At 45.7% G+C, this 57,671-nt stretch carries 48 protein-coding genes (1 of these 48 running past the window's edge); 24 read left to right on the forward strand and 24 right to left on the reverse strand.

The genetic code is table 11. The annotated features are described in order from the left end of the window. Positions 1–385 precede the first annotated feature (385 nt). A complete protein-coding gene (locus tag QUB52_RS16785; RefSeq protein ID WP_265238811.1) occupies positions 386–1,984 on the forward strand; it encodes a B12-binding domain-containing radical SAM protein in 1,599 nt (532 codons plus the stop codon). Between the two features lie 108 nt (positions 1,985–2,092). Here QUB52_RS16785 and QUB52_RS16790 read toward each other — a convergent pair whose 3' ends face one another. Together QUB52_RS16790 and vapB are read right to left on the reverse strand one after the other, a co-directional pair. Beyond that, complete coding sequence (locus QUB52_RS16790; protein WP_332974409.1) at positions 2,093–2,473, reverse strand: type II toxin-antitoxin system VapC family toxin; 381 nt, start codon at positions 2,471–2,473, stop codon at positions 2,093–2,095. Position 2,474: 1 nt separating this feature from the next. After that, positions 2,475–2,696: a type II toxin-antitoxin system VapB family antitoxin gene (vapB, locus tag QUB52_RS16795; RefSeq protein WP_265238809.1), complete on the reverse strand. Its 222-nt coding sequence runs from the start codon at positions 2,694–2,696 to the stop codon at positions 2,475–2,477. Positions 2,697–2,786: 90 nt separating this feature from the next. Here vapB and QUB52_RS16800 point away from each other — a divergent pair, with 90 nt between their 5' ends. After that, positions 2,787–3,263, forward strand: a complete 477-nt coding sequence (locus tag QUB52_RS16800) for a Panacea domain-containing protein (protein WP_265238808.1) — start codon at positions 2,787–2,789, stop codon at positions 3,261–3,263. Continuing rightward, positions 3,244–3,678 (forward strand): hypothetical protein, encoded by a 435-nt coding sequence (locus QUB52_RS16805; RefSeq protein WP_265238807.1) that lies wholly within the window; start codon positions 3,244–3,246, stop codon positions 3,676–3,678. Before QUB52_RS16800 ends, QUB52_RS16805 begins: the two co-directional genes overlap by 20 nt. Positions 3,679–3,979: 301 nt before the next feature. Here QUB52_RS16805 and QUB52_RS16810 read toward each other — a convergent pair whose 3' ends face one another. The 4 genes from QUB52_RS16810 to QUB52_RS16825 all read right to left on the reverse strand — a co-directional run bounded on the left by QUB52_RS16810 (position 3,980) and on the right by QUB52_RS16825 (position 10,369). Beyond that, positions 3,980–5,548 carry an HNH endonuclease gene (locus QUB52_RS16810; RefSeq protein WP_332974410.1) on the reverse strand — a complete coding sequence of 523 codons (1,569 nt, stop codon included), beginning with the start codon at positions 5,546–5,548 and terminating at the stop codon, positions 3,980–3,982. A gap of 293 nt (positions 5,549–5,841) precedes the next feature. Then, entirely contained in the window at positions 5,842–7,713 is a 1,872-nt protein-coding gene (gene ftsH4, locus QUB52_RS16815) for an ATP-dependent zinc metalloprotease FtsH4 (RefSeq protein WP_332974412.1), read from the reverse strand. Positions 7,714–8,286: 573 nt separating this feature from the next. After that, entirely contained in the window at positions 8,287–8,829 is a 543-nt protein-coding gene (locus tag QUB52_RS16820; RefSeq protein WP_265238805.1) for a Rieske 2Fe-2S domain-containing protein, read from the reverse strand. A gap of 694 nt (positions 8,830–9,523) precedes the next feature. Beyond that, positions 9,524–10,369, reverse strand: coding sequence for a M48 family metalloprotease (locus tag QUB52_RS16825; RefSeq protein WP_265238804.1), 846 nt, complete (start codon positions 10,367–10,369; stop codon positions 9,524–9,526). A 351-nt stretch (positions 10,370–10,720) separates the two neighbouring features. On the opposite strand from QUB52_RS16825, the gene QUB52_RS16830 reads away from it, so the two are divergent. Together QUB52_RS16830 and QUB52_RS16835 are read left to right on the forward strand one after the other, a co-directional pair. Next, positions 10,721–12,085 (forward strand): sensor histidine kinase, encoded by a 1,365-nt coding sequence (locus QUB52_RS16830; protein ID WP_332974413.1) that lies wholly within the window; start codon positions 10,721–10,723, stop codon positions 12,083–12,085. 173 nt (positions 12,086–12,258) lie between these two features. Further along, complete coding sequence (locus QUB52_RS16835; RefSeq protein ID WP_332974414.1) at positions 12,259–12,822, forward strand: hypothetical protein; 564 nt, start codon at positions 12,259–12,261, stop codon at positions 12,820–12,822. Between the two features lie 261 nt (positions 12,823–13,083). Here QUB52_RS16835 and QUB52_RS16840 read toward each other — a convergent pair whose 3' ends face one another. Beyond that, positions 13,084–14,268: a GNAT family N-acetyltransferase gene (locus tag QUB52_RS16840; RefSeq protein WP_332974415.1), complete on the reverse strand. Its 1,185-nt coding sequence runs from the start codon at positions 14,266–14,268 to the stop codon at positions 13,084–13,086. 169 nt (positions 14,269–14,437) lie between these two features. Further along, positions 14,438–15,214, reverse strand: a complete 777-nt coding sequence (locus QUB52_RS16845; RefSeq protein ID WP_332974416.1) for a RibD family protein — start codon at positions 15,212–15,214, stop codon at positions 14,438–14,440. A gap of 133 nt (positions 15,215–15,347) precedes the next feature. On the opposite strand from QUB52_RS16845, the gene QUB52_RS16850 reads away from it, so the two are divergent. Further along, positions 15,348–15,692: a hypothetical protein gene (locus QUB52_RS16850; protein WP_332974417.1), complete on the forward strand. Its 345-nt coding sequence runs from the start codon at positions 15,348–15,350 to the stop codon at positions 15,690–15,692. A 2-nt stretch (positions 15,693–15,694) separates the two neighbouring features. Continuing rightward, on the forward strand, positions 15,695–15,961 hold the full coding sequence (locus QUB52_RS16855) for a type II toxin-antitoxin system VapC family toxin (RefSeq protein ID WP_332974418.1): 267 nt from the start codon (positions 15,695–15,697) through the stop codon (positions 15,959–15,961). A gap of 312 nt (positions 15,962–16,273) precedes the next feature. On the opposite strand, the gene QUB52_RS16860 is transcribed toward QUB52_RS16855, so the two are convergent. The 4 genes from QUB52_RS16860 to QUB52_RS16875 all read right to left on the reverse strand — a co-directional run bounded on the left by QUB52_RS16860 (position 16,274) and on the right by QUB52_RS16875 (position 22,299). Then, a complete protein-coding gene (locus QUB52_RS16860; protein WP_332974421.1) occupies positions 16,274–16,606 on the reverse strand; it encodes a type II toxin-antitoxin system PemK/MazF family toxin in 333 nt (110 codons plus the stop codon). Continuing rightward, entirely contained in the window at positions 16,603–16,950 is a 348-nt protein-coding gene (locus QUB52_RS16865) for a hypothetical protein (RefSeq protein ID WP_332974422.1), read from the reverse strand. Before QUB52_RS16865 ends, QUB52_RS16860 begins: the two co-directional genes overlap by 4 nt. Before the next feature lie 382 nt (positions 16,951–17,332). After that, the gene (locus tag QUB52_RS16870) at positions 17,333–20,251 is read right to left on the reverse strand and encodes a tetratricopeptide repeat protein (protein ID WP_332976218.1); all 2,919 of its coding nucleotides are present in this window, start codon (positions 20,249–20,251) and stop codon (positions 17,333–17,335) included. Next, positions 20,248–22,299, reverse strand: a complete 2,052-nt coding sequence (locus QUB52_RS16875; RefSeq protein WP_332974424.1) for an ATP-binding protein — start codon at positions 22,297–22,299, stop codon at positions 20,248–20,250. The genes QUB52_RS16870 and QUB52_RS16875 overlap by 4 nt, the downstream gene beginning before the upstream one ends. A 478-nt stretch (positions 22,300–22,777) precedes the next feature. Between QUB52_RS16875 and QUB52_RS16880 the strand changes: the two genes are divergently transcribed. The 6 genes from QUB52_RS16880 to QUB52_RS29285 all read left to right on the forward strand — a co-directional run bounded on the left by QUB52_RS16880 (position 22,778) and on the right by QUB52_RS29285 (position 31,477). Then, on the forward strand, positions 22,778–23,158 hold the full coding sequence (locus QUB52_RS16880; protein WP_265239408.1) for a photosystem I reaction center subunit IV: 381 nt from the start codon (positions 22,778–22,780) through the stop codon (positions 23,156–23,158). A gap of 2 nt (positions 23,159–23,160) precedes the next feature. Next, the gene (locus QUB52_RS16885; protein WP_332974425.1) at positions 23,161–24,120 is read left to right on the forward strand and encodes a DNA-formamidopyrimidine glycosylase; all 960 of its coding nucleotides are present in this window, start codon (positions 23,161–23,163) and stop codon (positions 24,118–24,120) included. Positions 24,121–24,402: 282 nt separating this feature from the next. Then, on the forward strand, positions 24,403–24,618 hold the full coding sequence (locus tag QUB52_RS16890; protein ID WP_332974426.1) for an NAD(P)H-quinone oxidoreductase subunit O: 216 nt from the start codon (positions 24,403–24,405) through the stop codon (positions 24,616–24,618). Between the two features lie 116 nt (positions 24,619–24,734). Then, positions 24,735–25,700, forward strand: coding sequence for a malate dehydrogenase (gene mdh, locus QUB52_RS16895; protein ID WP_332974427.1), 966 nt, complete (start codon positions 24,735–24,737; stop codon positions 25,698–25,700). 882 nt (positions 25,701–26,582) lie between these two features. Then, positions 26,583–31,142 carry a PAS domain S-box protein gene (locus QUB52_RS16900; protein ID WP_332974428.1) on the forward strand — a complete coding sequence of 1,520 codons (4,560 nt, stop codon included), beginning with the start codon at positions 26,583–26,585 and terminating at the stop codon, positions 31,140–31,142. 200 nt (positions 31,143–31,342) lie between these two features. Then, positions 31,343–31,477 carry a four helix bundle protein gene (locus QUB52_RS29285; protein WP_375339837.1) on the forward strand — a complete coding sequence of 45 codons (135 nt, stop codon included), beginning with the start codon at positions 31,343–31,345 and terminating at the stop codon, positions 31,475–31,477. Between the two features lie 182 nt (positions 31,478–31,659). On the opposite strand, the gene QUB52_RS16910 is transcribed toward QUB52_RS29285, so the two are convergent. Continuing rightward, positions 31,660–35,598, reverse strand: coding sequence for an EAL domain-containing protein (locus QUB52_RS16910; protein ID WP_332974429.1), 3,939 nt, complete (start codon positions 35,596–35,598; stop codon positions 31,660–31,662). 328 nt (positions 35,599–35,926) lie between these two features. Between QUB52_RS16910 and acnB the strand changes: the two genes are divergently transcribed. The 4 genes from acnB to QUB52_RS16930 all read left to right on the forward strand — a co-directional run bounded on the left by acnB (position 35,927) and on the right by QUB52_RS16930 (position 40,271). Continuing rightward, the gene (gene acnB / locus QUB52_RS16915; protein WP_332974430.1) at positions 35,927–38,542 is read left to right on the forward strand and encodes a bifunctional aconitate hydratase 2/2-methylisocitrate dehydratase; all 2,616 of its coding nucleotides are present in this window, start codon (positions 35,927–35,929) and stop codon (positions 38,540–38,542) included. 392 nt (positions 38,543–38,934) lie between these two features. Beyond that, positions 38,935–39,291 (forward strand): hypothetical protein, encoded by a 357-nt coding sequence (locus QUB52_RS16920; protein WP_265237521.1) that lies wholly within the window; start codon positions 38,935–38,937, stop codon positions 39,289–39,291. Between the two features lie 3 nt (positions 39,292–39,294). Continuing rightward, entirely contained in the window at positions 39,295–39,747 is a 453-nt protein-coding gene (locus tag QUB52_RS16925) for a nucleic acid-binding protein (RefSeq protein ID WP_265237519.1), read from the forward strand. A 143-nt stretch (positions 39,748–39,890) separates the two neighbouring features. After that, positions 39,891–40,271, forward strand: a complete 381-nt coding sequence (locus QUB52_RS16930; RefSeq protein ID WP_375339817.1) for a cupin domain-containing protein — start codon at positions 39,891–39,893, stop codon at positions 40,269–40,271. A gap of 129 nt (positions 40,272–40,400) precedes the next feature. On the opposite strand, the gene QUB52_RS16935 is transcribed toward QUB52_RS16930, so the two are convergent. The 6 genes from QUB52_RS16935 to QUB52_RS29290 form a co-directional block, all read right to left on the reverse strand. Beyond that, the gene (locus QUB52_RS16935) at positions 40,401–41,060 is read right to left on the reverse strand and encodes a pentapeptide repeat-containing protein (protein WP_265237517.1); all 660 of its coding nucleotides are present in this window, start codon (positions 41,058–41,060) and stop codon (positions 40,401–40,403) included. Positions 41,061–41,222: 162 nt separating this feature from the next. Then, on the reverse strand, positions 41,223–42,872 hold the full coding sequence (locus tag QUB52_RS16940; RefSeq protein ID WP_265237516.1) for an ABC transporter substrate-binding protein: 1,650 nt from the start codon (positions 42,870–42,872) through the stop codon (positions 41,223–41,225). A gap of 254 nt (positions 42,873–43,126) precedes the next feature. After that, positions 43,127–44,602 (reverse strand): adenylate/guanylate cyclase domain-containing protein, encoded by a 1,476-nt coding sequence (locus QUB52_RS16945; protein WP_265237514.1) that lies wholly within the window; start codon positions 44,600–44,602, stop codon positions 43,127–43,129. A gap of 70 nt (positions 44,603–44,672) precedes the next feature. Then, complete coding sequence (locus QUB52_RS16950; RefSeq protein ID WP_265237513.1) at positions 44,673–45,017, reverse strand: slr1659 superfamily regulator; 345 nt, start codon at positions 45,015–45,017, stop codon at positions 44,673–44,675. Between the two features lie 46 nt (positions 45,018–45,063). After that, entirely contained in the window at positions 45,064–45,642 is a 579-nt protein-coding gene (locus QUB52_RS16955; protein ID WP_265237527.1) for a DUF6272 family protein, read from the reverse strand. A 74-nt stretch (positions 45,643–45,716) separates the two neighbouring features. Then, positions 45,717–46,988, reverse strand: coding sequence for a PP2C family protein-serine/threonine phosphatase (locus QUB52_RS29290; RefSeq protein ID WP_442923210.1), 1,272 nt, complete (start codon positions 46,986–46,988; stop codon positions 45,717–45,719). A 163-nt stretch (positions 46,989–47,151) separates the two neighbouring features. Here QUB52_RS29290 and QUB52_RS16965 point away from each other — a divergent pair, with 163 nt between their 5' ends. The 5 genes from QUB52_RS16965 (at position 47,152) to QUB52_RS16985 (ending at position 50,675) form a co-directional block, all read left to right on the forward strand. Continuing rightward, positions 47,152–47,994 carry an IS5 family transposase gene (locus tag QUB52_RS16965; RefSeq protein WP_332976220.1) on the forward strand — a complete coding sequence of 281 codons (843 nt, stop codon included), beginning with the start codon at positions 47,152–47,154 and terminating at the stop codon, positions 47,992–47,994. Beyond that, positions 47,991–48,365 carry a hypothetical protein gene (locus QUB52_RS16970; protein WP_332975370.1) on the forward strand — a complete coding sequence of 125 codons (375 nt, stop codon included), beginning with the start codon at positions 47,991–47,993 and terminating at the stop codon, positions 48,363–48,365. Before QUB52_RS16965 ends, QUB52_RS16970 begins: the two co-directional genes overlap by 4 nt. A 121-nt stretch (positions 48,366–48,486) precedes the next feature. Continuing rightward, positions 48,487–48,939, forward strand: a complete 453-nt coding sequence (locus tag QUB52_RS16975; protein ID WP_332975371.1) for a KGK domain-containing protein — start codon at positions 48,487–48,489, stop codon at positions 48,937–48,939. A 62-nt stretch (positions 48,940–49,001) separates the two neighbouring features. Then, on the forward strand, positions 49,002–49,178 hold the full coding sequence (locus QUB52_RS16980) for a DUF4089 domain-containing protein (protein WP_332975372.1): 177 nt from the start codon (positions 49,002–49,004) through the stop codon (positions 49,176–49,178). Positions 49,179–49,211: 33 nt separating this feature from the next. Next, positions 49,212–50,675 carry an AtzE family amidohydrolase gene (locus tag QUB52_RS16985; protein ID WP_332975373.1) on the forward strand — a complete coding sequence of 488 codons (1,464 nt, stop codon included), beginning with the start codon at positions 49,212–49,214 and terminating at the stop codon, positions 50,673–50,675. 8 nt (positions 50,676–50,683) lie between these two features. Here the strand turns inward: QUB52_RS16985 and rpsU are convergent, their stop codons facing one another. From rpsU to QUB52_RS17005, 4 genes are all read right to left on the reverse strand, one after another. Beyond that, positions 50,684–50,878, reverse strand: coding sequence for a 30S ribosomal protein S21 (rpsU, locus tag QUB52_RS16990; protein WP_006632476.1), 195 nt, complete (start codon positions 50,876–50,878; stop codon positions 50,684–50,686). 190 nt (positions 50,879–51,068) lie between these two features. Beyond that, a protein-coding gene (gene prfB / locus QUB52_RS16995) for a peptide chain release factor 2 (protein ID WP_265238709.1) occupies positions 51,069–52,188 on the reverse strand; the annotation gives its coding sequence in 2 pieces (ribosomal slippage) (positions 51,069–52,115 and positions 52,117–52,188; 1,119 coding nt in all). Between the two features lie 119 nt (positions 52,189–52,307). Beyond that, positions 52,308–53,891 carry a tetratricopeptide repeat protein gene (locus tag QUB52_RS17000; RefSeq protein ID WP_332975374.1) on the reverse strand — a complete coding sequence of 528 codons (1,584 nt, stop codon included), beginning with the start codon at positions 53,889–53,891 and terminating at the stop codon, positions 52,308–52,310. 235 nt (positions 53,892–54,126) lie between these two features. Next, on the reverse strand, positions 54,127–54,855 hold the full coding sequence (locus QUB52_RS17005) for a Bax inhibitor-1/YccA family protein (RefSeq protein WP_265238711.1): 729 nt from the start codon (positions 54,853–54,855) through the stop codon (positions 54,127–54,129). Between the two features lie 161 nt (positions 54,856–55,016). On the opposite strand from QUB52_RS17005, the gene QUB52_RS17010 reads away from it, so the two are divergent. Beyond that, entirely contained in the window at positions 55,017–55,193 is a 177-nt protein-coding gene (locus QUB52_RS17010; protein ID WP_265238712.1) for a hypothetical protein, read from the forward strand. Between the two features lie 270 nt (positions 55,194–55,463). Further along, entirely contained in the window at positions 55,464–55,787 is a 324-nt protein-coding gene (locus QUB52_RS17015) for a PEP-CTERM sorting domain-containing protein (RefSeq protein WP_265238713.1), read from the forward strand. Positions 55,788–55,954: 167 nt separating this feature from the next. Here QUB52_RS17015 and bchD read toward each other — a convergent pair whose 3' ends face one another. Beyond that, on the reverse strand, positions 55,955–57,671 hold the 3' portion of the coding sequence (bchD, locus tag QUB52_RS17020) for a magnesium chelatase ATPase subunit D (RefSeq protein ID WP_332975375.1). The gene runs 455 nt beyond the window's last position; the window shows 1,717 of its 2,172 coding nt (coding positions 456–2,172); its start codon lies off the right edge, out of view — the gene reads right to left on this strand; its stop codon occupies positions 55,955–55,957.

The raw sequence follows: 57,671 nt of genomic DNA on the forward strand, positions 1-57,671 counted from the left end.
TCATGTCTAACTCTGGTTGAATAATCGATCACTCCCGATCACCAAAAAGCGATCAATTATTCAGCAAGCCCTAATTATTTTTGTAATTCAAGTCTACTGTTTCAAATTCTTTTTTGCCTGATTCCCATGCTGTTTAAATGCGATTATCGTCAATCAACTATGAAATACGATAAGATATCAGCATTTGCGGGCTTTGACAAGAGACTGCAAATTTATTAAATTGCGCCGATTATCTTCGTGTTAGGGGGTATCGCCCCTCGCCGGATAGTCGATCGCGCGCCAGATCGTAATTTTAGCCTTAAAATTAAGTCTTGAGAGTCGATCGAACTCTCACGCCCCGCCAGCCCGATCGCAAGTTGTTTACTGATGTGAGGTTTAACATAATATGCGAGTTCTTCTAGTTTACCCCCTGTTCCCGAAAACATTTTGGTCTTACGAGAAAATCCTAGAATTAGTCGATCGCCAAGTGCTGCTTCCACCGCTGGGTTTGGTAACAGTAGCAGCTATTCTACCCCAAGAATGGGAATTTAAGTTAGTCGATCGTAACATCCGACAAATCACCGAAGCAGAATGGGAATGGGCAGAGCTCGTTATTCTGTCCGCAATGATTGTCCAAAAAGAAGACTTGCTAGACATCATCCGCGAAGCCAAACGGCGCGGTAAATCCGTAGCCTGCGGCGGCCCTTATCCAACCTCCGTACCCGAAGAACCCCAAGCAGCGGGCATCGATTACCTGATTCTCGACGAAGGCGAAATCACCCTACCCATGTTCGTCGAAGCAATCGGGCGCGGTGAAAAAAGTGGAATATATCGATCGGACGGCGTAAAACCCGATGTTACCACAACCCCGGTTCCCCGCTTCGACTTGCTCGAATTAGACTGCTACGATTCGATGTCAATTCAATTTTCGCGAGGTTGTCCCTTCCAGTGCGAATTCTGCGATATCATCGTCCTCTACGGTCGCAAACCCCGCACCAAAAACCCCGAACAATTAATCGCAGAACTAGACTGTCTCTACAACCTAGGTTGGCGGCGCGGCGTGTTCATGGTAGACGACAACTTTATCGGCAACAAACGCAATGTCAAACTGTTGCTAAAAGAGTTAGAAGTTTGGCAAATAGAACACAAATTCCCCTTCAACTTCAACACAGAAGCATCCATCGATTTAGCGGAAGACCAAGAATTGATGGATATGATGGTGAAGTGTCATTTCAATGCAGTATTTCTGGGAATTGAAACCCCCGACGAAGAAAGCCTGCAAATGACCAAGAAATTCCAAAACACCCGCAATTCTCTGATAGAATCCGTAGAATTAATTGCCAAATCCGGCTTGCGAGTCATGGCTGGATTCATCATCGGATTCGACGGCGAAAAAGCAGGTGCAGGCCAACGCATTGTCAACTTCGCCGAAGCAGCAGCAATTCCGAGTACAACCTTTGGAATGTTGCAAGCTTTGCCTCATACTGCATTGTCCCACAGACTAGCAAAAGAAGGCAGATTGCGCGACAAATCCGGCAACCTGAATCAGACTACATTGATGAACTTCATTCCCACGCGGCCACTAGAAGATATCGCCAGGGAATATGTCCAAGCATTTTCTGATGTGTACGATGCTGAGAAATACTTAGACCGCACCTACCGCCACTTCTTGATGTTGGGTGCACCTACAGCAGATATACCTTCAAGAATCCCCAGTTGGATCGACTTGCGAGCACTGCTAACTGTAGTTTGGCGACAAGGAGTCAAGCGTTCAACTCGGTGGAAGTTCTGGCATCATTTGTTCAGCATTATCAGACGCAATCCGGCGGTTTGGGATCACTATTTAACAGTGTGCGCTCACAACGAGCACTTCCTAGAATACCGTCAAATTGTGCGGGATGAAATCGAAGAACAATTAGCCGAGTTTTTAGCTGACGAAGCTCAACAAGCGCAGCAAAAAGCGCTGATAGCTTCTATTGCCGAAAAACAAGTGCAAGTAGTTTAAGATTCGATAATTAAACCGAATACCCAAATACCGACTTTTTCAAGAAATTAGGTATTTGGGTATTCTTTTTTGTTGGTAGGCTTACTGATAAAAAAATCACCTTATTCATCACCAAACCCGCTGAATTGGATAAGCATCAAAAGCTTCATCCCGACTAATCAAAACCAGCGAATGATTTATCGTCTGTGCTACTAAAATCCGATCAAAAGGGTCTCGGTGATGCAGAGAAAGACCCGTGTAAATCTCAGTATCTTCAAATGTAATTGGTAGAATTTGAGCGTTAATGTATTGCAATTCTTTGGGAATGTCTTCAAATGGTCTATTCAGTTGAAGTTTACCGACATTAATTTTAATCGAAATTTCCCAAAGGCTGGCAATACTAAAATACAAATTTGTTTTAGTATCAATCGCTTCTTTCGCTTTACTACCTAGATTGGAATCGCCAAGTAAGTACCACAGAAAAGCATGAGTATCTAAAAGGAATTCCATGTTACATATATTCCTTTAAATCTTCCAGCGGTTGATCGAAATCATCAGACATAACGATTTGACCAGCCCAACTACCATAACCATGAGGTTGTTCAAGTTGTTCTGGAGATGATTCAGTTTTTGCGTGTTTCTCAAGTAAATATTTTGCATAATGCAAAATCTCTTGTTTTAGAGATTCTGGCATCTTGACGACTGTTTGAAAAATCTGTAGATCGATAGTCATGGTTTATGTGAAAATTTTACTATGGGATATTCACTCATCATACTGTAATTTATGATATCATAGAATCCAAAACATATTGACTCGAATTGTATGACCACAATAACTACAATAACAACAGCATCCCAACTAGCAGATTACTATATTTGGTTTGCCAATGACGTAGGCTCCTACCTCAGCAACCACAAGCTACAAAAACTATTGTTTTATGCCCAAGCATGGTATCTAGCCTTTGAAGATAAACCACTTTTTGATGAAGATTTTGAAGCCTGGGTGCACGGGCCGACTATCCCGGCTTTATTTTACGAATACAAAGAAGAATTTGGGTTTAAGCCAATTCTCAAAGAAGTCGAAAAACCAGAGCTTCCAGAAGACGTACAAGAGTTTTTGGACGAGTTATCCGATGAGTATTTCTTTTGCGACGCCTATGAGTTGGAATTGATGGTGCGTCGCGAAGACCCTTGGATTAAAGCGAGAGGTAACTTGCCAAGAGATGAACCCTCTCATGCTATTATTTCTAAGGAATCAATGAAAAAATTTTACAAAACCCGTGTCATCGAAGAAACCTAAAAAGGCAGATATACGCCGCCAGCCATCCTTATCTAGTATCAAACGTCAAGATGTAAAAATACCGGAAGGAGTTAGTTTTTCTTTCAGATATTATCAGGATGACAAAGATAAATTTTCACTAGCTGGCCGAGATTCTAGATATCTAGCGTCTCTTTTGAGAAGGTTACGGGATTTATCACAATTGAACTCTCAAGAAATCATTAATAATCAGAGTAAAAGCCTGCGCTGTCATGGCATAGCATGGCAAGATACAACTGAGCCTAATGGTTTTGGGATTCCCAATGAAGCTATGCTAGTAAATATCCCCTACCAGTTTCAAATATCTGCTAATGAATACGGTAGGGTGCATGGATTTTTTAGTGAAAATATTTTTTATATTGTTTGGCTAGACCCAGACCACAATCTTTATAGTTGAAACGAGCGTAATTTTTTGAATTCAATCAATATCATATGATAAAAAAATTATTGAGCTAACTAACAGTAGTGTGCATTTGGGGAATTTGGAAGTCCTGCAAAAGTTCCGGTAGGGTGCGTCGCCATCAAAAATCTCAAAAAAAATCGTACCTTCTGATAGCGACGCACCACACAATACTAAGGTGCGTCGCCTCACAAATCCCCCATTATTATCAATAATTTGACAGCAATGCACCATACAAGATAGCTGCAATTGCAGTCAGAATGTATTGGTGCGAAGGGCTATCGATCTTTCTTAAAGCTTAATTTTTATATCCTGTATTGCAGTATGGATGAGTTATCTGCCCATTATCTAAAGTTGCCAATCCACCCTCTTCTTTCCGCTGTATGTGATCGATAGAAATTGAGTTTCTGTGAATTAATCCGTTGCATATTTTACAGCGTGGTACACTCAGTAATGATTCTTTTATAAAAATCTCACTTTTTTTATTTGTATTGAATTCTTTTGTAGATGAAGTAATTAACTTCTCTTCATTACGAATATTTAAATACTTAAAACCATCGCTAGATATAATCTGTTTTAGCGTGTCATCAATAGTTTTTCCAGCTTTTAAATGAATCATAACTTGCTCAAAAAAAATCGATATGTGTTTGTAGCTTTTCTGAACATCCCTATACTTTTCATAAATCTGTTTAATTAAGTAATCGTATTTTTGAAGAAACTCTTCAAATTTTTCTCTAACTTCAATGAAGTTATTTAACTTTTTTCTTTCATCTAGTTTCATAACAAAATCAACAACAGCAAAGAAAGAGACTGTTCTGTGTTGTCCATTTTGTGAATAGAAATATAGAATGGGATGTAGCCCCAAAGAGGATTTATGATTGCTATTTAATCTATATGCAACTTTTCTCACCTTTTTTAAAATTTTTATTGTTGTTTTACCTGTGAGATCATCATTAACTTCCTTATTGTTAAAATCCTTATTGTTAAAATCTATTTTGTTAACAATATTTACAAAGTCTAAAATTAATGGTAAAGTTTGAGCGGAATACAATTTCCCGCCCACAGGTAGATCTAGAGTTTTTATTGGAGTCTCCAACTTCGGTTCAAAAAGTATCTCATTAATTTCTTTAGCTATTTCTTGAATTTGATCCTGTATTTCCTTTGAAAATCTCGACCAATATTTATGACCTTTGCCGCTTCTTATTATTGCGCGTGCTGCGATGCTATTAGGTTTCTTTCTGGATTCAAGAAGTTTGAGTTCGGTTTTATCAATGGGGGCAGCTTGCTGATTAATTTTGAAAAATGAATTTTCTGCTTTACTTGCATCACCTTCAACCCATTGAAGCTGAATTGCTACACTTGCTAAATTTAGTGCGGATTTTACAATTTCTGGTTTAACTTTATCAGGAGGTGTGAGAGCTAATCTAAAATCCTCGTATGCTCCAACACTTTTGTTAATCAGTTTGCGTGTTTCTTCAGCAATATTTAATTGTTCATCAGGAATTACACCGTCATAAAATAGTTTTGAGATTTCTCCATCACCGTAATCATTGTTAACCCAAGCAGACAATGCACTCAATCTATGACTCCCATCAATTACGAATAAGTATCCACCTGTACTTCGCCACAAAATGATTGCGGGAATCAAATCACCTTCGATAAAACTTTTGATTAATTCGCAAATTCTTTGGCTATCCCATTCATTGGTTTCTCTTTGGAAATCTGGTTTTCTGACAGCGAGGAAGAAAAATGAATCTTTTTTGATGTCTTCAATAGTAATTTTTTCTTTTTTCGTACCTGAAATTTTACTTTCTTCTACTTCAAAATCTTCTCGTTGAATCAAAGCATCTAAATTAACTTTAGCCATGATGTTTTTATATATATTTGGATTGATGAGCTATCCGTCAAACACTGAGTAAGTAAAAAGCTGTGTAATTTCGCTCAAGGGATGCGCTTACACGAAGGGACACATTTGGCGGTAGAAGTAACTCAGAACTTGGATTTTTTTTAACCACCCTGAAAGGATCATACATCTTTATGAACAGGAGTTACGCACTCAGAATAAAGAAACCGGGTTTTTGCCTAATTTGGGGGCTACAGTGCGTCTTCTAAGTAAAAACCCGGTTTATATGCCTCATGCGTAAGTCCGATTAAACCTTTTTAAACAACCGCCGCAACCTTATCTACAGGCTTTACTTGAGTGAGAAATTCGTGCAGTTTCTCACCTTCAATTACCTCAGTTTCCAACAGTTTCGAGGTAATTGTTTCCAACAATTCCCGATTAGCTTTCAGAATATCCAAGGCTTGTTGGTGCGCTGTTTCGACAATTTCTTTGACTTCTTGATCGATCGCCTCAGCAGTTTGGGCACTGACAGCGCGGCGGGCATTTCCCATACCATCGCCGAGGAAAGATTGTTGAGAGCGATCGTAAGCTAGAGGCCCCAAAACCTTACTCATACCGTAAGTTGTGACCATTCTCTCGGCTAAATCCGTCGCCTTTTGCAAGTCGTTAGAAGCGCCGGTGGTGATGCTACCGAAGACAACCTCTTCCGCCGATCGCCCACCCAACAGTGTAGCAATCTGACCGCGCAACTCCGACTCATCCAACAAGAAACGGTCTTCCGTCGGTAACTGTAACGTGTAACCCAATGCAGCCATACCGCGCGGCACGATCGAGATTTTCGCAACTTCGCCACCGCCCGTCATCAAAGCCCCAACCATCGCGTGCCCGACTTCGTGGTAAGCCACAATCTTTTTCTCTTTTTCGTTGAGCACCCGGCTCTTCTTTTCCAAGCCAGCCACAACGCGCTCAAACGCCTCTAAAAAGTCTTCCTGTGCCACAGCGAGGCGCTTGTTACGCGCCGCTAGCAAGGCAGCTTCATTGACCAAATTTGCCAAATCTGCGCCCGAAAAACCGGGGGTGCGAGTGGCGATCGCCTTCAAATCAATATCCGGGCCCAACTTCACTGTTTGAGAGTGAATGTTCAAAATAGCTTCGCGGCCAGACAAATCCGGGCGATCGACCAAAACTTGGCGATCGAAACGACCAGGGCGCAACAAAGCAGCATCCAAACTTTCCGGGCGGTTAGTTGCAGCCAGCACAATTACCGTAGTATTGCCCGCAGCAAAACCGTCCATTTCAGTTAACAATTGATTCAGAGTTTGTTCGCGTTCGTCATTACCGCCGTACATACCGCCGGTGCTGCGAGATTTGCCGATCGCATCCAACTCATCAATGAAAATAATACAAGGAGCCTGTTTTTTCGCCTGCTCGAATAAATCTCTAACTCTGGCAGAACCTACACCGACAAACAGTTCCACAAACTCCGAACCGGAGATGCTAAAAAACGGTACGCCCGCTTCACCAGCCACCGCCTTTGCTAACAGAGTTTTCCCAGTTCCCGGAGGCCCGACTAACAGCACGCCCTTCGGAATTCGCGCGCCAATTGCCGTAAATTTGTCGGGAGTTTTCAGGAATTCCACAACTTCGACTAATTCAGTTTTAGCCTCTTCTACTCCTGCTACGTCAGCAAAAGTAATCTTCGCTGATTCGCCTTCGACGTAGACCTTAGCCTTACTTTTGCCGATCGACAGCGCACCCTGCGGCCCGCCACCCTGCCTGTTCATGAAAAATTGAAATATTGCCACAAAAATCAGCGGCGGAATCACCCAGCTCAAAACACTGCCAATCCAGCCATTTTTGGAAGGGGGAGTTGCCGCAAATTCAACGCCTTTTTCTTGCAAAAGTTTAGGCAGATCCAGGTCAAAAATTGGCGTAGTTGACAGCACTTGACCGGGTGTGTCGCCTTCGCCTTTGAGTTGGTAGCGAATTTCATTTTGCCCTACCGAAGCTCTCACCACATCTTGTTCTTGAACCTGATGCACGAACAAGCTGTAAGGTACTTGCGGAATTTGTGGCCCGAATAAATTGGGCAAAAAGATGTTTGCTAGCACAAACAAACTTGATAGCAATAACAAGACATTGCTAATTAGCCGAAAACGAGGGGGTTGGGGCTGGTCTTTAATTGCCATTGATAACTGTCGTCCTTTAATTTAAACCAGTTTTATTCATCTATTTTGTCATTAAATACGCACGCGGTGTCAAGCGGATTTCCTCACTCGGTTAGTTCGGTTAACCGATTTTAAATTTGAGATTTTAGGTTTGAGACTAATATTTTAAATTAATTTTTAAGATTTTAGACTTGATATTTTTGAGGGTTGGCGATTGGTTGAGGAACTTTTTTCGCTCTTGTGAAAGTGGGTTTGATGAAAATCTGTCGATCGTTCCGAGAGTCCGACAGGGGTTGAAAACCCCTGTCTCATAGCTAAAGTCCTCTTTAAGAGGACTTTAGAAATTCGTCGTTTAAATTTAGTCTTAACTTTCAAAAATAGGTGTTGCTGATTTACGGTATGAAAGGCTAAATATGCAATTCATAAAAACCAGTGTCTACAAAGCTTCTGGATTTTGAAATTATTTATTTCATACCCTGATTTTCTCGTTGATTTTATTTAAGAAGAAGCTTTTTGCTGAAAATTCACAATCTGAAACTGTCTCGCTTGAGGCAGTTTCAGGAGAGGGGGGGTAGTTGAGCAATTACCAATTTTTTAATCTTTAATGGTTGAGCGCGGATCGATCGCAGGTTTGCGAGCCACTAAACGGATTTGATTTTGCTTCACCACTACTGTCACCAGCGGTAGGGAACGCTTAGCAGGGCCTTTAATAACTCGACCTTGAGCGTCGAACTGAGAACCATGACAGGGACATTCAAAGCGCGATCGCTCTGTTTTCCACTCCACAGTACACCCTAAATGCGTACACACAGGATTAATACCATATTCCGCAATCTTCGGCCCCTCATTAATCACCAAATAAGCAACTTTTGGCAATCCTTTCACCAGTACAGGAATCCCCGCTTTTGCGTTAGGAAGGAATGCAGAAACCTCAATAGGTTTTTCCTCACTATCTTCTGCCCTTACTCCCGGCAGATAATTTTCACACTGGGAATTGTAGGGAAATGCAGAACAAAGGTTTTCTAAGTCAACTTTTTCTTCGCTTTGTCCCGCTGTGGGAAAAAGTAACCCAATAGCAAGGCTTCCCGCTGTCCCAGTCACCATATATTGCAAGAATTGTCGCCGATTTCTGACCATAGTGTGAGCCTTCTGCCTTGGCTGTGAATAAGTCAAACTTCTTAAGGCTTTTTTACCTTAATTTGTGTAATCATAGCAATCTGCTAACCATCAGTGCTATACATTTTAGACATTGAGAGCCAGGTAATTTTTCTGGCTCTTCTAGAGTAGTTATGACAAATTAATAACAAAAAAGAGTTAGTAAGCAAAGTAATTTTAAAATTTAATTAACTAAAGTTCTTTTATGAAGCTTGACTTAAGGGGTATTTTATGGTATTAATATTTTAATTTTGAACTATAAAAACAAATTTTTAAGAAAATGCCATCTAACTCACTGCTTCATTTTATGGCGTTGCTTAATCAGGGTATGAAATAAATAATTTTAAAATCCAGAAGCTTTGTAGATGCTGGTTTTTATGAATTACATATTTAGCCTTTCATACCGTAAATCAGCAACGCCAAATACATTAAAAATGCGAGGGCTGGCTCGCAATCAGCTTACAGAGGGTGTAAAAAACTGTCCGAAGCATTGAGAATCAACTGTCGGATTTAACCGAATCCGAGCTATGAGACAGGAGTTTAAGCCCCTACCAAACTAACAAACTACGGGTTGAATTTCCTTTAATTATCGAAGATAAAACCATTATTTTCAACCTTCCAATTGTCCGATCGCCCTTATTCAGCGCCATCCCTTGTCCGACTTTGCAATCAGCAACTAACCGCCTGACACATTCTTAGCAAACTCTTCGCGTCCAGACACCAAATTAGCTGGAACGCCGTTAGGGTAATTTTGCGCGATTAAAGCTTGCAACTTTTGAACTCGATTTTCAGGATTCGGGTGAGAGCTCAAAAACTCCGGCGGCGCTTCGCCATTCCTAGCAGCACCGAGAATTTGCATCACCTCAACAATACCTTTAGGATCGTAACCCGCCTCCGTCATAAACCGAAAACCGAGCCGATCGCTCTCAAGTTCATCTGCTCTACCGTAGCGCAAACCCACAACTTGATTGACAGCTTGAGCAATTAATGCAGCCTGTTGTCCGTTACCGCGATCGTCGCTAGCAGCCACTCCAACCGCCGTCACCAAAGACCTGCCAAGTTGCTGTTTTGCAAGGTGTTCCGCAGCGTGTCGTCCCACAACGTGACCGCTCTCGTGCCCCAGTACAGCGGCCAATTGAGCCTCAGAATTCAAGCGCCGCAGCAGTCCGGCGGTAATAAAAACTTGTCCCCCTGGGAGAGCAAAAGCATTAACAGTTTTGGGGTCTCGCAGCAGGTGGAATTCAAACGGATAACCCGCTTTTTTCGCCTCCGAACCGTTGACAACTTTTTCTCCTACTCTCTCGACATACTGCTGAAGTGTTTGGCTAGGATAAAGCCCGCCGTATTGAGCCGCCATTTTGTCTCGCGCCTCCAATCCCAAAACTACCTCTTGGCGGGGAGAAAGCTGCACTCGCTGTTTCTCTCCAGTTACGGGATTTTGTACGTTACTGGTAAAATAGGTGATTGCCCCAAAAAATGCCATTAATAAGCCGATCCCGAATCGGAATAAAAATCTATTCACAGTCGTTTACCTAAAAAGTTTAGCCAGTACCCTACCAGACTAACAGCTATCTCCACATCTGTCTGAAGTATTAATAATGGAAAGTTGTTAGAGATTTTTTGGGATAATTTGCGAACCAGGCTTTTTTTTGAACGAACCGCGAAGACGCAGTACGCGAAGCGGCGCGTAAGCGTTAGGACACTAAGAAAGAGAAGAAGAGAAGAAGAGAAGAACGTTATAGTTGTGAATGGTTCGTTAATAGTTACTTAATGGTTATTAGTTCAGCATCGTTTGAAGATAATCTAGCTCTTTTTTTCCTTCTTCCTTCTTCCTTCTTCCTTCTTCCTTCTTCCTTCTTCCTTCGCACGCAATATGTTTCAGACTACCCGCCGCCGCCTTGCTATTTGGTACACTGCTGTTACTGCTGTGTTGTTACTTGTATTTGCGACTGGTTTCTATTTCTACGTTCGCAATACTTTGATCGATCGCATTGACGACACTCTTAATCACGTGGTGGAAATAGTTGAGCGCACTCTCGTGATCGAACCGCTAACTTCCCCGACTGCGGGAAATAAAACTAAGTCGCAAGTGAACATTCAAGCTAGTTTTCGAGATAGCAGTGATGCTGTGGAAGATGACCACATTGATTTAGAATGGTTCAGTCCTACGGGGGAATTGCTGTGGTCTACTTTGTCGGAACCGCTGAATATTCCGATTAACGCTAAGCGCACTGGCGAAACCGTTTGGGTAATTAACAATAAGTTGCAGTCCGATCAAAACAATTCTCTCAGACAAGTGACGCAGCGTGTGGAAATCGGTCGCCAAGTTTTGGGATATTTGCGAGTCAGTCATCCTTGGTTTGAAGTGACAAAACCGATTCGACAATTAATTCTCGATTTGATTTTGGGGGCTGGTTTAACTCTAATTTGTGTGGCGGCTATTGGTTGGCTGTTGTCGGGATTGGCGATCGCACCTGTCCGAGAATCCTACAGTCGTCTTAAACAGTTTACCGCCGATGCTTCCCACGAACTCAGAAATCCGATCGCCACTATTCAACTTAACGTCCAAGTCGCTTTGGCGGAACCGGATATCGAACCGCAGCAACACCAACAGCTACAGGTTATCGAACGCCTGACGCGCCGTTTGGGGCGGTTGGTTGACGATTTGCTGTTTTTGGCCAGACAAGACAGCGGAATCGTGCAGCAGCAGTGGGTTGATGTACCTCTGGATGCTTTGTTGATGGAGGTAATTGAAGAACAACTGGCGATCGCCCTTACCCAAAATCTCTCTCTTTGTTTGGAAATAGTCGATCGACCAAACGCTGATGATAACTTTACCGTCTTGGGCGACTGGGATCAACTAGCGCGACTGTTTACCAATCTTGTCAGCAACGCCGTGCAGTACACACCATCGGGTGGCGAAATTCAAGTACAATTGCAGCTTGCAGCTAAAAACAAAAGAAATGCGTCCGCGCTCAATTCTGGACTGCAAATCAAAGTCACAGACACCGGCATGGGGATTTCCCCGGAAGCATTACCGCATTTGTTCGATCGATTTTACCGCGCCGATCCCGCCCGCACCCACCGCAGCGCCGCCGGTTCCGGTTTAGGATTAGCTATCTCCAAAGCCATTGTCGAAAATCATCGCGGCCAAATCCGCATTGACAGCCAAGTCGATCGAGGAACCGTTGTTACCGTCACCATCCCCGCCCACAAATCAGCAGAAATTCGCCTCTAAATCTCTCTCTTCCCCTCTTCCTCTGCGTGCTCTGCGGTACATCCAAAAAATCTATCCCTCAAACCCTTATTCTTTCTACCTCACGCCCAAACCCAGCTATTAAAATTCATTTCCGGTATAGATTACCATGCTATTTGTTAGAAAATCTCGATCGAACTTGTGAGGAGTTATTTATGTTTCGCCACCATCCACCGTTCAAAAAAATCAGCTTGTTAGCCGCCACCTGCGGGGGTTTACTCGTCAGTCTCGCGACACTTTCCCAAGCAGGCGGCCCCCCGCCCCAACAAGGAAAACCCGTTTCCCAACCCGCTGCTACTCCCGCAGGAAAGCCCGTCAGCGAACCGATGCCTACTGTAAGTCCCAGCCCCAACGAGATGCCCTCAAAACCGACAACAGACGCGCCTCCGCGCTTCCCGCTGCCCGGTGCGCGAGTTACGCCCGTAGAAGGCACGGTAGTAATTAAACTGGTGAATACTACTAATGCCCTCATCAATTATCAAATCGTAGGCGTTACCCCACCGCGCACTCTGGGCGAACAATCGGAAATTGTGCTCAAAAACATCAAAGTGCCAATCACCCTCACTTACCAGCGTCCAGACGGCGGATTGCTACTGGTTCGCCCGCAAGCCACGGCGATGCCGGGAATGTTGCAGGTGAGTTTTGGCGCAACAACTGATTTGGGCGCTGATACAAAATCGCTGGAAATTCAAGAAGATGGGAGAGTATTTTTGAATTAGTCATTAGTCATTGGTCATTAGTCATTGGTCATTGGTCATTGGTCATTGGTCATTGGTTATTAGTCATTGGTTATTACTCTTAACGATATCCAATGTCTAATGTTTAATGTCTAATTCCCTACCGGATGAAATAGAGAAATAGAGGACACGGCAGTGCCGTTTCCCTACCGATGAAATTAACTGGTTCCCAGATAGAGCCTGGGAACCAATTCCCAATTCCCAATTCCCAATTCCCAATTCCCAATTCCCAATTCCCAATTCTCAAGAATCTTCCTGATTAAAAGGCAAATCCTGATTAACTAAATCAATTTCCTCCTGTTCCCTTTCATTGATTTGACCAATATAAGACTTCAGAATTTGCGCGAGACGGTTGTTGTAAAATCTGTGCAAACTGTAGTTAGGCATCGCTGGAAAACCGCGCCGTTTTTTGTGCCGCCCGCCCGCACCCGGATCGAAGGTTTGGATGCCGCGATCGATCGCCCATTCGATCGGTGTATAGTAACAAGCATCGAAGTGTAAGCAGTCAATTTCCTGCAAACTGCCCCAATAACGCCCGTAAAGTCGATCGCCCTTATACAAACAAAAAGACATACCCACAGGCTGTCTGTCATCTTCCTTATCGTAGGCGGCGACAAACAAAACGCGATCGCGATAATTGTGTTGCAACTGTTCAAAAAATTGCTTAGTCAGATACTTGCTACCCCACCAACCAAATTTATCGCAAGTATTCTCATAAAAAGCATACATTTGACCAAACATGGCTTGGGGAATTTCATCACCCGTCAGCGTTTTTAGCAACAAACCAGCTTTATCAACAGCCTTGCGTTCGCGTTTGATATTGCGGCGCTGGTTAGCATTAAAAGCGCCTAAATAACCGTCAAAATTTTGATAGCCTTGATTTTGCCAAATATAGCTATGGTGCATCCAAGTGCTGAAACCGTGGCGTTCCATTCTTTCGCGCCATGCTGGATCGACATACAGGAAATTGCAACCGGAGATATTGTGGCGATCGCAAAAATGGTCGATCGCGCTTACCATTATTCCTGTTAACTCATCCTCATCTTCCCCCGGCGCAATCAAAAACCGATAGCCTTCAGCGGGAGTAAACGGTGTCATTCCCATCAATTTCGGATAGTATTGTACACCCAAACGCTGAGCTAAATCGGCCCACTGATTATCGAATACAAATTCCCCGTAGCTGTGGCTTTTGACATAAAGCGGCGCACAAGCAATCAACTGTTTGTCTCGCCAGACTGTCAAGTGATGTGGTAGCCAACCGTTTTTACCTGTCGCGCTACCGGAGATTTCGAGATTGTTTAGCCAATCCCATTCCATAAAAGGAGTTTTTAGGGGCATCGCCAAGGCATCCCACGACGCTTGCGGGATTTCGCCTATTTTGCTAATCCAGGCTACAGAATATTGTTGAGTTTTTGGCTGTTGCAGCATAGGGAGATTTGTGCGTAGAGCGATCGAACTTCATTTAAGTTAATACAATCTCTCCTGCTTGTGTAATTATTGGCCACAGGCAAGATGCCTGTGCCACTTCTGTTGTGGGGTGGGCTTCTAGCCCGCCACAGGCAAGATGCCTGTGCCACACAAGATGTGGGGTGGGCTTCTAGCCCGCCCCAACTCTATAATGCAAAAACACCTCTTGTCCCACCTGTTTAACCGCCAAAAGCTCTAATTTCGGAGCCACATCCGCCAAAAAACCCTTTCCCTCAACCGGATTTGGCGCATCCACTCCGCCCAAAATTAACGGGCACACCGTCAGCCAAAGTTCGTCAACCAAGCCCGCAGCGAGCACAGACGCTACCAGTTTCCCTCCGCCCAGAATCGCCAAGCGTTTGATACCCAAGCTGGCTAGCTGTTGAAACGCATCAATCCAATCAATTTCTCCATCCGTTGTTTTAGCATGGATAGTGCGATCGAACATCGAAGGAAGAAGGAAGAAGGAAGAAGGAAGAAGGAAAGAGGAAGAAGGAATAAGCGAATTACTTGGAGTTTGACTCTCCCCCTCTCCCCCTCTCCCCCTCTCCCCCTCTTCCCCTTCCGCAGTCAGCAGCCAGCGAGGCACCGGTTGCTGGAAAAATCGCAAGTTTGGGTCAAATTGGTGCGATCGCGAACACACGATTTGCACGGGTTGTGGCGGCTTTCCTGCGAGTTCCCGCTGTTTGAGCAAATCGGGCGAAATCACTCGCATCGTTGTTCCATAAGCCTGTAAAGTGCCGTTGCCGAACAAAACGGCATCGTTTGCTGCTACTTGTTGTTCGAGGTGGGCTTTGTCGTTGGCTGAACCGAATCTCGCGGGCGATCGCACTTTATCTGCAATCTTACCATCGGCACTGATCGCGAGTATGACTGTGGCGTAAGGTCGATCGATCTTATCTGTCATTAATTTATGGAACTTTCGCACAACATCATAACGGAAAAAGAGGACAGGGCAGTGCCGTTTCCCTACCCCAAAAAGTTGTAGGGTAGCGGGGCGTAAGCCATCCCCTTTCCCATCCTCTGGCAGTTAGGGAAAATTGACACAATTTGATATTTCTGCTATAATTATCTGGAACAAATCGCAATTAAAGCTCAACTATAAACGTATGGAAGCTGTAATTGAAAGCATTGTAGATAAGCTGCGTTATTTAGCTAAACCGCAGCTAGAAGTAGTTCTGAATTTTGTAAATTTCCTAACTTGGCAGTCAGCGCCCGGTCAGTCATCAAAGGTAAGTGATTCTGATGCAGAAATTAGCGATCGCGATTTTGAGATACTTTTAGATGAATTGGCTGATGATTTTCTTCAAAGTCTGGGAAATAATGTGCCAGTGCTATCAGATTTTGCCATAAGTCGTGAAGGTATCTATGAGGAGCATTCTTAGCAATGTTATGCCTTGTAGATACGAATATTCTGCTGCGGTTTTGCGATCGCTCTCATCCTTTATATCCTGTAATCCGCAATGCTGTAAAAAAATTGCGACAGGATGGATATAAACTGCAAGTAGCCTCACAAAACTGCGTTGAATTTTGGAACGTTGTTACTCGCCCGATCGAGAAAAATGGCTTTGGGTTGACTCCTGCTGATGCGGAGCTCAAGTTACGGCGGATCGAGCGTCTTTTTCCTTTGTTTCCCGACTCGCATTTAATTTAATCCGAATGGCGCAGGTTAGTTGTTACCTACAGAGTTTCGGGAGTTCAGGTGCATGATGCTCGTCTTGTGGCTATTATGAAAGCAAACGGTGCAGCACATATTTTGACGCTAAATGTTAAGGATTTTACTCGCTACGCCAATGAAGGAATTCTGCCGATCGATCCGAATACTATTTCTGAACAATAAAACTCGATCGCAGTGCCCCAGAAACCGGGTTTTTACCGAAATACTTCCCTACAACCCACAGATTCGGGCAAAAACCCGGTTTCTTTGGTTGAAACCGCCGGGATTTATTTTTTAAGGTAAATAACCTCACGTAAATAATACGATATTTTCTAATTGTGCCAGTATCTCTGGATTGACTTCACCAATTTTATTTCGCAATCTTGTTTTATCCAAAACTCGTAGTTGATGGCACAATGCAACAGAATCTTGAGTCAATCCTCCTTCACCACCGGGAATCAAAATGCAGGAAGGAAGAGATGCGCGGCGCAGATTAGTTGTGAGAGGAATACTGATAACAGTAGTCGTGTACCTCGAAATAGTATCGTTCTGAAAAACAATTGTGGGACGTACACCAGCCTGTTCAGAACCTTGTGTCGGATCGAAGTTGGCAATCCAGATTTCACCTCGTCTGGTTGTCATGCCAAATCCTCATGTTTGAGGAGTTCTGCATATTCGCTGATTCCAAGTTCTGCAAGTTGTCGGTCTTCTTCGGCAAATTCGCTGTAGAGTGCAGCTAAGTTGGTTTCATCGATCGCAGGAATAGTCACTAATTTGGCACGGAATTTCAGAAAGGCAATAAATTCAAATACTTGTTGGAGTTGTTCTCGATCGAGCTTTTCTAAGTCTTGTTGGATTAACTCTTTCATGACAGTCATTTTTGTTGTCAAGTTTTCTGTATTATAGCCCGATCGCACAAATCCCCAAAAGTCGATCGCGGTGTCCCAGAAACCGGGTTTTTTCCGAAATACTTGCCTACCACCCACAGATTCGGGTAAAAACCCGGTTTCTTTGCTGGGTGGCGAGGCCCCAGAAACCGGGTTTTTTCCGAAATACTTGCCTACAACTCACAGATTCGGGCAAAAACCCGGTTTCTTTGCTGGGTGGCGACGGCCCAGAAACCGGGTTTTTTACGAAGATAGTTGATTTTAGTCTAGAAATTTGGTAAAAACCCGGTTTCTTTGTCGGAGTCTGTAAGCCCTGAAAAGCTCTAATCCCAAAGAAGAGACGGCGGTTGAAACCGCGTCTACACAGACAAAACCCAGATGGTGCGTGGGTTGAAGATGATTTTTCTTAGTCCGCGGAGGTGGACTTCCTTTGTGTAGCCGCGGTTTCAACCGCCCGGTTCTAATGATATCAACCCTCAAATCAATTTCCCAACAACTCCTGAAACCGAACATCGCCGCGAATCCCATCAAAATCGGTATCAGTTTTTGCCAACTCTCGACATCTTTCCGGTTCCAATTCAATCGCGCGCTGCAAATTTGCCAGCGCTAACTCAACCTGATTCTGCAAGGCAAAAAAGCAAGCTTTATTATAATAAGCACCTGTACAATTTGGATGGATTTCTAAAACTTTATCCCAATTAGCCATTGCCTCCTCATAACGACCTAATTTTAGTAAAGCGTAAGCTTGATTATCCAATATGTCAGCATCATCAGGCTGCAATTCTAAAGCGCGATCGTAGCTGGATATTGCCTCATCTGCGCGTCCGAATCTTCCCAGGGCAATGCCGCGCCAATCCCATAAATAGGCTTGATTTGGTTCGATTTCAATCGCTAAATTGAGACAAGAAATAGCTTGCTCGTAACGTTCTAAATCGAATAGCGCCTCGGCTTTTTGCGACCAAAAATCACAGTCATCGGGCTGAATATTAAAGGCCAAATCCCAGCTTTCTCGCGCCGCTTCTTGACTGTCGCACTTCATCCGTGCAAAGCCTAGACAAAACCAAAAATCGCGGTCTTTCCGGGCTATTTCTCTTGCTTGGTCGAGACTGACAACAGCTTCTGCATAGCGCTCCAACTCATACAAAACCTTACCTTGTTCCCACCAAACAATCAGCGCATCCGGCCTTATTTCTGTAACTTCAGCTAATTTTGCTAGGGCGGCTTTATATTGTCCTTGTTTTGCCAGCCTCAAACCACTGTAAAACAAATTAACGGAATGATTTAGCCCAGCATCATCGCCCAAATCCCCCATTCCCTCCAAACGCAGGAAATGCACCCGGCCCGAATCATCGCCCGCTACAACTGTCACTCCATCAGGCGCAAAAGCACAGCCGTTAAACGGACCATCTCCGGTGAAACTAGCAACCTCTGTAGCTATGAGCAAATCCCAGACTTTCAGGGTATTATCGTTTGAAGCGGAAATCGCGGTTTTTCCGTCGGGTGCGATCGCCACTGCTTTTACCGAGTTACGATGACCGGTGAGAGTTTTTAGTTCCCAGCCTGTCTCGATGTCCCAGATTTTCAGGGTACGATCCTCTGAAGCGGAAATCACTGTTTTGCCATCGGGTGCGATCGCCACTGCATTTACTCCGCCGTAACTATGACCCGTGAGAGTTTTCAGTTCTGAGCCTGTCTCGGTGTCCCAGATTTTCAGGGTACGATCCTCTGAAGCGGAAATCGCGGTTTTGCCGTCGGGTGCGATCGCCACTGCATTTACCTTGGAACTATGACCCGTGAGAGTTTTCAGTGCCCGGCCTGTTTCGGTATCCCAGATTTTCAGGGTTTTATCATTGGCATTGAACAATGATCCTGAAGCGGAAATTGCGGTTTTTCCGTCTGGTGCGATCGCCACTGCTTTTACCCAGCCAGTATGACCGGTGAGAGTTTTCAGTTCCCAGCCTGTCTCGGTGTCCCAGATTTTCAGGGTTTCATCCTCTGAAGCGGAAATCGCGGTTTTTCCGTCTGGTGCGATCGCCACTGCATTTACCGAGTCACTATGACCGATGAGAGTTTTCAGTTCTGAACCTGTCTCGGTGTCCCAGATTTTCAGCGTTTTATCATCTGAAGCGGAAATCGCGGTTTTTCCGTCGGATGCGATCGCCACTGCATTTACCCTAGAACTATGACTGGTGAGAGTTTTCAGTTCTGAACCTGTCTGGGTGTCCCAGATTTTCAGCGTTTTATCATCTGAAGCAGAAATCGCGGTTTTGCCGTCTGGTGCGATCGCCACTGCCCATACCGACTCACTATGACCCGTGAGAGTTTTCAGTTCCCGGCCTGTCTCGGTGTCCCAGATTTTCAGGGTATTATCCCATGAAGCGGAAATCGCGGTTTTGCCGTCGGGTGCGATCGCCACTGCAAATACCAAGGAACTATGACCTGTGAGAGTTTTCAGTTCCCGACCTGTCTCGGTGTCCCAGATTTTTAGGGTATTATCCGATGAAGCGGAAATCGCTATTTTTCCATCCGGTGTGATCGCCACTGCATATACACAGTCACTATGACCCGTGAGAGTTTTCAGTTCCCGGCCTGTCTCGGTGTCCCAGATTTTCAGGGTTTCATCCCATGAAGCGGAAATCGCTGTTTTTCCATCCGGTGCGATCGCCACTGCATATACCCAATAACTATGACCCGTGAGAGTTTTCAGTTCCCAGCCTGTCTCGGTGTCCCAGATTTTTAGAGTATTATCCGATGAAGCGGAAATCGCTGTTTTTCCATCCGGTGCGATCGCCACTGCATTTACCGATTCACTATGACCCGTGATAGTTTTCAGTTCTGAACCTGTCTGGGTGTCCCAGATTTTCAGGGTGTGATCTCTGGATGCGGAAATAGCTGTTTTGCCGTCGTGTGCGATCGCCACTGCATTTACCCTGGAACTATGACCGGTGAGTGTTCGCAAACATCCTTCACCAGGCTGCTCTAAATTAGCTTTCAAAGGCCGTAACCAAGGACGATCTTTCCACTCCTTTGCTTGTCCCAGCATCCCCTGAATCCAAGGCATTTCAAAATCCAACAACCTCCCCAATAACTGCCCTGCAATCTGCGTTTTATCCTTCTCCAAAAGGTGCGCCGACTTGCGAATTGCCCCTTGAATCAATCTCAGAGTTTGACTTTGCTCCCCCGACAACAACACATCTGAAATTCTCGCCAAATCGTAATCATCAATTAGCGATTGTACCCCCAAAAAATCCAGTTTCATCTCAATAAAACCGAAATCCGTCAACCAAGCGCAATAACGGTCAACTTTCCCCCGTTTCGCAAATCTCTTCGGTTGGTATTTCAACAACAAATCTCGATCTTCCTGACACTGCTGCGTCAACCACAAACCTAAATCGCTCATAGTGGCGCTCCTCCTGTAGAGTTATCAATAATGTCATCGTTAATATCATCCAGTGTTATTCCCGCCGACTGCACAGTTTCATCCGCTTCGAGAAACTGCCGAAAACTGTTGTGATAGATAGTGTATCGAGTTTCCTTCCCTACTTTCTCCTGTCGCAAAAACGAATTCCATTTTCCGAGCACCTGCTGTACTTTCATCACATTTTGCTCGCCGGCAGATCTAGCCAACCAGCGACCAGAAACTGCTTCCTCTGCTTGCGACAGGAAATAGATAATCCTCACCTTCAATTCCAGCAGAGGATCGTCTTCCCTGCCCCTCATCTGTCCCCAGTGTTTTTGATAATATTCCTCCAAACCCGCTGGCAAATCATTTAAATTCACATCATTGTACGTGCCGCCTTCAATTTCATCCAGAATGTAGCGGAGATAGATAAATTTCTTTTCGCTTTTTTCAGCTACCGCCGTCACAAACTGTTCCCGCTGCAAATTTCTACCCTTAATCCAATCCTGAATTAACTGGCTTCTCTCCGTGCGTTTTTCCAGATAAACCTTGACATCTTCGAGACTTTCTGCACTGTATTTCATTAAATCAAAAACCGTCTTGTTAGCTGTCGGCATTGTCAGAAATTCCGGTCGCTTGGAAACAATAAAATAAACGTTATCCGGCAAATCATTAGGCAAATACGAAACATTGCTACCGCTAGTTTGAGCCTTCCAATCAACTTCATCCAGCGCATCGACAACAAAAATTATTTTTTTGTCCATGCTAGACTTAGCGCTAACTTCCTTCAGCAAATCGCCTAGAAAATTGTTATTTTTTACGGCATTTTCCGGCAGTCGCGGATACTTCTCTTTAAGACCAAAACCTTCAATCAACTGAGTGCAAGCATTTTCCAAAAAAGTTTCAGCGCTGATAATCCCGTCCGGTTGCGAGTTGAAATGAGTAACGCAGCGTCGCTTCAACATCACCACACAAGCAGCCATAATCGCGCTTTTCCCAACACCCGGTTCCGCCTCCAAAACAAAATAGCCTTTTTGCTTTGTCCTCAGAAACTCGTTAATTGCTTCAAACACAAATTTCCGACCAGTAAAGTCTTTAATTCTGTCCTGAATAATCGTCTCAGACTTAACAGGAATCGGCAAACCGGGTGCAGTAGGATCGATATATCTTTCCAGCAATGCCCGAATCTGCGCCAAATCGTCGCGGATGCCAATTTCCATCGCGCCCAATTTCGCCATCACTTGACAAATATGTTCGCGAGTCGCCACCGCCTCCAACTTGTCCAGAATCTCCCGATTTTGCAGCCCCAAATCCTTGAGATCCGCCAAAGCAATTTGGTGCAGATTCAACAGCATCGCCGCAAACTTTTCTCCTCCCTGCGCCGCATCTCGTTTCAGCACTTCGCGGTACGCCTTCGGAAATCTTTCGTAAAGTCTTTGCGCCACAAATTCCACGATTTCTGCATCAAAGGATTTCCCCTCACTGGCCGCGAATTCCCCGATGAATCTTGCCCAATCTTCCGGTGTCAATCCCGTAACCCGATCGAACTCCGCAGCATCCGCCGAAAAAATCAGAGTCAGTTGCTCTTCGGAAATATTTAAACTCCTTGACAAATCAGCCCCTTGTCTGTTAATATTCAGCCAATATTCAGGAGTTTTTTCGGCTAATTGATCTAAATCCCTGGCCGACGAATTTTTACTAAGGGCTAGTGCGGTAAACTCAGGTGACTTAGTAGCAATATTTTTCAAAATATAGCCGATCGCCTCACCAGCCGCCTTAATCAAATCGTGATTATCAAGAATATTCGGATTTTTTGCCAACTTTTCGACCATCCGATCTCCCAAATCGTTAGCCGCAATATTCCCCGCAATACTACCGGCAATAGTCGCTAAAATAGCAATGCCTCCAACGACGGGATTAGCCATCACACCCAATGCTGCTGTCACACCAGGAGTGGCGATCGCGCTAGCAATCATTGGCGCAACACCCATCACCGCACTGCATCCAAGAACCCTAACTTTAGTATTAGCTAAATCAACTAACGACATAATTTAAATATTCCCCGCACTTTGCAATAGTTTAGCGCGGCCAGATAATTAAATACAAGGTTAATTAATCTCACATCTTCCACCATTCTTAAGAACAGGCAAGATGCCTGTTCCACAATCATTTTTAGGAACAGGCAAGATGCGTGTTCCACAAAACTAAATTTTCTTGTGGGGCGGGCGTCTCGCCCGCCCAAAAATATAATCTGCCCGCCCCCGCAACCGACTGGCTGCCCCGCAACGGTTTGTAAAGTTTTTTTTCAACCCGATCGCACAGCTTGTATTTAACGGATAATGTCAGATCATTTATTTTTGTCCCCAGCGATCGCCCTCAAAACAACTTTACTTTTCTTTACAAACAGCAACGAAAACACGGCGCAGAAAACAATAATTTCGTTACAGACTTTAAATGCGACGCGCGATCGACTAAAGTAAAAAAAATGGCTTTATCCGTTTATTCATCGCAAAGGAAACAAAGCTCATGGTTCAACGCGGTTCGACAGTCCGGATTCTCCGCAAAGAATCCTACTGGTATCAAGAAGTGGGCACCGTTGCTACGGTAGACCAAAGCGGCATTAAATACCCAGTTATCGTTCGCTTTAACGCCGTAAATTATGCAGGCGTCAACACCAACAACTTCGCCCAAAGCGAAGTAGTCGAAGTTGCAGCCCCCAAAGCAAAAGCCAAAACAGCGACTCCAGCAGCTTCCGGCGGCAAGCAAACCACCATCGATCCGAAAACCCGCAAAACCGGCGGCGGCGGAGCCCCCAACCAGCCGAAAACTTCGGCAGACAGCAAACCAGGTGCCGAAGTGCCCGGCAGCGTCGAAGGTGCACCGAATCAAGGAACAGAACAGCGCTAATTGTGCCAGAACTGCCAGAAGTTGAAACTATTTGCCGGGGTTTGAATCAACTTACCCTCGATCGCGAAATTTTGGGCGGAGACGTGCTGTTAAATAGCTCGATCGCCCGCTCAATCTCTGCGACCGATTTTTTGACAAAACTCAAAGGAAAGTCGATCGCATCTTGGTACAGGCGTGGCAAATACCTTCTGGCAGAACTATCGCAAGGGAGAGGGGGAGACGGGGAGACCGGGAGAGGGGGAGAGGGGGAGAGTGGGGGAGGGACAGAATTCCTAACTCAAACTCCTAGTTCTTCCCTTGTGCCTTCTTCCTTCTCCCTTCTGCCTTCAAAAGCCGGCTGGTTGGGCGTGCACCTGCGTATGACCGGACAATTATTGTGGGTAAACGGCGACGAACCACTGCCAAAACACGCGCGAGTCCGCCTATTTTTTGCAGGAAACCAAGAACTGCGGTTTGTAGACCAACGCACCTTCGGTCAAATGTGGTACGTGCCCGCAGAAACCGAAGTTTCTAGCACAGTCACCGGCCTGAAACTCCTAGGCCCGGAACCATTTTCCGACGAATTTACCACAGAATATTTAGCCCGCAAGCTACACCGACGGGCGCGACCAATTAAAACAGCTTTGCTAGACCAGACACTGGTAGCGGGTTTGGGCAATATTTATGCAGATGAAACTTTGTTTTTGTCGGGAGTAATGCCGACAACTCTGTGCGCGGATTTGACAAGAGAGCAAATTGATCGCATCCATTCAGCTATCATTCAAGTTCTACAAAAGGCGATCGCCTCCGGTGGCACAACTTTCAGCAATTTTCTCAACGTCCAAGGTGTGAACGGCAACTACGGCGGCGTCGCTTGGGTGTACAATCGCGCTGGTCAACCCTGCCGCACTTGCTCTACAACCATTGAAAAGATAAAATTAGCAGGGCGATCGACTCATTACTGCCCCGCCTGTCAGAAATAAGCAGTTCGGCAACAGATTATGTAGCGGATTTAACGAATATACAAAATCCCAGCTTCCGACTCTTGAGTCTGCGGAGGCAGACTTCGTTTGACAAGGATCGGTTTCAACCGCCGACTCAATCAACCGCCGACTCTTCCCACTCTTGAGTCTGCGGAGGCAGACTTCGTTTGACAAGGATCGGTTTCAACCGCCGACTCAATCAACCGCCGACTTTTTTAACTGGTATTAAAGCCAAATCAGCATTAAAATTTGTATACTTTTACAAATTAAGAAGAGCAAGTCATGGCAATCAAAAAAGGTAGCATAGTCCGCGCAATTCGCGAAAAATTGGAAAACAGCCTAGAAGCCCAAGCCAGTGATCCGCGCTTTTCCTCCTATCTATTTGAAACAAAAGGCGAAGTGATGGATGTTCGCGGCGAGTACGCCTTCGTCAAATTCGGCAAAGTCCCCACCCCCAATATTTGGCTGCGCGTAGACCAACTCGAAGATTTTAACTAACTCACTGAAACAAAACATCAGTGTTCTTGATCTAAGGTAGGGTGTGCACCGCGCACCTTACCCTAATTAAGCTCATTCTTAAAATCTCAAGTCTCAAATCCCAAATCTAAAATCGAATGAATTCCCCTTCAAATTATCCATCAACCCGCGTCTCAATTATCGGTGCAGGCAAAGTCGGTAGCACCTTAGCCCAACGAATTGCCGAGAAAAATCTAGCAGATGTAGTATTGCTAGATATTGTCGAAGGTTGGCCGCAGGGAATTGCTTTGGACTTGATGCAAGCTAGGGGGGTCGAACGCCACGATCGCCAAATCGTCGGTACAAACGATTATACAGATACCGCTAACTCAAATATCATCGTAATTGCCGCCGGCATCCCCCGCAAACCCGGTATCAATCGCGAAGATTTAATTAAAATCAATGCTCGAATTGTTACCGAAGCTGCAAAAAGTGCGATCGCCCATTCCCCCGAAGCCATTTTAATCGTAGTCACAAATCCCCTAGATATCATGACTTATTTAGCGTGGGAAGCTACGGGTTTACCAAAACACCGAGTCATGGGTATGGCGGGAATTCTCGACTCCGCCCGCTTTCAAACTTTTATTGCTATGGAATTGGGCGTTTCCATTGCTGAAGTCAATGCAACTGTCCTCGGTTCCCACGGCGATTTAATGGTTCCTTTGCCCCGCTATTCCACTGTCAACGGCATTCCCATCGCTCAACTTATGGATGCTGGGGCGATCGATCGCATTGTACAACGCACACGCCACGGTGGCGCAGAAATTGTCGGATTGATGAAGACTGGTAGTGCTTATTTTGCACCCGCATCTTCTACCTGTTTGATGGTAGAATCAATTGTATTAAATCAATCGCGACTCTTGCCTTGCTCAGTCTATTTGGACGGTCAATATGGCGTGAAAGATCTATTTTTAGGTGTTCCCTGCCGCTTGGGATATCAGGGAGTCGAACAGGTGGTCGAACTCGAACTCAGTGATACGGAAAAAGCTGCGTTTATCGAATCTGGCAAAGTGGTTTCCCAAAATATTGACGAAGCAAAGGCGATACTGAAAACTGCCCGTTAAGTCAACAAAAAACCGCTGATAGCCCATGTCACACTTTGTGAGGTGCGCCGGCTTTTTAATTATATCGCTTACACAGAAGACTCAAGAAACCGGATTTTTACCAAAATTAAGGGTTTTTGGTTAGCATTTTGGTAAAAAATCCGGTTTCTGGCAACCTATATAAGTCCTCAATTACCAATCATCAAAAATCCAAGCGCACCTCATTTTTCGCTCGAAAGGCTCTATCTAATTTTCAACTGATCTAAATTTAAACAAATTTTAATAAAAGGACTCCCAACCGGATATTCGATCGCAAAACTAAGGATAACATCGATCGAGTTTGCGATAATCAGAAAAAGGTGACAATTGCAACCACAGGGGAGGAAAAAAATGTCAAACTTAGTCAGGACTTTGGGCCCACTCCCGCCATGAAACCGGGTTTCTCGTTTCCAGTTTCCCAGCTTCCCAGACTTAATTACGTTAAGAAACCGGGTTTATGCGTAAGTTGGGCGAGTACAATTGTCAATAATTGACAATTTATGACGCAGCCAATCACCGATCGCCAGTTTTTACCGTAAATATACTGAGTTAAGATACTCGATTGACCTCCAAATCTAGAAAAAATAGGGATATGCAGGACGAGTAGCTGCTAAGTGCTAGCAGAAGCAGCAGAATTTGTCCTTTGCCTTGTTGATTTACCAGGCTCGACTTGCAGAGCGCTATGGGGATGCTATGTATAGCAACCGCCACATCGGTGAGGACATAAATAACTTCATGAATAGAGGCGATACCCGTACTGTATCAATGGTTTGATTCCCGTTATGCAACTGTCAACTGTCCACTGTCAACTGTCAACTGCTATACCTCGATACCAAACCGCAAAAAAACTAAAAAAATAACATTATGTTTCATGAATACCTTTACCAAGAAGTAACCAACCTGCGCGAAAAGCTAGCTCACCTAGAAAGAGAAACGCAATCTCAAACCTGGTTCAAAAAGCTGCAAGCGCTGATGGGAGTGATTGGCAAAATTCGCGAATCCCTAGACTTAGAAACAATATTCAAAATCACAGCTACCGAAGTCCGGCAACTCCTAAATGCCGATCGAGTCGCCGTCTACCGCTTCCTTCCCGAATCCGAGTGGAACGACGGCGAAGTAGTCTCCGAAGACGTGCTGCCCCAATACAGCCCATCCCTGGGCGCAAAAGTTCATGACCACTGCTTCGGCGAGCAATTTGCCGCCAACTACGCCAAAGGATACGTTCAAGCAGTCAGCGACATCTACACAGCCCGGTTGAGTCCCTGTCACCTCAAAATCCTCAAGCGATTTCAAATCAGAGCAAACTTAGTCGTACCCCTACTGCAAGGGCAACATTTGTGGGGATTGCTTTGCATTCACCAGTGCGGCGAACCCCGCGATTGGCAGGAAGACGAAATCGAATTTGCCAGACAAGTAGGCGACCATTTAGCAGTCGCAATTTCTCAGGCCGAATTGCACTGGCAAACCCAGAGGCAATTAGCAGAAATCAAATCGGCGCAGCAGAAACTCCGCGACAGCGAGCGAAAATATCACCAAATTCTCGATTCGATCGCCGATATGGTATTAGTCAAAGGCCCCAAATCCCAAATCGTCTGGGCAAATCAAGCCTTCCGCGACTATTACGGCATGAGTCAAGAGGAAGTGCAAGGGCTCGTAGACGCACCTTTCGCCGAACCTGACCACACTCTCCAGTACATTAAAGATGACACCTTCGTATTTGAAACCGGACAAACCCTGCAAATTGCCGAAGAACCGGTGACGCGCTACGACGGAGAAGTGCGGCTGTGGAGTACAGTCAAAACACCAATCCGCAATCAAGACGGCCAAATCACCATGACTGTCGGCGTCTCCCGCGACATGACGGAACGCAAAGCAGCAGAAGAAGCCGTCAAAGCCAGCGAAACCAAATACCGCAGTCTGGTAGAAACTTCCCAAGACATGATTTGGTCTGTCGATGCGACTGGACACTACACCTTCGTCAACCCAGCAGTTAGGTATATCTACGGTTACGAACCAGCAGAAATGCTCGATCGACCGTTCTCCGATTTTGTGACACCAGAACAAGCCGAGAAAGATTTAGCTGTTTTCGCCCGCCTGTTTGCGGGAGAATCAATTTTCCAGTACGAAACTACCCAAATTGCCAAAGACGGCAGCATGAAACATTTGATGTTCAATGCCATCCCCCTGTACGACGAAACCGGAAACTTCCTCGGCACCACCGGTACAGCTACCGACATTACCGATCGCAAGCGCGCCGAAGCAGCATTGCAACACGCCAACGCCGAACTAGAACGCAGAGTTGAAGCCCGCACCGCCGAACTGCGCCAGACTTTTAGCGCTCTCACCGCCAGCGAAGCCAAGTTTCGGACGATCGCAGCTACCATCCCCGGAGCCCTGTTCCAATTTTGCAGCAGAGAGGGAGAGTGGAGAGTTGACTATATCAGCGATCGCATCGAAGATATCGCCGGCATCACCGCAGCAGAAATGATGCAAGACATCACCTCCTTCATTTCCCGCGTCCACCCCGAAGACTTGGAAACCTACATCGCTTCCGTCACCGAAGCCGTCGAAAATCTCTCTCCCTGGCACTACGAAGGGCGGTTAGTCAAGCCCGACGGTGAGATTCGCTGGTGGCAGAGCGACTCCATCCCCACCCGCAGCGAGAACGGCGAAATCGTATTTTGTGGCGTCACGCTCGACATTACCGATCGCAAAGTTGCCGAAACCGCCATCCGCGACAGCCAGCGGCAACTACAAGAAGCCCAGAGACTCGCCCACGTCGGTAATTGGGAATTCAACCCAGCCACGGAAACCGTCACTTGGTCGGAAGAACTCTTCCGCATCTTTGGGTTCGAACCGGCTGCGGCTGCGCCCAGCGTAGAGCAGCAACTCTCTTGGTGTCATCCAGAAGATTTGGAATTGTGGCAAACGCAAGTACAGCAGAGCATTGAATTCGGCATTCCCTACGATTTTGATCACCGGTTTTATCGTCCCGATGGCACATTACGGTACATCAATGCTTTGGGTCAAGCTGAAACCGATGCCAATGGCAAGGTGGTAAAATTGTTCGGCACGGCGCTCGACATTACCGATCGCAAAGCCGCCGAAGCAGCCCTGCGGCAAGCAGCAACCGAGTTGGAAGACAGAGTGAGCGATCGCACCGCCGAACTTTCTCAAGCAGTCACTCAGTTAGAACAAGAAATTGCCGATCGCAAACAGGCAGAAGCAGCCCTGCAAGTTTCCGAGCAAAACCTGCGAACCATCTTTAACAATGTCTACGATGCTATCTTCATTCAAGACTTAGAAGGTAACATTCTCGATGTCAACGATCGAATGTTAGAAATGTACGGAGTTAGTCGGGAAGAAGCCATTAAATTATCAATTACCAAGGACTATTCCAGCGACGAAAATCCTATTCAACTAATGAGAGAACTTTGGGAAAAAGTATTATCAGGCGAAAGCACCCGTATCGAATGGAAAGCTAGGCGTCCCAACGACGGTTCCACCTTTGATGCAGAAATTGCCGTGTCAAGAATTTATCTCAACGGCAATCTCAGCGTCATTGCCAACGTGCGAGATATTAGCGATCGCAAAGCGGCGGAAGCAGAACTGCAACAGGCTCAAAATTTTATGGAATCAGTGCTCAACACCATACCCGTAGGAGTATTTGGCAAAGAAGCAGAAGAGTTGCGATTTGTACTGTGGAACCCGGCGGCCCAAGAGTTGCTTGGTTTCAGTGCAGCAGAAGTTATGGGCAAAAATAATTACGATTGTTTCCCAACAGAACAAGCCGACTTGTTCACCGCCAAAGACCGGGAAGCGCTCGCCAGCGGGCAAATTGTAGACATTCCCGAAGAACTGATTCAAACAAGAGAAGGCGAGACTCGCATATTTCATACGAAGAAAACCGCAATACTCGATGCTGATGGCACACCGCAATACCTATTAGCTGTCACCGAAGACATTACCGATCGCAAACTAGCAGAAATTGCCTTGAAGCAATCTGCATCCCAACTCAAACAGCAAGCAGATCGAGAAAAATTGCTCAACATTCTCACCGCCCAAATCCGCAATTCCCTCGACTTCGACAGCATCGTTACAGTCGCAGTTGAGGAAATTCGCGCTTTCATGCAGATCGATTGCTGCAATTTTGCCTGGTACCGCGACGACGGAGACCAGCCTTACTGGGAAATTATTAAAGAATCTCGCCGGGCCCAACTTCCCGATTTAACAGGTCGCTATCAAGCTTCCGATTTCGGTCTGATTGGACAACAAATCTTGCAGATGGAAATGCTGCGGATTGATGATGTCGAAACAGTCGCAGATCCTGTGTGGAAAGAAACCGTGAGAGCAATGGGCTACCAATCGCTATTAATCATTCCCATGCAGGCACTTTCCGGGGTAGTGAGTGCAATTAGCTGCTGCAACAGCCGTTCTGTGAGGCCTTGGAGCGACAGCGAAGTCGAATTGTTGCAAGGGATTACAGTTCAATTGGCGATCGCCATCAACCAAGCCGAACTTTACACCCAAACTCGCAATAAAGCTCACGAATTAGAGCAAACATTACAGCAATTAACCAACACTCAATCGCAGTTAATTCAAAGCGAAAAAATGTCATCTCTCGGTCAACTCGTCGCAGGAGTTGCCCACGAAATCAACAACCCAGTTAACTTTATTTACGGCAATCTCACCCATGCCAACGACTATACTCAAGACTTGCTTAACTTGCTCGAACTTTACGAAAACCACTATCCTGTTCCTGTTGCAGAGATTCAAAATGAAATAGAAAATATTGAACTAGAATTTCTGAGGGAAGACTTGCCAAAGTTGCTTGTTTCGATGAAAGTCGGTGCCGATCGCATTCAACAAATCGTTGCTTCTCTCCGCACCTTCTCCCGCATGGATGAAGCGGAAATGAAAGCAGTAAATATTCATGACGGCATAGATAGCACTCTGATGATTTTGCAGCATCGCTTCAAAGCTAAACACAATCATCCAGAAATTGAGGTGATTAAAGAATACGCTCAACTGCCCTTAGTAGAATGTTATGCCGGACAGTTAAATCAAGTATTTATGAACATCTTGAGCAATGCTTTGGATGCTTTGGAAGAACGGGATCTGCGCCGTTCTGCTGAGGAAATGCGGCAACAGCCCAGCAACATCCGCATCCGCACTGAAATATCGCCAGCCGGCAAGGTAATCATTCGGATTACTGACAACGGGCCGGGAATACCGGAGACTGTCGGCACTCGGCTTTTTGACCCGTTTTTTACCACTAAACCTGTGGGTAAAGGCACTGGGATGGGCTTGTCGATTAGCTATCAAATTGTTACAGACAGACACAACGGGTCGCTCAAATGCACTTCTTCGCCGGGACAGGGTGCAGAATTTGCGATCGAGATTCCGCTGAAAACTAATTGCTAATGGGCATTGGCCAAACAGGGCATTGGCCAAACAGGGCATTTGGCATACCTCACTTTTTTGAGAACCGCTATAGTTGAGTTTTTGAGGTAGTTATGGGAAGACCTGATTTTGAAGAATTAGAGGTTTACAAGTTGGCGGAAAGTTTAGCAAACGAGATTTGGGAGACTGTTAAAAAATAGGATTACTTCACAAAAGATACGATCGGCAAACAAATTGTTCGGTCTGCTGATAGTGTCTGTGCTAATATTGCTGAAGGAAGAGGTCGTCATAGTGACCAAGATAATCGGCGTTTTGTAAAAATTGCTAGAGGCTCTTTGTACGAGACCGTAAACTGATTAAGATTAGCCTATGCTAGACAGCTTATCACAAGCGAACAAGTAAGCAAATTTCAACCAATTATCGATAAGTTACTGCCCAAACTTAACGCTTATTTTAACTCCATAGGGCGCAGGGAATAAATTATAAAAAATCCCAGCCCTATGCCCTATGCCCCATGCCCCATGCCCCATGCCCATAACTAATCAATCGATCGCTTGAGCATTTTTGTCATCGTTAAACTGTCCAAAGGTTTAGAAAACCAATATCCCTGAGCTAATTCGCAGCCTAGTTCCCGAAGCTGTGCTAACTGTTCGGCTGTCTCAATGCCTTCGGCGATCGCATTTAATCCCAAATTGTGAGCCAAAGTCACGATCGCCCGTACAATCTGCAAAGGCTGACCCCCGCTGTCACCGTTTTCCACAGCCCCCAACCTACTCACAAAAGATCGATCGATCTTCAGCGTATCCAGCGGAAAGCGGTGCAAATAACTCAAAGACGAATAGCCAGTACCGAAATCGTCGATCGACAATCGAATATTTCTATCTTTTAATTGGGCGAGCACAATATTGGCCTTCATCACATTTTCCACGATCGCACTTTCAGTAATCTCCAATTTTAAACAGCTCGGATCGCAGCCAGTTTCTGCCAAAATTTCATCTATATATTGGATTAAATTCGGCATACCTAACTGTTTCGGAGAAAGATTGACGCTCATTGTTAATTGCGAAGGGTCAATAATTGGTAACTGGTAATTGGGAATTGGTGATTGATGATTTGTCACAGATAATTGATGATTTGTCACAGATAATTGATAATCTGTCACAAATAATTGATGATTTGTCACAGATAATTGATGATTTGTCACAAATAATTGATGATTTGTCACAGATAATTTTTTCCCTCTTCCCTCTTCCCTCTTCCCTCTTCCTTCTTCCTTCTTCCTTCTTCCTTCTTCCATCAACATTTCTTGCCAAATCCGCAATTGCTGACAAGCTTCCCGCAACACCCAGGCTCCCAGAGGCACGATCAAACCTGTTTCTTCAGCTACAGGGATAAAAGTAGACGGCGGAACTAGACCCCGAACCGGGTGCTGCCAGCGCACCAAAGCCTCAAAACCCTCGATCGCACCGCTGGCGATCGAAATAATCGGTTGGTAGTGCACAATAAAGTGCGAACATTGATCCTTGCTCTCTCCTAATTCCTCCTTGCCCAAAATAGCCAACCGCAGGTCATTTTCTAACTGCAACAGCGACATAGTTTGGTCGTGCATCGCCAAATTAAAGACTTCGTGGCGGGCCTTACCCAAAGCTTTAGCGCGGTACATAGCGATGTCAGCATCGCGTAGGAATTCTTCTGGGTGAGTGTACGAATTCGATTCGCCACTGGCTGTGACTTCGCCTTGACTGAAAACAATGCCAATGCTAGCCGTGGTAAATACTTCGTGCCCTTCGAGATGAAACGGCTTCGTCAGTTCTTTTTGTATCTTTTTAGCTGCTTCGGTGGCGTCGCTGAGGCTCTGAATGTGGTCTAGCAGGATGGTGAATTCGTCTCCCCCCAACCGCGCGACGGTATCAGAAGCCCGCACGCAGGTTAGCAGCCGATCCGCGAGGGCGACTAGCAGTTTGTCTCCTAGAATGTGTCCTAAAGAATCATTAACTACTTTGAAGCGGTCTAAATCTAGGAAAAGTAAACCAAATTTATAATCGGAGGACTGATTGGATCGGCGGATGGCTTGTCCTAGCCTGTCGATGAACAAAACGCGGTTGGGTAAACCCGTCAGCGCGTCATGAAAAGCGCCGTGTAGCAGTTGCCTTTCTACTCGCTTGCGCTCGGTGACATCTCTGATAATAATTTGGGCGGCGGCTAAGCCTTGATAAGTAGCAGGGATGCCGGCAACTTCAACGTCGATTATTTCTCCGTCAATCCGCATTAGTTTTTCTTCGGCAAGCTCGATCGGCTGATTTTCTTCCTCGACTTGCCTGATGCGCTCTCTGGCTTTTTCGACATAGTTTGGATGAACGAAATTCAATATTGGAAAGCCGATGAGCTCTGCCGGAGAGATGCCACCGAGGAGTTTAGCGCCGGCGGCATTGATGTAGGCAATTTTCCCTTGAATGTAAACGGCGATCGCTTCGGGAGATAGTTCTACTAAACGGCGATACCGTTCTTCACTTTCTTGGAGAGATACTATCAACTCGCAGCGCTCTTTTTCGGCTTGCTGGCGTTCGATTTCCATTTGGTGAACCACCAGAATTTTACCGATGCTTTGAGCCATCAATTCTATGATTTCTATTTCCTGGTACTCAAAATTTTTTGTTTTGATTTCTCGCGAACTAAAACTCAAAGTCCCGTAAATTTTATTGTTAACAAATATCGGCGTTCCGATGTAAGATTCCGAATGGCATTTTTGATAAGCTGGATGTTCGCGCATCTCCATATCGGCTCCTATATGAGAATACGAAACTGTTTTTTTTAGTTTAATCACCGGAGCGCAGTAAGTATCGCTGAGGTGCAATTCTAAGCCTGGTACAAAGTATCCTAAATCTGCTTTCGCTGCCCGCACAATAAAAGTTTCATCCTGAACTTCAGCCATGATGCCAATAGAAAGTCCAAACATTAAACAGCCTGCTGTTAGATAATCGGCAACCAGTTCTTCAAAATTTTGATAATGATAAGTTGTAATCCGGTGCAAGTGTTTGAGATTGGCACCGAACGTGGCTAAGTCTTGGGACTTTAAAAATAATTCTTCTTCCGAACGCTGGCGGTCGGTGACATCTGTTTGCACTCCAATAAAGTGAGTCAAGTGTCGTCGCGAGTTGTATACCGGAGCAATAGAAAGTTCGTTCCAAAAAGGTGTTCCGTCTTTGCGAAAGTTACGCAAGATAACTTGGCATTCTTTGCCTTCTTCAATAGCATTGCGTAGATCTTTAACTTCTTCGGGGTAATTAGTATTTTCTCCCTGTAAAAAACGGCAATTTTTTCCAACTAATTCGTCTCTGCTATAACCCGTGATCCGCTCAAAACTAGGATTGACATAAATAATTGGATTATCTGCAACTGTGGCATCGGCGATCGCAATACCGTTGCTGGTACTCTCGATCGCCCGTTCCATCATTTGTAAGCGCTCTTGCGATCGAATGCGCTCGATCGCCGCAGCTAACAGATTGGCGATCGCTTCTACAAAATAAACGTCATCTTGACTGAAAACCCGCTCTTGCTTGCTGTGAACTCCCAAAATGCCCCAGACCGGCGACTCAGCAGTTTTCACTGGTTCTGCTTGTCCCCAGTTCCTTTTCTCCTGTCCCCGATTGCCGGGAACGATCACAGTAACGCCACTGACAGCCCGGTGGTTGTGCAGCAGTGGCGAGTCGCTAAAGCGCGTTTCCACACGCAAATCTGCGACAATCGTCGGTTGACCCATTAGCAACGTGTAACCTGCTTGCGATCGACTAGAAGCGGTGACAGTAGCGCTACCAACAAGGTCGGGCTGCCAGCCCACCCCCGATCGCAGCATAAAAGCATGGCCAGAAGGCAACAGTTCCAAAAACTGGCAATACTCGACATCTAGGGTTTGGGCAATTAACACCCCAGCTTTGTCCATCAGTGCGGACAAATCTGTTTCTGCCAGGGCCTGCTGCCCCAAGTAAGCGACGGCCGCTTGCTGGCGAGCCCGCAAGTGGATTGATGTGAGCAATTCCTGCTCCTTGGCGGCGATTAGCTTGCGCTCGGTAATGTCACAGAACACCGACAAAACAGTTTTTTCCGACAGCAATGTCAAATACCGCATCGATACAGTTGCCCAAAACAGCGTCCCGTCAGCTTTTTTGAGGCGGACTTCTTTCTCGCGGACGTGTCCGTTGCAGGCGAGATCCTCCAGCATTTCCTGGCGCTCAGCAGGCTGGTTGTAGAGGATGGATACTTTTTGGTGGTCGATCGACTGGAAGGCTTTAAGCCCGAAAGCCTGACGGCATAAATCGTTGCTATAAAGAATTATGCCGTCAGGCAGACTGCTGACGATCATGGGCATGGGCATCGAATTGGCGATCGTCAGCAGTAACTCTTTGGTTCCTTGCAACTCTTCGTACAAGTCCGGCTTGGCTGCACAGCCCTGACTGTCTTCAGGAATAAAACTTTCCATTTTTGAATTGATCCATTGAGCGGATAACTTTTTTACACTTGTGGTGAGTGAGGATTTCAGATGCAGAGGACGATCGATCGACCGCCACCACATTAATCTTAACCAGAACAATGCAACTCAGCCCCCCAAAACTGATCGGCTGGAGTTTTAGCTGCGCCCCAGATGGAGATCGCATCTGTCTTTGGGATGAAAGTCTACAGTTTCTCAAGTTGCGTTAAATTTTCATGTATAGCGGGGCACTTTGCCAAATGTGCAACGCCAGCCCCTACTCTAAAAAGTAATGTCATCTGCCAACAACTACCCAAAACTATCCGAGGAGAGAGGAGAAATGCTTGAATCTTACCGCCAACAGGCTGCCGAAAGAGCCGCATTGGGAATTCCACCGCTGCCGCTAGACGCCCAGCAAACCTCAGAACTCTGCGAGTTGCTGAAAAATCCGCCACCGGGAGAAGAAGAAGCCTTAATCGAATTATTGCGCGATCGCGTGCCACCTGGAGTAGACCAAGCAGCCTACGTCAAAGCTGGTTTTTTAACCGGCATTGCTAAAGGCGAAATCCACAGCCCCCTAATTGCTCCCAAATGGGCAGTTTATCTGCTAGGGACAATGATGGGCGGTTACAACGTCCAATCTTTAATCGATTTGCTCAATCCCACTGCCGAAATCGCGATTCCCGCCACCGCAGCCCGCGCCTTGAGCAAAACCCTATTAGTATTTGACGCCTTCCACGACATTCTCGCCCTGTCGGATACCAATCCCTACGCCAAGCAGGTAGTCGATTCTTGGGCTGATGCCGAGTGGTTTACCAGCCGCCCCGAACTAGCCGAAGCCATTACCGTTACAGTCTTCAAAGTCCCCGGAGAAACCAATACCGATGACTTGTCTCCTGCACCTCATGCTACCACGCGGCCAGACATTCCCCTACACGCTTTGGTGATGCTCGAAAGCAAGATGCCCGGAGCTCTGGAAACGATCGCCCAATTGAAAGAAAAAGGCCATCCCGTAGCCTACGTCGGCGATGTTGTCGGCACCGGTTCCTCGCGGAAATCGGCGATTAACTCCGTGCTGTGGCACATTGGTAACGATATTCCGTTTGTACCCAACAAGCGCAACGGCGGTTATATTCTAGGAAGTGCGATCGCCCCGATTTTCTTCAATACCGCTGAAGATTCCGGCGCATTGCCGATCGAATGCGATGTCGCCAAAATGGAAACCGGCATGGTAATCACCATCCATCCCTACAAAGGAGAAATCACCAACGAAGCCGGAGAAATCATTTCCACCTTCACCCTCAAACCCGACACAATCCTCGACGAAGTTCGCGCCGGCGGCCGCATTCCGCTATTAATCGGACGCACTTTAACCGACAAAATTCGCGAAGCTTTAGGAGTAGGAATTAGCCAAATTTTTACCCGTCCAACTATTCCCGCCGATACCGGAAAAGGCTTCACCTTAGCTCAAAAGATGGTAGGGAAAGCTTGCGGTTTGTCCGGGGTTCGTCCGGGTACATCTTGCGAACCAGTCATGACCACAGTCGGTTCGCAAGACACCACCGGGCCAATGACTCGCGACGAATTGAAAGAACTGGCTTGTCTGGGATTTAGCGCTGATTTGGTGATTCAAAGTTTCTGCCATACCGCCGCCTATCCAAAACCAGTTGATGTCAAAACTCACCACGAATTACCAGATTTCATGTCACAACGGGCGGGCATAGCTTTGCGTCCTGGAGATGGGATTATTCACTCTTGGCTAAACCGGATGTTATTGCCGGATACAGTGGGAACTGGTGGCGATTCTCATACTCGTTTTCCGTTAGGAATTTCTTTTCCTGCGGGTTCGGGATTGGTGGCATTTGCTGCCGCCTTGGGCGTGATGCCTTTGGATATGCCGGAATCGGTCTTAGTGCGGTTCAAGGGTGAATTGCAGCCGGGAGTAACGCTCAGAGATGTAGTGAATGCAATTCCCTACGTGGCAATTCAAAAAGGTTTGCTGACAGTCTCGAAACAGAATAAGAAAAACGTCTTTTCGGGGCGGATTATGGAGATTGAAGGTTTGCCAGATTTGAAGGTCGAGCAGGCTTTTGAATTGACCGATGCCTCGGCGGAGCGTTCTTGCGCCGGATGCACGATTAAATTGAGCGTGGAGACTGTTTCTGAGTACATTCGTTCCAATGTCGCGCTGCTGAAAAATATGGTAGCGCGGGGCTATGAAGATGCGCGGACGATGATGCGCCGGGTGGCGAAGATGGAGGAATGGTTGGCTAATCCGGTGTTGCTAGAAGCGGATGCTGATGCGGAGTATGTGGAAATCATCGAAATTGATTTGAACGAGATTACAGAACCGATTGTGGCTGCACCGAATGACCCGGATAATGTGAAGCTGTTGAGTGCGGTTGCGGGCGATCGGGTTGACGAGGTATTTGTCGGTTCTTGCATGACAAATATCGGCCACTACCGCGCCACGGCCAAGGTATTGGAAGGTTCAGGGGAAGTGAAAACTCGCCTATGGATTTGTCCGCCAACTCGGATGGACGAACAGCAACTAAAAGAAGAAGGTTATTACAGCATTTTTGGAGCCGCTGGAGCGCGCACGGAAATGCCGGGATGCAGTCTTTGCATGGGCAATCAAGCGCGTGTCAAAGATGCCACAACGGTGTTTTCAACTTCGACTCGCAACTTCAACAACCGGATGGGCAAAGATGCACAAGTTTATCTCGGTTCGGCGGAATTGGCTGCTGTTTGTTCGCTGTTGGGTCGCATTCCCACAGTCGAAGAATACATGGAGATTGTGTCGAAGAGAATCGATCCTTTTGCTAGCGATTTGTATCGCTATTTGAATTTCGATCAAATTGCTGGTTTTGAGGATGAAGGGCGAGTGATTGCTTTGGAAGATATGCCGCGCATTGAGGATATTTTGGGAATTCCTGAAGGTGTGTTGAGCAAGTAATTCAAGGGCGGGCAATTGCCCGCCTTTTGTTTACAATAAAAGTAGAGTGGGTTTCACCAACTGAGTTTGTAGGGTGCGCAATGCGCACCGGCTGAGCTTGTAGGGTGCGCAACAAGTTATACGAAAGTTGGTTTGACGGTATCAAGACGATGAAACGCAGGTAAATCAGTAGACTTGTGGCAAAAGTCGAAAGTATCTTGAAATTATCTGCGTTTATCTCCGTTTATCTGCCTTATATCTGCGGTTTTCGTATTAATCAAAGATTTATGCAAGAAGTCTAGTGATATCCGGCGCTGCTCAAAGTCAACCGGTGCGCAGTGCACACCCTACAAACTACTAAGTTTATAAATCGATCGCAATTCATATAAATCCGAGAAAGGAGAAAAGTGATTATGTCTGAACAAGCTTTAATCAGTGAAAGTCCAGCGACAACAACTTCAGCGCCAGAAACTCGCATTGGTAATGAAATGGTAGAGTTTCTCAGTGTAATTCAGCAAACTCCGAGAGCATATTGGCCGAATTTGCTTCAGATGATGCGGTTATTTCTGGAAACTGTGACAGTTAAGCCAATAACTCCCGATACTTCGACAAAAGCTATAGCCGAAATTAAGACAATCGATCCCCTACAGCAGCACGAAGCTCTGAGCAAGCTGCTACAGTCTTGGGTAGACGATGGAGATGAACAGGAACAAACAGAAACCGCTGAAGTTCTCCGCAAGGCACTAGAAGAAAACCCCGTGCATATATAGTCCATGAGCAAAATAGTGTTGTTAGATTCTGGGCCTTTAGGAATTGTTACAAATCCCAAAGCCGCCTCTCCTTTATATCAAGAGGGTAAACTCTGGCTGCAATCTTTGCCGCTAAAAGGTTACATTGTAATGCTTCCTGAAATTGCTGACTATGAGGTGAGGCGTGAATTAATTCGTGCAGGTAAGCTGGCAAGTATTAAACGACTTGATGAACTGAAAGCGGAAATTCCATACCGTCCTTTGACTTCGGAGGTAATGCTTTTAGCTGCTCAGTTGTGGGCGGATGCACGAAGCAGAGGAAGGCCAACGGCAGATCCCCATGCACTTGATGGGAATGTGATTCTGGCGGCTCAAGCAATATTGGAAGCAAATCAGGGAAATGAAGTGGTAATTGCTACAACAAATGTGAAGCATTTGTCTCAGTTTGTGGATGCTCGTGAATGGCTATCGATCTGATGAAGCTGGATTATCAGATAAAAAATTCACCAAAAGCCCGTTAGCGAAGCCCTCGAAGAGGATCGCACTTACAGACTTACCCTCTCCCTGATATACTTTCAAATATAAATATTTTTACAGACACCGTTAGCGAGATCAACAGCATGGTGGAAACAGTGGACACAACAGAAAAAACGGACGATCGCACGCAAGCTCGGTTTTGGGGTAAAGTTACAGTCATAGACGCGGGCGATCGTTACAAGATCAATCGCATCGAAGTCAAACCGGGACACCACATCCGCACCCAAATGCACTATCACCGCAGCGAGCACTGGGTTGTCGTCTCCGGTACCGCTAAAGTTATCTGCGATGACAAAGAGACAATTCTCATGCAGAAACAATCAACCTATGTTCCCATGAATACCGCTCACCGCGTGGAAAACCCCGGCGTGATTCCTCTGGTGATGATTGAAATCCAAAATGGCGAATACCTTGGCGATGATGATATTATCCGTTTCCCCCAAGATGCCGCTGACGAAGATTGATCGGGCAGCTTAACGGAAAATTAAAATTACACGCAATTAAAATTATAGGGGCAATTTAGGAAATTGCCCCTACACGATGATATTAAGGTTGTTAAACACGATAGTCAAATATAGCAATTGGCGATCGTCCTACGGCAAAGCAGCATTTTTCAAATCTACATTTGCCATATTGGCATCTTTTAAATTAGCACCAGTCAAGTCCGAACCGTTCAAATTAGCACCGTTCAAATTTGCACCAGTCAAATTTGCATCCCGCAAGTTAACCCCCATCACATCTATTCCCGACAAACTGCCACCCATCAGGCGGACATTAGCTAAATTCGCTACAGACTGGCGAGCATTTCTCAGGTTCGCACCAGCCAAATTCGCACTTTCTAAATTAGCGCCGACTAAATTAGCGCTGGTGAGGTTGGTATTTTTCAAACTGGCAATTACTAAACCAGCCAGACTCAGGTTAGCGCGAGTCAAATCAGCACCCTCCAAATTTGCCCCGTGCATTCTAGCCCCAATTAGGCTCGCACCTGGCAATTTAGCTTGTGTCAGATTTACTTCGTTCAGTTTGGCTTCGTTGAGGTTAGCACCGCTCAAATTTGCACCGCTCAAGTTTGCACCGCTCAAATTCGCGCCGCTGAGATCCCTACCAGAAAGCTGCGCTCCTGTCAAGTCACAGCCGCTACAATTATTAGTTTCTAATAGTTGCTTGACTTGTGATACGTTTTCTGCTTTGACTCCAGAAGCAAAACCGATCGCAATTAGCAGCCCTGTAGTTGTTAAAATTCCAAATTTCATATACTCACCCTCAGCGATATCTCTCTCTCTAATAATATCCAACATTTTTAGAGAGAGTTGGGTGATCGGTCTCTTAGATAAACTGTGACAATCATCACCCTGTTGTGCACAAAAGATGGTATGATTGTGGGCATTTCAATTCTTAATAATTATTGTAAACAATTATTGCTTTTTCAGGAACCAAAAAGGAAAGGATTGCGTCGGCTCTAGGCGGACACCCGTGATATTATTCTGAGCAAAAGTATAGTCCTTATCCTGCCAAAGAGGGATGAAAGGTACATCTCTACCTAGTATGTCCTGAATTTCGCCAAACAAAGCTTTCCGGGTTTCGGGGTTTGGTTCTTTGCGTTGCTTGTCGATCAGTTGATTTACTCGATCGCTATAATAAAACGAACCCTGACCCTGGCTCGCACCCTTTTCGCACCCGGTGGCCTCCGAACCCGTCGCACAATCCAAAAACGGCTGAATGTAATTGTCGGCGTCAAAAAAGTCGGCAGACCAATCCACTAACACCGCAGGATAAATCCCCTTCTCTATATTCTGGAATAAAGTCGGAGATTCAACACTGTTAATTTCTACCCGCATTATCCCGTCCATTTTCTGTTTAGCTAACGCCTCGATCATACTCGCCACTAAAGTTCGTTTTGTGGAACCAGTAGGATGCCAAATTTGCAGAATAAACGGATTCGCGGCCGAATATCCCGCTTTTGTTAACAATTCCTTCGCTTTTGTCGTGTTGGCGTCGCCGTACAGTTCTTTAAACACCGGTTTTTGAACGTCGAAGCTTGTGGGAATCAGACTGTACAGCGGCTGCCCTTGTCCCCCCAGTATGCGATCGGTAATCAGGGGCCGATCCATCACTGCTGCGATCGCCTGTCTCACTTCTAACTTGTCCAGCGGTTTAGACTTCATATTCAGCGTCATATAACTAACCGTACTGCTTTCCCCCGCGATTTCCTGCCATTTCCCTTTTTTTGCTCCCTCGTCCAAGCTGCGAAATTGATCGGCATCCAGAGATAAATAAGCTACATCGATCGCAGCAGTCTGAAAAGTATTGAACAAATTTGAAGAAGTCGAAAGCAGCAAAATGTCAATACCTTGATTAACTGGTTTTTCCCCCCAATACTTGTCAAACACGTCAAACTTGAGAGAATCGCTACCGTACTTCGCCAACTTGTAGCGTCCAGTTCCCACAAATGTATCGGGTTTAAATTTACCATCCCCAATCTCATAAGCTTTCGGAGAAACTGCACAAATACCGGCAAATGTCAACAGGGCTGGAAAAGCAGCAAAAGGCTTTTTGAGTTGAAAAGTTAATTCGTATTCGCCCGTCGCTTTCACCGATGCTACTGCATCACCCAACAAGAAAGACGGACGGCCGCCATTTTTGATAAACCGCTGCAAGGAAAATTCCATTGCTGCGGCGTTAAACGGTGTGTCGTCGTGGAAAATCACGCCTTGACGCAAGGGAATTGTATATGTCAATCCGTCTGCGCTAACTTTTGGCATTGCTGTCGCTAAGCCGGGGATTAACTCAGTAGTTCCCGACTTGTAAGTGTAGAGAGTATCGCCCAAATTGCGCAGCAGTTGTCCTGAGATAACTTCGTAAGCGTCGGCGGGGTCGATCGTCCGCAATTTCAAGGTTGTGCCGATCGTAACCCGGTTATTAACATTGTCGCCGCTCGCATTCACAGATCGATTGGCCCGCTGTCCGCAGCTTGCAGTCAACAAGCAGCACAGACAGAACAGAGCGATAACTTTAATTACTGAAGGTTTTATAGATATTCTCGGCTGCCGCTTGTTGATTCTCATCGTCTTTTATTGACACTCCAAAGTAGTTATTATATTATCAGGACTTACGCACTTTTAGAGGAGAAACCGGGTTTCTTGGTAAATACTCTGTCGCCAAACCGATCGCAGCAGCACCCGATCGCTTCCGCTTGCATCGGAATCATATTTTTTTGAGTAGAAGTCCGAGGAAGGCGATCGCGCGATCGATCTAATTCAGATGTAAGCGGATATGACTAATGACTACTGACTACTGACTACTGACTACTGACTACTGACTAAATTCCCTTGAGGAGCGATCGCCAATCCCGACAGCGTTTCAGGTAAATACGAGCTACCCCATCGTTCGGATTTGTCCGCAAACACTCTTCAAACAATTTTCCCGCTGATCGGAACTCCTGGCGCTCGCACAGTAACATCGCTTCATGATATACGGGCAAATTTTCTAGCTTTGCCGATCGCATTTCCAGCGGATCGGCATCAAATACCTCATAGACTATCACATACTGAGATTTTCCTTTTACCTGTACTTTATCCACAATCCGAATAGCATAATCAGCCGGATTTCGCAACCGTTCCAAAGTCTGCTGAGAAATTAACAGAGGTACGCCATAATCTTTGGTCAATCCTTCAATCCGAGATGCCAAATTAACAGCATCACTAATCACAGTGCTGTCCATTCGGCTTTTGCCACCGACTGTCCCCAGCATCAAAGAACCCGAATTGATGCCAATGCCAATTTTTATCGGGATGTAGCCGACACTTTGACGGTGTTCGTTGTAATCAGTCAGGATGTCTAGCATCGCAATACCCGCTTTCACTGCATCATCTGCGCAGTCGCTAAACAGAGCCATAATCGCATCGCCAATGTATTTATCAATAAACCCGTGATTGCTAGTAATAGCCGGCTCCATCCGCGACAGGTAAGCATTGATAAAATTAAAATTTTCTTGCGGTGTCATAGTTTCCGAAAGCATCGTGAAGTCGCGGATGTCCGCAAACAGCACCGACATTACCTCCTGCACTTGGTCGCCTAAATTGACATCGATAATACTTTCATATCCCAACAAATTCAGAAATTGATGTGGCACAAATCGCCCGTAGGCATCAGTTAAGTCTGATTCAGCATCCAGGGATTTTTCCAGATTTTGATTGAGTTCAAATAATTTATTAATAAATTTATGGCGATCGGCTTCAGCTTGTTTGCGTTCCGTGATATCTTGAAAAACTGCGATCGCAAAAGCAACTTTGCCAGCGTCATCAAAAATTGGTGTTCCCCAACCCTCAATGGGAACTTTTTTGTCGGGTTGATGAACTTCCATATCATCAGTCGTTGTGCTCTCACCGCTCAAAGCTCGGACGAGTGGCAAATTCTGGGAAGGGTAAATAATATCAGTTCCCGCGATATAAATTTGATAAACTTCTGACAAATTATCAACTAAATTTAACGGTACAACCCCTTGACCAAGTAACTGCTTTCCGGCGTGATTGACGTAGTAAGGTTTGCCTTCAAAATCGAGTACAGCCACACCTACCGGAATCGCTTCGAGAAATTGAGCCAGCTTGACTTCACCTTCTCGCACCGCCTCCAATGCCCGATCGCGCAACTCACTTTCCACCGTATCGGAATGTTCAGCAGTATTTTCCAGCAAAATTTCCAGATCCGCTTTTTCCTCCTTCAAGTCTTCCACTTGCTGGCGCAATCTTTCTATTTCTAAAAGTAGCTGTTCTCTAGATGGTTGTTCTTCCAGCATAACTCGAAAATTTGCGCATCGACTAACAGAAAATTGCTCAACAGCCCGTACCCTAAAAGTCATTGTGTGTCTATAGTAATTCCAACTGCAAAGCAGGCATCAAGCGCTGCAAATTCTTCAAAGATTTACCTTGCCAAGCTATACGTTGAGAGCCTTTTACCGCCATTGTTATCCCGGCTTTTTTGCGCACCTCGATAATAAACTTCGACAGCATATTGATGCCAGAACTGTTCAAAAATTCTAACTGCTGCAAATTGAGGGTAATTTTCGCCTGTTCCACGTCGGCTACCTCGCCCAGCAACTGCACTATCGGCGCGTAGTCTTCGGCCCCGCTCAGCCTTAGAGAGCCAACAAAACTCACAGTTGCCGTTGCCGGATCGTAACAGATCTCGTAATCTTCCGTTTTAATTTCCATTGTCAGCAAAAAAGTTCCTTAGATATGATCGATCGCCCACTCTTACCTATACTCTTAATTGCACCATAGTTGTCACCGTAATTACTTCCGGGTCTTTTTGCACGGTCTGGAACTTCCAGCCCATTTTGGCGGTATAATCGCTGAGCATCGTCAGCAAGCCCAATCCAGAATCAGTAGAGCTCTCGTCAGCAGCATTTTTTTCCAATTGCTCAATGTACAGCTCGCTCGGATCCGAGGCTAGCAACTGCCGAATGTAACCCTGAAACTGATCCACAGCTTGGGGAGAGATGCTGTTAGCAACTGAGAAAATCAGTCCGTCGCTCTTTAATTGTAGTTTAATGTCGATCGGGTACTCCGAGGTTTCATCATTAAACTTCATCGCATTCTCTAATAACTCGTTAGCAATGTAGCTCACAGCGCTTTTTATTTCAGCTTGTCTGTCAATTGTCGAGGGGTCGTCTTCGTTTCCAGGGAAAAAAGTCGTCAAGTAGTCAGCCAGAAAATCCGCCGACAAACCGTTGTTCCGCCACCGCTGCTTGAGGGGAATCGAACTCGGAGAAAATCCAATTATTAAGTATTCCTGGCTGGGAGTCGGCTCGATGAAATCGCCGAAAGTTTGAATCATGTCCATGACCAACTACCAATTATGAATTACCAATTACCAATTACTCTAGCTTCATTCCTAGCAACTTGAGTTAGCTATTTTTGTTTAAGTACCAGCAAAGTGATGTCATCAAAAACTTTTTGTTCGCCAATGTGCGATCGCACGTCGTCAATTACAGCGTGCCTGATTTCTGTTGCCGTTCGCTGCCAATTAATCTGTATTACCTCTATTAACTTCTCTAAACTATAAAGCACTTTATCCATATTTTCAGCCTCCGTAATCCCATCAGTATACAGCACTACGATATCTCCTGAATGCAACTGTACAATTGTTTCAGCAACAAATTCAGCAATATTTGCATCCAGCCCGATCGGGAAACCCAAATCGATCGTATCAAACCGCTCCACAGAACCGTTACACCGCACGACAATCATTTCTTCGTGCTGGCCGCTCAACTTCAGCATTCCCTGCTCATAGTCTAGCAAAGCAAGGCTGGCATTTTTGTCGCATTTCATCCGCTGCACATTATCATAAATTGCACTGTTAATAGCACTTAAAAATCTTACCGGATCTGGTTCATTGTAGGCGAGCAAAGTTCGGACTGCCGTTTGAACCATAATCATTAAAACGCCACTCTCCAATCCATGTCCCGTCACATCGCCAATGCCAATTTTTACTCTACCTTCGTGCTGTAGTACATCGTAATAGTCGCCGCCTACTTCATCAGCAGACTCCATGAATCCCGCAATATCTAATCCCACAACTTCGTTGAGTTCTCGGTCTTTCGGTAGCAGCATCTGCTGAATCTTGCGAGTGACATCTAGTTCGGCACTCATCCGTACATTTTCGGCTTTTAGGCGATCGTTGAGAACACTAATTTCTTGGTTTGCACCAACCAAAGCATCGGCAATCTTGTTAAATGAACTTACAACTTGTCCGAGCTCATCTCTGTTATCCAAAATAATCTTGTAACCTACATTGCCATTTGCCATCTTTTTTGAGGCTTCGTCAAGCACAAATACTGTTTGCATAACTGACCTATAAAAAGATACAAATAGATAAATAACCATTGCTAAAATTATTGACACAAAAATTAAAATTATCTGTTTTTTTGCGACAAAATTATCAATGCGTTTTTGCAGAAGAAAATCTAATTCATTGAGATTTTCGTCCCACAGTTGAAAACTTGAAGCAATAACTCGATCGCTGCCATCTAGATAGACATAATATTCTACTAAGGCTGTGGGATAAATCAGTTTATCAAGTTGCCCAGTTAGTTGCTCTATTCTGGAGTTAAATCTTGTCAAATGCTCGCTTAATTTAGGTCGGAGATTCCCGTGACGATTATTTTTAAATCCAACTTCCATATTGATTGCTAAATAGACCTCTTGCAAAATAATTTTATGATATAATGGAAAGTTTTGCTTTACTGGATTGAATCCAAAGTCTTAACTTATTTTTACTCTTGCCTTGCTAGAAACAGGATAAAATACTAGAAACTTATATTGGTTGTTGCACAATCAGTAAATCATGAAAAATCAATCTTATCTAAACTTGACATCTCATCAATTTAAACGTAGATTTGGTGTCAAAATTGAAACTTTAAAAGTAATGGTTAAAGCCTTGGAAGAATTCAGGTCAGAAAATCCTCAAGACAGAAGAGGGCGTAGGACTATCCTAACTCTTGAAGAACAGGTCTTAGTTGCATTGGAATATTGGCGAGAATATCGAACATATTTTCATATTGCGACAAATTGGGGAGTATCTGAATCAACTATTTGCCGAATTGTAATTGACATCGAATCAACTTTAATGAAAACGGGAAAATTCCGTCTGCCTGGGAAAAAAGCATTACTCAAAAACTCTGATTATCCAGCAGTCGTGGCGATTGATGTCACAGAAACAGCTATTGAACGACCCCAAAAAAAACAGAAAAAATATTATTCAGGCAAGAAGAAATGTCATACCCTCAAAACTCAATTGGTCATTAATCAAGAGACAAGAGCAATTATTTGCACTGCTTTTGGGCAAGGACATTGCCACGATTTTAGCTTGTTTAAAAAAAGTAAAGTTCATTTTCATCCCGAAACAGATAGCTTACAAGATAGTGGGTATCAAGGCATAAAAGATTATCATTCCAATAGTTATATTCCTAGAAAGAAACCTAAAAATGGAAAACTTTCTCTCTTAGAAAAAGACTACAATCGAGTTCTAGCACAAGAAAGAATTGTTATTGAACACGTTAACCGGAGTCTGAAAATTTTTAAAATCTTGTCGAGTCGTTATCGCAATCGTCGCCGCCGTTATGGTCTGCGTTGTAATTTGTTATCAGCAATTTATAATTATGAGTTAGCTCTAGGGGGATTAAATTGAAAACCTTCTATTATAGCATAGATTTTTTTTGCAAGAGGTCTACTATAGGTAAGGAGTATGTTGTTTATGCTATCCAAGCATGGAAAGAAACTATTTGGTATTATATCTGTGATGATAATTACAGCTATTATCCCATGCAAAATCCGGCACCGCTGTTTGAAGTGGTTGATGACAGAGTTTCTAAGTATGGGCGGTTTAAACTTTGGCCAGATGGATGCTTGATGATAGCGTTTGAACAGTGGTTTACTGACCCTTATTTTTATGATAAGCTGACAGACATAGAAGAGGCGGAGGTTGAGATTTTTGATAAGATCAAGGAGTTGATGGATGCTGAAAATTTTGATTTGCCTCCGCTGGAGGTCGTCGTTTAGAAGTTGCGGGAAACTGTCAGTGTTTGACTCGGTAATAGTTAAGGTTAATTTAGTCTTTTTGGCTTGACTCACATCCCTTTAAATGGTATCAGATAGGAAGAAGCATAAATTTGTTTAAAAAATGAACAAAAAACTTGAATCCAATAATAACTATGAGATACTAGACGGCGATGATGTTTTGTTATTCGATAAAGCTACTTTTCTGGTACGCAGGTTTGAAGAGCTAGTCACTAGCCAGTTTATTGAGATACTCGATCTTATTGCAATAAGGGAATCTCGGCAGAAATCAATAATTAATTGGATGAAAGAGCTACGGATCAACGAAGAAATAATAATTAATGCAGGAGATGTAAACTGGAACTCCCCTCAAGAAGGAATAGATTGTCAAGTTCTCAAAATTGGTTCTAAGGGTTGGCAAAAAGGAAGGCTTCAAATAAAAGTCAATGAAAATTTTCAGTCTGGGAAAACTCAGGTATGTATAAAGTTTTGTCCTGATGAACCACCTGAGCCAAAATCACCTTTAGATGATATCAGGCAATCAGAGGAATACAAAAAACTGAGCAATAACAACTGACAGCCCGATCGCGATTACCATACAATAATCGATCGTACTCCCATACTAACAACGAAAAATAAATGATAAATATAGAAGAATATGTCGATCGCACATCCGAACTAATCAATTTACCCATCAAGCCCGAACATCGGCCCGCCGTTGTGGTAAACTTCGAGAGGATAGCTGCGATCGCCCAACTCGTTACAGAATTCCCCTTACCCCCAGAAATCGAAGCTGCACCAGTGTTTCAACCCTGATTGTTAACCGCAGATGTAGGCAGATGAACACAGATGAACGCAGATGAAGCCCAATTTTTAGCAGGAGCGGATGCAGTCGCCACAGCATCGGCGGTTAAAAGTGGTAAGATTACAGCGACAGCGGTTGTGAATGCTGCTTTAGAACGAATTGCCGATCGAGATAAAACACTCAATTGCTTTACTGCAATTACCGCAGAAAGTGCGATCGCAGCAGCCGAAATGATAGATAATGCGATCGCACGCCACGAAAACCCAGGCCCCTTAGCAGGCGTTCCCTTCGCAGTCAAAAATTTGTTCGATGTCGGCGGAATTACCACCCTAGCCGGGTCAAAAATCAACGCTGACAACCCTCCGGCTACCCAGGACGCGGCCGCGGTCGCCCGACTCAGACAGGCTGGTGCTATCCTTGTAGGTACGCTGAACATGGATGAGTACGCCTACGGTTTTGTCACGGAAAACAGTCACTACGGCGCGACTCACAATCCCCGCGATACTACCCGCATCGCCGGCGGTTCCAGTGGCGGTTCCGCAGCAGCAGTCGCCGCCGGTTTAATACCTTTCAGCCTCGGTTCTGATACTAATGGTTCCATCCGCGTCCCCGCTGCTTTGTGCGGTGTGTTTGGGTTTAAGCCTACTTACGGCCGTTTATCAAGGGCTGGCGCTTATTTGTTTTCGAGTAGTTTGGATTGTGTGGGGCCGTTTGGGCGATCGCTCCGAGACATGGCGCTGCTGTATGATATCCTACAAGGCCCGGACGATCGCGATCCAGTTTGCACTCAACGCCCGCCAGAACTTTGTTCGCCACAGTTAGATATAGGAATTCAAGGATTGCGAATTGCGGTTGCTGATGGGTATTTCGCGACAGGGGCCGAACCCGAAGCAATGGCTGCTGTAGAAATAATTGCTAAGGCCTTGACAAATGTCTTGAAATGTGGTATCCAAGCAGAAAAAGCAACAACAAACCCCCCAAAAATTGGAGGGCTTGCGACTGTCAGCATACCGGAATCCGATCGCGCGAGGGCGGCAGCGTTTATAATTACGGCTTGCGAGGGTGGAAACTTGCATTTGGAGAATTTGCGGACGCGCCCCCAAGACTTCGATCCCGCCACGCGCGATCGTTTTTTGGCTGGAACCCTGATTCCTGCGACGTGGTACGTGCAAGCGCAGAGATTTAGACAGTGGTATCGCGATCGAATTCGCGCCATATTCCAACATACAGATATCATTCTCGCACCCGCAACCCCGATCGCCGCTCCTGAAATTGGTGTCGAGAAAATGGTCATCGCCGGACAAGAAATATTAGTGCGTCCCAATCTGGGACTGTTCACTCAACCCCTATCATTTATAGGCTTGCCAGTTCTGTGCGTGCCCGTACAGCGGCCCGGCGCTTTGCCCTTGGGAGTACAAATTATCGGTGCTCCCTACAGCGAAGCGGTGATTCTCCGAGTCGCTGCGGTACTAGAATCGCAAGGCATTATATGTGCCGAATCAATTTAATGCTATTTCTAGGGTTTGTTGTTGCGGTGGAAGCGTCTCTTAGTGCGTCTGGCAATAGCTTTGCGCTTCTGCTTTTCGAGGGGGGTTTCAAAGTGGCGGTGTTTTCTCATGTCCGGGAAAATTCCCGCTTTGGAAACTTGTCGCTTAAACCGTCGTAGGGCTGACTCAATCCCTTCATTTTCGCCGATTACAACTTGGGTCATTATTTCTCCTGTGGTTCGTTAGATCAAGTTTTATCATATCAAGATTTCTGGCGGCGCGACCTATTGGATGTCGGGCGATCGACCAAAACCTCAAAATTATACCAGAAATTTGGTTCGTAGTGAGGACTTCAGTCATTCTTTCTTGCGGACTGAAGTCCTCACTACAAACCTGTTTGATTGCGGGTAGCGGTTACTCTGTTTGGGCGATTAACTGATTTTCCTGCCGCAAATAAGCTTGAATGAACGGTTCTAATTCGCCATTCATCACATCTAGGATGGCGGTGGTTTCCACCCCAGTCCGCAAATCCTTGACCATTTGATAGGGGTGAAACACGTAATTCCGAATTTGCTGGCCCCAAGCCGCCTCTACCATGTCGCCCCGAATCTCGGCAATTTCCGAAGCCCGCTGTTCCTTCGCAATCACCAACAGGCGCGCTTTCAGCAGTGCGAGAGCTTTTTCCTTATTTTGTAACTGACTGCGTTCTTCGGTACAGCGGACAGCCAAACCTGTCGGAAGGTGAACGATGCGGACTGCCGTTTCTACCTTGTTAACGTTTTGTCCGCCCTTGCCGCCTGCGCGGGAAGTAGTCACTTCCAAATCTTTTTCTGGAATATCCAGCTTAACGGATCGATCGAGCACTGGCATCACTTCCACGCCCGCAAAACTGGTTTGACGCTTGTCATTAGCATTAAAAGGCGAAATTCTGACCAAACGGTGAGTGCCCTTTTCCGACCTCATGTAGCCGTAAGCGTAGCGGCCGACAATTTCCAAAGAAGCAGATTTAACACCGGCTTCCTCTCCCTCAGAAATCTCCATTAAATGGACTTTGTAACCTTGACTTTCTCCCCAGCGGGTGTACATCCGCAGCAGCATTTCCGCCCAATCTTGAGCATCCGTGCCGCCCGCCCCGGCGTTAATTGTCAAAACGGCGCCGCCTTCATCGTAGGGCCCCGATAATAATTGTTGCAGTTCCCACTGGTCGAGTTCGCGGGTTAATTGGGAAAGACTCGATGAGGCTTCTTGAAATAGGGACTCGTCAGCGTCTAACTCCAGCAGTTCTAAAATAGCTCTAGCGTCTTCTAGGCTAGTCTGCCAGCCGTGATATTGGTCTAAATGAGATTTGAAGTCATTCAGTTCTTGGAGGGTTCCTTGAGCTTGATCTTGGTCATCCCAGAATGCTGGTTGGGCGCAGATTTGCTCTAAGTCTTGGATTTTGGCTGTGAGTGCGGGGATGTCAAAGATAGTCCTGGGTTGTACCCAGTCGATCGGACAATGTTTGGATATTGTGTTTGATGTCTAGAACTTCCACTGTGAATTTTCCTAGTTGTGGGGTGTTATATTAATTTTAGCTTGCTGCTGACTTGTTGTTGCACAAATACTAAGAAAGATTTTTTGACCGCAGATGAACGCGGATGAACGCGGATGTTTCTAAATGTACTGCGAACCTGTGGAATTGAAAGTTTTGCCGCATTCGTGAGCGCATACATCCAACCTTTTGGAACATGAAAAACTTTTTGTGAGGTCTTCGCGAAACCAATCACAGGCGATCGCATCTTTGATAGATTTAGTTCTGAGAGAATTAAATCCGTCGCCGTACTTTTCAATTAAAGCCAGCATTTGGGGTCTGTAAGTGTCGTTATAAATAACGTATTTGGTATGGCTGACCCAACAGCAAGGCCAGAGTTCTGCTTCAAAAGAAATAAAAATATCTTTGCTGGCTTGAGTTTGACAGCTAATTTCTACGTTGCGGTAGTAATTGTTTAGGCTACCAAATGTTTCTACAGCTTGGATAAATTGGTCTCCCTGTGGATTTTTATATTGTTCCAATGATGGGGGTTGGAGTTCTTGGCTGGCTGGCTGTGATCGGACAGGAAAAGTTGGTTCTGGTGCTTTAGAGGTTTCGATAGCTATAGCTTGATACCAAGCATAATTTGCTTTTTCTGGTTGCCCCAACTGCGTCAACACTTTAGCTAAATTGCGATAAGCTCCGGCAAAATTGGGTTTAAGCTCGATCGCCTTTTGGTAATAAGCACTAGCTGGCTGCCACTGTTGCTGTTGAGCATAAAGACTGCCTACATTAGCATAAACTTCTGGAAAATTAGGCTGAATTTCGAGTGCCTTGGCGTAACAATCTGCTGCTGCTTGCATCTTCCCCAAACCTTGAAAAGCGTTGCCTAAAGTTTTGCAGGCTGCTGCAAAATTAGGCTGAATTTTTAGGGCTTGTTGGCTGGCTGCGATCGCCTCTGAGAGCTGTCCTTGTCTCAAACAGTCCTCCGCTTGTTGGTGCAAGCCAACAGCGGTCTGTGTTTGATTCTGAGGGGCTGACGCATTAGTTGTTGCTGGTTGGTTGGGGCGATCGCTCTTAGCATCTACCTGAGAGTTTTCTGCCTTCTGAGGCTGTTGATTTGCCGACTCTTTGTCATAAATCTCTTTCGCCACAAAACGAGAGGTAGCTTTCGGTACAAACTCGACAAATCCTAGTTGTTGGGCTAAATCCCGCGCTGCTTCTACTTGGTGCTGGTTGTGATCAAATATCAAATAGTGCCATACAGCTTTTCCGCCAGCTTGGATAAAGGCATTAACAGATTGCATTATCCTGTCCCAGTTGGTATTTTGGCGGTAAATGCTGTTAGTATCAGCCAATCCGTCGATGCTAAAAGTTACGGTATCGTGTTCTCCTGTCATTGTCTGTGCCAGGGTGCGCCACCAGTCTGGGTTACGTCCGCTACCGTTGGTGTACAGGCCAATCTGAGGAACTCCCATGCGGTGCCAATATTCGATCGCAGGAATTGTGGTATTGCTAGTCATAGCATCCCCGTAGTTGCCGCACATATAGATCAAATCCAATTGAGAGCAAAACTCTTGTGGGAAAATTCTCTCAATATCTTCAATCTTTAATTCTGCTGCGGGCAAAATCGGGTTGTCAGTGCGGGGACACTGCGGGCAAGCTGCATTGCACCGGGAAGTAATTTCTACGCTGACTCTCCTGATATCTTCATATTTTAAGTACATGAGTGTTCTCCTATTGATTTGTGATTAATGTTGAAATTGCGATCGACAGCATGAGATGACAAGATTTTTGAGCGATCGGCTAAAAATTCAAATTATACCTCGATTCATCTGTGGAGTAAATCTAAAATTGAAAATCTCAAATCGACTGACGGCTATCTTGGTTGTAAATCTTAATCAAAAACCGCAGCCGGATGTCGATCGCGCTACGGTTTTTTTTAAGCTAAACTTTCAATGATTAATCGCGGCCGTTGATAGCAATCATCAGGCGCAGAATGAAGATGAACAAGTTGATGTAAGTCAAGTACATCGACAAAGCGGCTGGCAAATATTGGTCATCGCGGTAACTGCGGGGCAGAATGTAAAAGTCTACAATCGCAGCGCCAGCAAATATAAATACGCCGATGCCAGAAATGCCAATTTCCAACCAGGTTGGGGTGTAGACACCGAAAAACGACAGCAAAAATTGACCGCCAACGACGACTAACAAAGCAATCACACCTAAACTGATGGTTTTGGTGATGGCCATGCCGTCTGTTTCCGACAAGTTAGAGCCAATTTGGCGGGCGGCGATAAAGGTAATGCCACATCCGAGGGCTGCAAAACCGATGCCAGCAATGCCGACTCCTTCGTTTCTGAGTGCTACAGACACCAATCCGCTGAGGGTGTAGCCGGTAAGCAGGCTGTAGGTTACTAGGAGGGGTAAGGCGGTGCTATTGTTACCTTTTTCGGCGACACCGCGAACGACAAAGAACAGAATTAATTGTAGGACGATCGCGCCAATAAACGTGGGAAAGAAGATTCCGGGATAGTTGCGGATGACTCCGAGGCCACCGTAGGCGCCGACAGCGGTTAAGACAAGTCCGCCACCGACGAAGGGGAGGGCGTTGGAGATGACGTTGGGGCCAACCAGCGCGTGGTTTTTGGCCTCGCGCACGGCTTCGCGGAAGTTGCTGGTGTTACTCACGAGGATTTACCTAATTTTGGCTGAGATTTGCTATCTATATTTTGACAGCTTTATAGCCGGTTGACAAAACCTGGAATAGTTTAAAGATTTGATAAAGAATGGGTGAGATCACTTCCAGGTAGGAAGTAATTGTTTATAATCAGCGGCGTACAAGTAAGTCTGTGCCGTGTCTTCGTTATCTGGGGACGATCTCTGACACGGTTGTCGATCGTCTTAGAGCTATAATTGAGGTTAAAGTGTCGGCGCTATCTGCGGCGATGGGCAAGCTGAAAGTCGATCGAATTGCAGGTAGCACAGGTCAATCAATTTGGAATTTGGGATTTACCATTTGGGATTGATGACTGTATGCTCGAAGCAGGGGCCGCAGTGGATTTGAGGTTTTTGATTGGCGACGCGAGTTGAAACTAGGGACAGGAAAGCCCAATAATCTAAAATCTAAAATCTAAAATCTAAAATCTAAAATCTAAAATCTAAAATCTAAAATCTAAAATCTAAAATCTAAAATCGATTCGGTTAGTTGCTCGCAGTAGCTCACACAGGGAATTTCCAAAAAAATAACGATCGAGAGATTGAGTTCGATCGACAAAATGCTAAATAGGTAATGTCCAATGCCCACATTTTTTGCTCACAAATTATTGCCACCTGCCGCCGGAATTCTATTGGCTGCAACCGCCGTTATTTCCGGGGGTCAAGCTGCCGTTGCAGCTAATGTCCGAGCCGTTTATACCGCTACTTCAGGGCCTGGTTCAGAAAATTTGCTGCTGGCTCAGACAGGTCAATCCCCCCAAGGTATCATTTCTCCAAGCCCCAGCCCGGTAACGGTAAACCGGGCGGCTCTGCCCGTGAGAATTCCTGAGCCTTCAATGCTGGCGGGGTTGGGTTTAGTTGCCGGTTCGCTGGCGGTGACTCGCCGGAGAGTCAGTCGATTTTAGATTTTAGATTGAAGAATTTTAGATTGACTCCACAGATGAATCTGGGAGCTTGAACTTTGGTCTAAAATTGGGATCTCCACTTAGGAGCGTCGGGGGAAGAGCCGAGGGGAACACAGGCGGGATGCCCGTGCCCTCAAAAATGCGGATGAAATCTCTATTTAAGAATTTTAGCCGATCGCGTCGCGGAGAGCATTTTTAGTCATCGCTGCGATCGACTGTTCAGAAGCCTTCGGCAAATGATAGTATTTTCCGCCAGAAGTCTTAGCCAACTCCTTCGCAAAACCAGTCGAAATAAACTTACTCTCAGTATCAATCACCAGCAACTGCATTCCCAACCCGCGAATTTTGGCAGCAATTTCCAACAATTCCTTCTTAATATCCGGCTTTTCGCCATCTAAAATCGGTTCACCCAAAGAACGAGCCAAAGGAATATTACCGCGTCCGTCAGTAATCGCAACAATCGCCACTTGACCAATATCTCCAGACTGCCGCGCGTTAACTCCCACGCGCACCGCCTGCGTCAAACCGTGGGCGAGGGGCGAACCACCGCCGCAGGGCAACCGCTCCAAACGCTTGCGGGCTAAGGCTATCGAGCGAGTCGGCGGTAGCAATACCTCTGCTTGTTCTCCACGAAACGGAATCAGCGCAACTTGGTCACGACTTTGATAAGCTTCCGTGAGTAACTGCATGACTGCACCTTTCGCCGACTGCATCCGATTGAGAGCCATCGAACCCGAAGCATCCACGACAAAGACGACTAAAGCTCCAGCTTTTCTCGCCAAGCGCTTCGCCCGAATATCTCCCTGTTCCACAAATACGCGCTTTTCTCGATTTGGGCTGGAACTCGCCGTGGGTTCCTGGTCTGAATTCCTTTGGCGGCGGGCTTTTTGGTAGGGTGCGGCGGCGCGGAGAGTCGCGTCAACGGCGATGCGCCGGACGGGGCCTTTGGGCAACATTGGCTTGACGTAACGGCCTCTATCTTCGGAGAAAATGGTGCTTCGGCTGCCGGATTTGCCTTGGCGGTTGGCGGATTGGGCGAAGAATAGCACGTCGGGGTCGAGAATTACGCCTTCGGGGTCGAACAGAAATTCTTCGGGAATGGTATCTTTTTCTGGTTCTTCTTCAGGCTCCGGTTTGTCTTCATCCTCTTGGTCTTCTTCGTCTTCTTGTTCGTTTTCGGGTTCGTCTTGTTCTTGTTCTGACTGCTTTTGTGGCGGTGGCGGCGGGGGAGGAGGAGGTGAGTTTTCGTCTGGGGGAGTTTGGATGACGGTGGCGCGGGGTACGATGACTAATTCTACGGCGCGGCGCAGGTCTTCGGCGTTAACTTCTGTGCGTCCCTCAATGGCGGCGCAGGCTTTGGCGACGCGGACTGCGAATATTTCGGCGCGGTGTCCCTGAACTACGCCACGGATAGCTTCTTCGACTAGGTAGGCAATTTGTTCGCGGCTGATGGTGACATCTTTGAGCCATTCTCTGGCGAGGATGATTTGGGTTTTGAGGTTGTCGGTATCTTCGCTGTATTGGTTGAGGAATTCTTGGGGGGAGCTGGAGTAGGATAAAGCTTGTTCTACTGCATAGACTCTTTCTTCTAGTTGGAGTGCTGCGTCGGCGGAAAGGACGATCGCGATGCGATCGAGTAAATGTTCTCTCAACGGCCCTTCTTCAGGGTTGTAGGTGGCGATGAATAGAGGTTTGCAAGGGTGTTGGAAGCTGATGCCTTCGCGCTCTATTTGGTTGCGCCCTTCGGTTAATACTGTGAGTAATTGGTTGGAAATATTGTCATCAAGGAGGTTAATTTCGTCTACATAAAGTACGCCTCGATTTGCTTGGGCTAAGAGTCCTGCTTGAAATACAGTTTGACCAAATCTTACAGATTGTTCGACA

The organism is Microcoleus sp. A6-C6, from assembly GCF_036705955.1.
Lineage (GTDB): Bacteria > Cyanobacteriota > Cyanobacteriia > Cyanobacteriales > Microcoleaceae > Microcoleus.

What these genes read in the sequence shown, in the direction of transcription:
- QUB52_RS16785 (WP_265238811.1), top strand. Translation starts at nt 386, where the DNA reads ATGCGAGTTCTTCTAGTTTACCCCCTGTTCCCGAAAACATTTTGGTCT.
- QUB52_RS16790 (WP_332974409.1), bottom strand. Translation starts at nt 2,473, where the DNA reads ATGGAATTCCTTTTAGATACTCATGCTTTTCTGTGGTACTTACTTGGC.
- vapB (WP_265238809.1), bottom strand. Translation starts at nt 2,696, where the DNA reads ATGACTATCGATCTACAGATTTTTCAAACAGTCGTCAAGATGCCAGAA.
- QUB52_RS16800 (WP_265238808.1), top strand. Translation starts at nt 2,787, where the DNA reads ATGACCACAATAACTACAATAACAACAGCATCCCAACTAGCAGATTAC.
- QUB52_RS16810 (WP_332974410.1), bottom strand. Translation starts at nt 5,548, where the DNA reads ATGGCTAAAGTTAATTTAGATGCTTTGATTCAACGAGAAGATTTTGAA.
- ftsH4 (WP_332974412.1), bottom strand. Translation starts at nt 7,713, where the DNA reads ATGGCAATTAAAGACCAGCCCCAACCCCCTCGTTTTCGGCTAATTAGC.
- QUB52_RS16820 (WP_265238805.1), bottom strand. Translation starts at nt 8,829, where the DNA reads ATGGTCAGAAATCGGCGACAATTCTTGCAATATATGGTGACTGGGACA.
- QUB52_RS16830 (WP_332974413.1), top strand. Translation starts at nt 10,721, where the DNA reads ATGTTTCAGACTACCCGCCGCCGCCTTGCTATTTGGTACACTGCTGTT.
- QUB52_RS16835 (WP_332974414.1), top strand. Translation starts at nt 12,259, where the DNA reads ATGTTTCGCCACCATCCACCGTTCAAAAAAATCAGCTTGTTAGCCGCC.
- QUB52_RS16840 (WP_332974415.1), bottom strand. Translation starts at nt 14,268, where the DNA reads ATGCTGCAACAGCCAAAAACTCAACAATATTCTGTAGCCTGGATTAGC.
- QUB52_RS16845 (WP_332974416.1), bottom strand. Translation starts at nt 15,214, where the DNA reads ATGACAGATAAGATCGATCGACCTTACGCCACAGTCATACTCGCGATC.
- QUB52_RS16855 (WP_332974418.1), top strand. Translation starts at nt 15,695, where the DNA reads ATGTTATGCCTTGTAGATACGAATATTCTGCTGCGGTTTTGCGATCGC.
- QUB52_RS16860 (WP_332974421.1), bottom strand. Translation starts at nt 16,606, where the DNA reads ATGACAACCAGACGAGGTGAAATCTGGATTGCCAACTTCGATCCGACA.
- QUB52_RS16870 (WP_332976218.1), bottom strand. Translation starts at nt 20,251, where the DNA reads ATGAGCGATTTAGGTTTGTGGTTGACGCAGCAGTGTCAGGAAGATCGA.
- QUB52_RS16875 (WP_332974424.1), bottom strand. Translation starts at nt 22,299, where the DNA reads ATGTCGTTAGTTGATTTAGCTAATACTAAAGTTAGGGTTCTTGGATGC.
- QUB52_RS16880 (WP_265239408.1), top strand. Translation starts at nt 22,778, where the DNA reads ATGGTTCAACGCGGTTCGACAGTCCGGATTCTCCGCAAAGAATCCTAC.
- QUB52_RS16890 (WP_332974426.1), top strand. Translation starts at nt 24,403, where the DNA reads ATGGCAATCAAAAAAGGTAGCATAGTCCGCGCAATTCGCGAAAAATTG.
- mdh (WP_332974427.1), top strand. Translation starts at nt 24,735, where the DNA reads ATGAATTCCCCTTCAAATTATCCATCAACCCGCGTCTCAATTATCGGT.
- QUB52_RS16900 (WP_332974428.1), top strand. Translation starts at nt 26,583, where the DNA reads ATGTTTCATGAATACCTTTACCAAGAAGTAACCAACCTGCGCGAAAAG.
- QUB52_RS16910 (WP_332974429.1), bottom strand. Translation starts at nt 35,598, where the DNA reads ATGGAAAGTTTTATTCCTGAAGACAGTCAGGGCTGTGCAGCCAAGCCG.
- acnB (WP_332974430.1), top strand. Translation starts at nt 35,927, where the DNA reads ATGCTTGAATCTTACCGCCAACAGGCTGCCGAAAGAGCCGCATTGGGA.
- QUB52_RS16920 (WP_265237521.1), top strand. Translation starts at nt 38,935, where the DNA reads ATGTCTGAACAAGCTTTAATCAGTGAAAGTCCAGCGACAACAACTTCA.
- QUB52_RS16925 (WP_265237519.1), top strand. Translation starts at nt 39,295, where the DNA reads ATGAGCAAAATAGTGTTGTTAGATTCTGGGCCTTTAGGAATTGTTACA.
- QUB52_RS16930 (WP_375339817.1), top strand. Translation starts at nt 39,891, where the DNA reads ATGGTGGAAACAGTGGACACAACAGAAAAAACGGACGATCGCACGCAA.
- QUB52_RS16935 (WP_265237517.1), bottom strand. Translation starts at nt 41,060, where the DNA reads ATGAAATTTGGAATTTTAACAACTACAGGGCTGCTAATTGCGATCGGT.
- QUB52_RS16940 (WP_265237516.1), bottom strand. Translation starts at nt 42,872, where the DNA reads ATGAGAATCAACAAGCGGCAGCCGAGAATATCTATAAAACCTTCAGTA.
- QUB52_RS16945 (WP_265237514.1), bottom strand. Translation starts at nt 44,602, where the DNA reads ATGCTGGAAGAACAACCATCTAGAGAACAGCTACTTTTAGAAATAGAA.
- QUB52_RS16950 (WP_265237513.1), bottom strand. Translation starts at nt 45,017, where the DNA reads ATGGAAATTAAAACGGAAGATTACGAGATCTGTTACGATCCGGCAACG.
- QUB52_RS16955 (WP_265237527.1), bottom strand. Translation starts at nt 45,642, where the DNA reads ATGATTCAAACTTTCGGCGATTTCATCGAGCCGACTCCCAGCCAGGAA.
- QUB52_RS29290 (WP_442923210.1), bottom strand. Translation starts at nt 46,988, where the DNA reads ATGGAAGTTGGATTTAAAAATAATCGTCACGGGAATCTCCGACCTAAA.
- QUB52_RS16965 (WP_332976220.1), top strand. Translation starts at nt 47,152, where the DNA reads ATGAAAAATCAATCTTATCTAAACTTGACATCTCATCAATTTAAACGT.
- QUB52_RS16975 (WP_332975371.1), top strand. Translation starts at nt 48,487, where the DNA reads ATGAACAAAAAACTTGAATCCAATAATAACTATGAGATACTAGACGGC.
- QUB52_RS16980 (WP_332975372.1), top strand. Translation starts at nt 49,002, where the DNA reads ATGATAAATATAGAAGAATATGTCGATCGCACATCCGAACTAATCAAT.
- QUB52_RS16985 (WP_332975373.1), top strand. Translation starts at nt 49,212, where the DNA reads ATGAACGCAGATGAAGCCCAATTTTTAGCAGGAGCGGATGCAGTCGCC.
- rpsU (WP_006632476.1), bottom strand. Translation starts at nt 50,878, where the DNA reads ATGACCCAAGTTGTAATCGGCGAAAATGAAGGGATTGAGTCAGCCCTA.
- QUB52_RS17000 (WP_332975374.1), bottom strand. Translation starts at nt 53,891, where the DNA reads ATGTACTTAAAATATGAAGATATCAGGAGAGTCAGCGTAGAAATTACT.
- QUB52_RS17015 (WP_265238713.1), top strand. Translation starts at nt 55,464, where the DNA reads ATGCCCACATTTTTTGCTCACAAATTATTGCCACCTGCCGCCGGAATT.